Origin of the sequence: Burkholderia anthina, assembly GCF_902498995.1 — a bacterium.
Classification (GTDB): domain Bacteria; phylum Pseudomonadota; class Gammaproteobacteria; order Burkholderiales; family Burkholderiaceae; genus Burkholderia; species Burkholderia anthina.
In genome coordinates, this window is record NZ_CABVLY010000032.1 from 1 (window position 1) to 55,941 (window position 55,941).

At 67.9% G+C, this 55,941-nt stretch carries 54 protein-coding genes, 1 tRNA gene, 2 pseudogenes and 1 riboswitch (1 of these 58 only partly in view); of the genes and pseudogenes, 35 read left to right on the top strand and 22 right to left on the bottom strand.

The window, feature by feature from the left end; all coding sequences use genetic code 11:
* From BME24068_RS30150 to metF, 17 genes and pseudogenes are all read left to right on the top strand, one after another.
* Positions 1-224: pseudogene (locus tag BME24068_RS30150) on the top strand (methyl-accepting chemotaxis protein); the annotation flags it as partial.
* Positions 225-227: 3 nt separating this feature from the next.
* The gene (locus BME24068_RS30155; RefSeq protein ID WP_096509062.1) at positions 228-1,205 is read left to right on the top strand and encodes a CheR family methyltransferase; all 978 of its coding nucleotides are present in this window, start codon (positions 228-230) and stop codon (positions 1,203-1,205) included.
* On the top strand, positions 1,202-1,930 hold the full coding sequence (cheD, locus tag BME24068_RS30160) for a chemoreceptor glutamine deamidase CheD (protein ID WP_115531415.1): 729 nt from the start codon (positions 1,202-1,204) through the stop codon (positions 1,928-1,930). Before BME24068_RS30155 ends, cheD begins: the two co-directional genes overlap by 4 nt.
* On the top strand, positions 1,927-3,018 hold the full coding sequence (locus BME24068_RS30165) for a protein-glutamate methylesterase/protein-glutamine glutaminase (protein ID WP_174928238.1): 1,092 nt from the start codon (positions 1,927-1,929) through the stop codon (positions 3,016-3,018). Before cheD ends, BME24068_RS30165 begins: the two co-directional genes overlap by 4 nt.
* Before the next feature lie 67 nt (positions 3,019-3,085).
* Positions 3,086-3,481 carry a chemotaxis response regulator CheY gene (gene cheY, locus BME24068_RS30170; protein WP_096508167.1) on the top strand — a complete coding sequence of 132 codons (396 nt, stop codon included), beginning with the start codon at positions 3,086-3,088 and terminating at the stop codon, positions 3,479-3,481.
* 1 nt (position 3,482) lies between these two features.
* Complete coding sequence (gene cheZ, locus BME24068_RS30175; RefSeq protein WP_096508168.1) at positions 3,483-4,214, top strand: protein phosphatase CheZ; 732 nt, start codon at positions 3,483-3,485, stop codon at positions 4,212-4,214.
* A 244-nt stretch (positions 4,215-4,458) separates the two neighbouring features.
* The gene (locus tag BME24068_RS30180; RefSeq protein WP_174928239.1) at positions 4,459-4,962 is read left to right on the top strand and encodes a DUF2844 domain-containing protein; all 504 of its coding nucleotides are present in this window, start codon (positions 4,459-4,461) and stop codon (positions 4,960-4,962) included.
* 16 nt (positions 4,963-4,978) lie between these two features.
* On the top strand, positions 4,979-6,235 hold the full coding sequence (locus tag BME24068_RS30185) for a DUF3443 domain-containing protein (RefSeq protein ID WP_096508169.1): 1,257 nt from the start codon (positions 4,979-4,981) through the stop codon (positions 6,233-6,235).
* A gap of 143 nt (positions 6,236-6,378) precedes the next feature.
* Entirely contained in the window at positions 6,379-6,876 is a 498-nt protein-coding gene (locus BME24068_RS30190; RefSeq protein ID WP_174928240.1) for a VOC family protein, read from the top strand.
* 353 nt (positions 6,877-7,229) lie between these two features.
* Positions 7,230-8,426: a flagellar biosynthesis protein FlhB gene (gene flhB, locus BME24068_RS30195; RefSeq protein WP_174928241.1), complete on the top strand. Its 1,197-nt coding sequence runs from the start codon at positions 7,230-7,232 to the stop codon at positions 8,424-8,426.
* Positions 8,423-10,525 carry a flagellar biosynthesis protein FlhA gene (flhA, locus tag BME24068_RS30200; protein ID WP_096508172.1) on the top strand — a complete coding sequence of 701 codons (2,103 nt, stop codon included), beginning with the start codon at positions 8,423-8,425 and terminating at the stop codon, positions 10,523-10,525. The genes flhB and flhA overlap by 4 nt, the downstream gene beginning before the upstream one ends.
* Positions 10,522-12,306, top strand: a complete 1,785-nt coding sequence (gene flhF, locus BME24068_RS30205) for a flagellar biosynthesis GTPase FlhF (protein ID WP_174928242.1) — start codon at positions 10,522-10,524, stop codon at positions 12,304-12,306. The genes flhA and flhF overlap by 4 nt, the downstream gene beginning before the upstream one ends.
* Positions 12,299-13,108, top strand: a complete 810-nt coding sequence (locus BME24068_RS30210; RefSeq protein ID WP_174928243.1) for an AAA family ATPase — start codon at positions 12,299-12,301, stop codon at positions 13,106-13,108. The genes flhF and BME24068_RS30210 overlap by 8 nt, the downstream gene beginning before the upstream one ends.
* Positions 13,109-13,123: 15 nt before the next feature.
* A complete protein-coding gene (locus BME24068_RS30215) occupies positions 13,124-13,858 on the top strand; it encodes an RNA polymerase sigma factor FliA (RefSeq protein WP_096508175.1) in 735 nt (244 codons plus the stop codon).
* A gap of 77 nt (positions 13,859-13,935) precedes the next feature.
* A riboswitch (S-adenosyl-L-homocysteine riboswitch) is annotated at positions 13,936-14,058 on the top strand.
* Positions 14,059-14,090: 32 nt separating this feature from the next.
* The gene (ahcY, locus tag BME24068_RS30220; protein ID WP_096508176.1) at positions 14,091-15,509 is read left to right on the top strand and encodes an adenosylhomocysteinase; all 1,419 of its coding nucleotides are present in this window, start codon (positions 14,091-14,093) and stop codon (positions 15,507-15,509) included.
* A gap of 98 nt (positions 15,510-15,607) precedes the next feature.
* Positions 15,608-15,961, top strand: a complete 354-nt coding sequence (locus BME24068_RS30225; RefSeq protein ID WP_096508177.1) for a phage holin family protein — start codon at positions 15,608-15,610, stop codon at positions 15,959-15,961.
* A 24-nt stretch (positions 15,962-15,985) separates the two neighbouring features.
* Positions 15,986-16,816, top strand: coding sequence for a methylenetetrahydrofolate reductase [NAD(P)H] (gene metF, locus BME24068_RS30230; RefSeq protein WP_096508178.1), 831 nt, complete (start codon positions 15,986-15,988; stop codon positions 16,814-16,816).
* Between the two features lie 94 nt (positions 16,817-16,910).
* On the opposite strand, the gene BME24068_RS30235 is transcribed toward metF, so the two are convergent.
* A complete protein-coding gene (locus BME24068_RS30235) occupies positions 16,911-18,389 on the bottom strand; it encodes an amidase (RefSeq protein ID WP_174928273.1) in 1,479 nt (492 codons plus the stop codon).
* A 67-nt stretch (positions 18,390-18,456) separates the two neighbouring features.
* On the bottom strand, positions 18,457-19,149 hold the full coding sequence (locus BME24068_RS30240; protein ID WP_096508180.1) for a dienelactone hydrolase family protein: 693 nt from the start codon (positions 19,147-19,149) through the stop codon (positions 18,457-18,459).
* Between the two features lie 270 nt (positions 19,150-19,419).
* Between BME24068_RS30240 and BME24068_RS30245 the strand changes: the two genes are divergently transcribed.
* Positions 19,420-20,499: an NAD(P)H-dependent flavin oxidoreductase gene (locus tag BME24068_RS30245; protein WP_174928244.1), complete on the top strand. Its 1,080-nt coding sequence runs from the start codon at positions 19,420-19,422 to the stop codon at positions 20,497-20,499.
* Between the two features lie 499 nt (positions 20,500-20,998).
* Positions 20,999-22,141, top strand: coding sequence for a branched-chain amino acid ABC transporter substrate-binding protein (locus BME24068_RS30250; RefSeq protein WP_096508182.1), 1,143 nt, complete (start codon positions 20,999-21,001; stop codon positions 22,139-22,141).
* 94 nt (positions 22,142-22,235) lie between these two features.
* Here BME24068_RS30250 and BME24068_RS30255 read toward each other — a convergent pair whose 3' ends face one another.
* A complete protein-coding gene (locus BME24068_RS30255; protein WP_096508183.1) occupies positions 22,236-23,450 on the bottom strand; it encodes an MFS transporter in 1,215 nt (404 codons plus the stop codon).
* Between the two features lie 282 nt (positions 23,451-23,732).
* Here BME24068_RS30255 and BME24068_RS30260 point away from each other — a divergent pair, with 282 nt between their 5' ends.
* The 3 genes from BME24068_RS30260 (at position 23,733) to BME24068_RS30270 (ending at position 26,435) form a co-directional block, all read left to right on the top strand.
* Positions 23,733-24,392 (top strand): HugZ family pyridoxamine 5'-phosphate oxidase, encoded by a 660-nt coding sequence (locus BME24068_RS30260; RefSeq protein ID WP_174928245.1) that lies wholly within the window; start codon positions 23,733-23,735, stop codon positions 24,390-24,392.
* 354 nt (positions 24,393-24,746) lie between these two features.
* Positions 24,747-25,040 carry an H-NS histone family protein gene (locus BME24068_RS30265; protein WP_096508184.1) on the top strand — a complete coding sequence of 98 codons (294 nt, stop codon included), beginning with the start codon at positions 24,747-24,749 and terminating at the stop codon, positions 25,038-25,040.
* A 237-nt stretch (positions 25,041-25,277) separates the two neighbouring features.
* The gene (locus BME24068_RS30270; RefSeq protein ID WP_174928246.1) at positions 25,278-26,435 is read left to right on the top strand and encodes a cation diffusion facilitator family transporter; all 1,158 of its coding nucleotides are present in this window, start codon (positions 25,278-25,280) and stop codon (positions 26,433-26,435) included.
* A gap of 31 nt (positions 26,436-26,466) precedes the next feature.
* Here BME24068_RS30270 and BME24068_RS30275 read toward each other — a convergent pair whose 3' ends face one another.
* The 3 genes from BME24068_RS30275 to BME24068_RS30285 form a co-directional block, all read right to left on the bottom strand.
* Positions 26,467-26,937, bottom strand: coding sequence for an Lrp/AsnC family transcriptional regulator (locus BME24068_RS30275; protein WP_006477376.1), 471 nt, complete (start codon positions 26,935-26,937; stop codon positions 26,467-26,469).
* A 79-nt stretch (positions 26,938-27,016) separates the two neighbouring features.
* The gene (locus BME24068_RS30280) at positions 27,017-27,676 is read right to left on the bottom strand and encodes a 3'-5' exonuclease family protein (RefSeq protein WP_174928247.1); all 660 of its coding nucleotides are present in this window, start codon (positions 27,674-27,676) and stop codon (positions 27,017-27,019) included.
* Positions 27,673-28,317: an MBL fold metallo-hydrolase gene (locus BME24068_RS30285; RefSeq protein ID WP_174928248.1), complete on the bottom strand. Its 645-nt coding sequence runs from the start codon at positions 28,315-28,317 to the stop codon at positions 27,673-27,675. Before BME24068_RS30285 ends, BME24068_RS30280 begins: the two co-directional genes overlap by 4 nt.
* A gap of 657 nt (positions 28,318-28,974) precedes the next feature.
* Between BME24068_RS30285 and BME24068_RS30290 the strand changes: the two genes are divergently transcribed.
* Positions 28,975-29,586, top strand: coding sequence for a septal ring lytic transglycosylase RlpA family protein (locus tag BME24068_RS30290; RefSeq protein ID WP_096508188.1), 612 nt, complete (start codon positions 28,975-28,977; stop codon positions 29,584-29,586).
* An 84-nt stretch (positions 29,587-29,670) separates the two neighbouring features.
* On the opposite strand, the gene rsmI is transcribed toward BME24068_RS30290, so the two are convergent.
* Positions 29,671-30,549: a 16S rRNA (cytidine(1402)-2'-O)-methyltransferase gene (gene rsmI / locus BME24068_RS30295; protein ID WP_174928249.1), complete on the bottom strand. Its 879-nt coding sequence runs from the start codon at positions 30,547-30,549 to the stop codon at positions 29,671-29,673.
* Between the two features lie 46 nt (positions 30,550-30,595).
* Between rsmI and BME24068_RS30300 the strand changes: the two genes are divergently transcribed.
* The 6 genes from BME24068_RS30300 to BME24068_RS30325 all read left to right on the top strand — a co-directional run bounded on the left by BME24068_RS30300 (position 30,596) and on the right by BME24068_RS30325 (position 34,201).
* Positions 30,596-31,024: a YraN family protein gene (locus BME24068_RS30300; protein ID WP_174928274.1), complete on the top strand. Its 429-nt coding sequence runs from the start codon at positions 30,596-30,598 to the stop codon at positions 31,022-31,024.
* Positions 31,025-31,150: 126 nt separating this feature from the next.
* Entirely contained in the window at positions 31,151-31,735 is a 585-nt protein-coding gene (locus tag BME24068_RS30305) for an SIS domain-containing protein (RefSeq protein ID WP_174928250.1), read from the top strand.
* 17 nt (positions 31,736-31,752) lie between these two features.
* Positions 31,753-32,547: a BON domain-containing protein gene (locus tag BME24068_RS30310; RefSeq protein WP_174928251.1), complete on the top strand. Its 795-nt coding sequence runs from the start codon at positions 31,753-31,755 to the stop codon at positions 32,545-32,547.
* A complete protein-coding gene (locus BME24068_RS30315; protein ID WP_174928252.1) occupies positions 32,544-32,897 on the top strand; it encodes a c-type cytochrome in 354 nt (117 codons plus the stop codon). Before BME24068_RS30310 ends, BME24068_RS30315 begins: the two co-directional genes overlap by 4 nt.
* 64 nt (positions 32,898-32,961) lie before the next feature.
* Positions 32,962-33,037: transfer RNA gene (locus BME24068_RS30320), tRNA-Ala, on the top strand.
* A gap of 411 nt (positions 33,038-33,448) precedes the next feature.
* Positions 33,449-34,201: a hypothetical protein gene (locus BME24068_RS30325; RefSeq protein WP_096508194.1), complete on the top strand. Its 753-nt coding sequence runs from the start codon at positions 33,449-33,451 to the stop codon at positions 34,199-34,201.
* A gap of 446 nt (positions 34,202-34,647) precedes the next feature.
* Here the strand turns inward: BME24068_RS30325 and BME24068_RS35160 are convergent.
* The 4 genes and pseudogenes from BME24068_RS35160 to BME24068_RS30345 form a co-directional block, all read right to left on the bottom strand.
* Positions 34,648-34,898, bottom strand: a pseudogene (locus tag BME24068_RS35160) (recombinase family protein); the annotation flags it as partial.
* Between the two features lie 86 nt (positions 34,899-34,984).
* The gene (locus BME24068_RS30335; RefSeq protein WP_096508196.1) at positions 34,985-35,296 is read right to left on the bottom strand and encodes a hypothetical protein; all 312 of its coding nucleotides are present in this window, start codon (positions 35,294-35,296) and stop codon (positions 34,985-34,987) included.
* A 138-nt stretch (positions 35,297-35,434) separates the two neighbouring features.
* Entirely contained in the window at positions 35,435-36,832 is a 1,398-nt protein-coding gene (locus BME24068_RS30340) for an enolase C-terminal domain-like protein (protein WP_174928253.1), read from the bottom strand.
* 62 nt (positions 36,833-36,894) lie between these two features.
* Entirely contained in the window at positions 36,895-38,235 is a 1,341-nt protein-coding gene (locus tag BME24068_RS30345; protein ID WP_174928254.1) for an MFS transporter, read from the bottom strand.
* Positions 38,236-38,532: 297 nt separating this feature from the next.
* Between BME24068_RS30345 and BME24068_RS30350 the strand changes: the two genes are divergently transcribed.
* Both BME24068_RS30350 and BME24068_RS30355 read left to right on the top strand, forming a co-directional pair.
* Positions 38,533-39,177 (top strand): DUF2239 family protein, encoded by a 645-nt coding sequence (locus tag BME24068_RS30350; RefSeq protein WP_174928255.1) that lies wholly within the window; start codon positions 38,533-38,535, stop codon positions 39,175-39,177.
* A gap of 16 nt (positions 39,178-39,193) precedes the next feature.
* Positions 39,194-40,525 carry a carotenoid oxygenase family protein gene (locus BME24068_RS30355; RefSeq protein WP_174928256.1) on the top strand — a complete coding sequence of 444 codons (1,332 nt, stop codon included), beginning with the start codon at positions 39,194-39,196 and terminating at the stop codon, positions 40,523-40,525.
* A 19-nt stretch (positions 40,526-40,544) separates the two neighbouring features.
* Here BME24068_RS30355 and BME24068_RS30360 read toward each other — a convergent pair whose 3' ends face one another.
* The 4 genes from BME24068_RS30360 to BME24068_RS30375 are packed head-to-tail and all read right to left on the bottom strand — an operon-like array spanning position 40,545 to position 44,815.
* The gene (locus BME24068_RS30360) at positions 40,545-41,711 is read right to left on the bottom strand and encodes an ABC transporter permease (protein WP_174928257.1); all 1,167 of its coding nucleotides are present in this window, start codon (positions 41,709-41,711) and stop codon (positions 40,545-40,547) included.
* A gap of 16 nt (positions 41,712-41,727) precedes the next feature.
* The gene (locus tag BME24068_RS30365; protein ID WP_096508200.1) at positions 41,728-42,882 is read right to left on the bottom strand and encodes an ABC transporter permease; all 1,155 of its coding nucleotides are present in this window, start codon (positions 42,880-42,882) and stop codon (positions 41,728-41,730) included.
* A gap of 18 nt (positions 42,883-42,900) precedes the next feature.
* Positions 42,901-43,599: an ABC transporter ATP-binding protein gene (locus tag BME24068_RS30370; RefSeq protein WP_096508231.1), complete on the bottom strand. Its 699-nt coding sequence runs from the start codon at positions 43,597-43,599 to the stop codon at positions 42,901-42,903.
* Positions 43,600-43,609: 10 nt separating this feature from the next.
* The gene (locus BME24068_RS30375) at positions 43,610-44,815 is read right to left on the bottom strand and encodes an efflux RND transporter periplasmic adaptor subunit (protein ID WP_174928258.1); all 1,206 of its coding nucleotides are present in this window, start codon (positions 44,813-44,815) and stop codon (positions 43,610-43,612) included.
* A gap of 367 nt (positions 44,816-45,182) precedes the next feature.
* Here BME24068_RS30375 and BME24068_RS30380 point away from each other — a divergent pair, with 367 nt between their 5' ends.
* A complete protein-coding gene (locus tag BME24068_RS30380) occupies positions 45,183-45,416 on the top strand; it encodes a hypothetical protein (RefSeq protein WP_096508202.1) in 234 nt (77 codons plus the stop codon).
* Between the two features lie 79 nt (positions 45,417-45,495).
* Here the strand turns inward: BME24068_RS30380 and BME24068_RS30385 are convergent, their stop codons facing one another.
* Positions 45,496-46,257: a Mut7-C RNAse domain-containing protein gene (locus tag BME24068_RS30385; protein ID WP_174928259.1), complete on the bottom strand. Its 762-nt coding sequence runs from the start codon at positions 46,255-46,257 to the stop codon at positions 45,496-45,498.
* Here BME24068_RS30385 and BME24068_RS30390 point away from each other — a divergent pair.
* Positions 46,177-47,223 carry an NAD(P)-dependent oxidoreductase gene (locus tag BME24068_RS30390; protein ID WP_275405016.1) on the top strand — a complete coding sequence of 349 codons (1,047 nt, stop codon included), beginning with the start codon at positions 46,177-46,179 and terminating at the stop codon, positions 47,221-47,223. The two genes, BME24068_RS30385 and BME24068_RS30390, sit on opposite strands and share 81 nt — an antisense overlap.
* 71 nt (positions 47,224-47,294) lie before the next feature.
* Positions 47,295-47,930, top strand: a complete 636-nt coding sequence (locus tag BME24068_RS30395) for a LysE family translocator (protein ID WP_174928261.1) — start codon at positions 47,295-47,297, stop codon at positions 47,928-47,930.
* A gap of 73 nt (positions 47,931-48,003) precedes the next feature.
* Here the strand turns inward: BME24068_RS30395 and BME24068_RS30400 are convergent, their stop codons facing one another.
* Complete coding sequence (locus BME24068_RS30400) at positions 48,004-49,281, bottom strand: MFS transporter (protein WP_174928262.1); 1,278 nt, start codon at positions 49,279-49,281, stop codon at positions 48,004-48,006.
* Positions 49,282-49,378: 97 nt separating this feature from the next.
* Here BME24068_RS30400 and BME24068_RS30405 point away from each other — a divergent pair, with 97 nt between their 5' ends.
* Positions 49,379-50,299 (top strand): LysR family transcriptional regulator, encoded by a 921-nt coding sequence (locus tag BME24068_RS30405; protein WP_174928263.1) that lies wholly within the window; start codon positions 49,379-49,381, stop codon positions 50,297-50,299.
* Positions 50,300-50,503: 204 nt separating this feature from the next.
* On the opposite strand, the gene BME24068_RS30410 is transcribed toward BME24068_RS30405, so the two are convergent.
* The 5 genes from BME24068_RS30410 to BME24068_RS30430 form a co-directional block, all read right to left on the bottom strand.
* A complete protein-coding gene (locus BME24068_RS30410) occupies positions 50,504-51,337 on the bottom strand; it encodes an OmpW/AlkL family protein (RefSeq protein ID WP_096508208.1) in 834 nt (277 codons plus the stop codon).
* Between the two features lie 16 nt (positions 51,338-51,353).
* Positions 51,354-52,595 carry a DUF2957 domain-containing protein gene (locus BME24068_RS30415; RefSeq protein WP_174928264.1) on the bottom strand — a complete coding sequence of 414 codons (1,242 nt, stop codon included), beginning with the start codon at positions 52,593-52,595 and terminating at the stop codon, positions 51,354-51,356.
* A gap of 161 nt (positions 52,596-52,756) precedes the next feature.
* A complete protein-coding gene (locus BME24068_RS30420; RefSeq protein ID WP_174928265.1) occupies positions 52,757-54,184 on the bottom strand; it encodes a DUF2957 domain-containing protein in 1,428 nt (475 codons plus the stop codon).
* Positions 54,185-54,615: 431 nt separating this feature from the next.
* A complete protein-coding gene (gene argC / locus BME24068_RS30425) occupies positions 54,616-55,566 on the bottom strand; it encodes an N-acetyl-gamma-glutamyl-phosphate reductase (protein WP_096508211.1) in 951 nt (316 codons plus the stop codon).
* A gap of 165 nt (positions 55,567-55,731) precedes the next feature.
* Positions 55,732-55,941, bottom strand: partial view of a flavodoxin family protein gene (locus tag BME24068_RS30430; RefSeq protein WP_096508212.1) — the end only. It continues 363 nt past the right edge of the window; the window shows 210 of its 573 coding nt (coding positions 364-573); its start codon lies beyond the right edge, outside the window; its stop codon occupies positions 55,732-55,734.

The window sequence follows — 55,941 nt, forward strand, 5'->3', positions numbered from 1 at the left end:
CGGGCCCGGCCGCGAGCCACGAACCGAAGCGCGCGGCCGATGGCGGCGCGCGCACGCGGAAGGACGCGCCGGCCGCGAGCGGCTACGGCCCGCGTCTGTCGAAGACGGCCGCCGCGGCGCCCAAGGCGGCCGACAAGCCCGCGCTGCTGCGTCCGGCGCTGAACGGCGAGAAGCCGGCGCTGGCCGCCGCCGGCACGTCCGACGACGACTGGGAGACCTTCTAAGCCATGTCGGCCGCGCGCGCACCGTTTCGACCCGATGCACCGGACGCCTCGCCTCGCGCGGGCGAGCCGGGGCGCGACTTCGCGTTCACCGGCGCGGATTTCGCACGCATCCGCGCGCTGATTCATCAACGCGCGGGGATCTCGCTGTCCGAGCACAAGCGCGACATGGCGTACAGCCGTCTCGCGCGCCGGCTGCGCGCACGCGGGCTCGACACGTTTCGCGACTACCTCGACCTGCTCGAACAGGAGAACGATCCGCTCGAGTGGGAAGCGTTCACCAACGCGCTGACGACGAACCTGACCGCGTTCTTCCGCGAGTCGCACCATTTTCCGATCCTCGCGGATTTCGTGAAGGGCCGCGCGGCACCGGTGTCGGTGTGGTGCTCGGCGGCGTCGACCGGCGAAGAGCCGTATTCGATCGCGATCACGCTGATCGAGGCGCTCGGCGAATCGGCCGCGCGCGGCGCATCGATCCTCGCGACCGACCTCGACACGCAGGTGCTCGCGAAGGCCGAGGCCGGCATCTATACGTACGACCAGGTCAAGCATCTGGCGCCGGAGCGGCTCAAGCGCTTCTTCCTGAAAGGCACCGGCGCGCAGGCCGGCCGCGTGAAGGTGCGCCCGGAGCTGCGCGCGATGATCCGCTTCGAACAGCTGAACCTGACCGATGCCGACTACGGGATCGCGAAGCCGTTCGACGCGATCTTCTGCCGCAACGTGATGATCTATTTCGACAAGCCGACGCAAGGGCAGGTGCTGTCGCGCTTCGAGCCGCTCGTGAAGCCGGGCGGGCTGCTGTTCGCCGGTCATTCGGAAAACTTCACGTACGTCACGCAGGCATTCCGGCTGCGCGGGCAGACGGTGTACGAACTGACGCGCGATGCCGTGCCGGGCACGCGTGCGCGCGGTGTCGCGGCGGTGTCGCCGCGCGCACACGTTCGCGCCGCGGGCGCCGCGCCCGCTTACGGAGACCGCGGATGAGCGCGTTGCCGATCGCGACCAATCGCTACTTCGACAATCACTTCGAACGCCCCGGCGTGAAGCTGCTGCCGAACGAGTTCTACACGACGTCCGAGGACATGGTGCTGATGACCGTGCTCGGCTCGTGCGTCGCCGCCTGCCTGCACGATCCGTTCGCGGGCATCGGCGGGATGAATCACTTCATGCTGCCCGACGACGGCGCCGATGCGGGCGCGGCCGCGTCGGAATCGATGCGCTACGGCGCGTATGCGATGGAAGTGCTGATCAACGAACTGATCAAGGCGGGCGGGCGCCGCGAACGCTTCGAGGCGAAGGTGTTCGGCGGCGCGGCCGTGCTGGCCGGGATGACGACCATCAACATCGGCGATCGCAACGCGGATTTCGTGCGCCGCTATCTCGCGCTGGAGCGCATTCGCATTACCGCGGAGGATCTGCAGGGCGTGCATCCGCGCAAGGTCGCGTTCATGCCGCACACGGGGCGCGCGATGGTGAAGAAGCTGCGGCTGCAGGTGCCGGGCGTGACCGAGCGCGAAGCCGCGGAGGCCAACCGCGTGCGCGCCGCGCGGCCGCGCGCGCACGTCGAGCTGTTCGCGGCGCAGCGGCCGGCCGCGCCGCCGCCGGCGCGTCCGCGCATCGAGCTGTTCGGCGCGCGCGGCGCCGGTGGTGCGCCGGCGACGAGCGCGAATGCCGGCGCGGCCAACCTTTCGAGAAAGCAGGAGGCATGACCGCAGTGCAGAAGATCAAAGTGTTGTGCGTCGACGACTCGGCGCTGATTCGCAGCCTGATGACGGAGATCATCAACAGCCAGCCCGACATGACGGTGTGCGCGACCGCACCCGATCCGCTGGTCGCGCGCGAGCTCATCAAGCAGCACAACCCGGACGTGCTCACGCTGGACGTCGAAATGCCGCGCATGGACGGGCTCGACTTCCTCGAGAAGCTGATGCGGCTGCGGCCGATGCCGGTCGTGATGGTGTCGTCGCTGACCGAGCGCGGCTCGGAAATCACGCTGCGCGCGCTCGAACTCGGCGCGGTGGATTTCGTGACGAAGCCGCGCGTCGGGATCCGCGACGGCATGCTCGACTACGCGGAAAAGCTCGCCGACAAGATTCGCGCGGCGTCGCGCGCCCGCGTGCGGCAGGCGCCGCAGCCGCAGGCCGCCGCGCGCGCGGCGGGCGGCCAGCCGGCTGCGCCGATGATCAACAATCCGCTCGTCAGTACCGAGAAGCTGATCATCATCGGCGCATCGACGGGCGGCACCGAGGCGATCCGCGAAGTGCTGACGCCGCTGCCGCCGGACGCGCCGGCGGTGCTGATCGCGCAGCACATGCCGCCGGGCTTCACGAAATCGTTCGCGCAGCGGCTGAACGGCCTGTGCCGGATCGCGGTGAAGGAAGCCGAGCACGGCGAGCGCGTGCTGCCGGGCCATGCGTACATCGCGCCGGGCCATGCGCACCTGCTGCTCGCGCGCAGCGGTGCGAACTACATCGCGCAGCTGTCGGAGGAGCCGCCGGTGAACCGTCACCGGCCGTCGGTCGACGTGCTGTTCCGCTCGGCGGCGCAGCACGCGGGCAAGAACGCGATCGGCGTGATCCTCACGGGGATGGGGCGCGACGGCGCGGCCGGGCTGCTCGACATGAAGCGCGCGGGCGCCCACACGTTCGCGCAGGACGAGGCGAGCTGCATCGTGTTCGGCATGCCGCGCGAGGCGATCGCGCTCGGCGGCGCGGAAGAGGTGGCGCCGCTTGCGGAGATGAGCCGGCGCGTGATGGCGCGCCTCGCGACGATGGGCGACCGCGTACAGCGGGTCTGAATGAAATGTCACGGGACGCGTGCAAGGTTGCGCGGCCCGACGGTAACGAATCTGCAAAGGAACGACGATGGACAAGAGCATGAAAATCCTGGTGGTGGACGATTTCCCGACGATGCGCCGGATCGTCCGCAACCTGCTCAAGGAACTGGGCTACGCGAACGTCGACGAAGCCGAGGACGGCGCGGCCGGCCTGGCGCGCCTGCGCGGCGGCGGCTTCGACTTCGTGATCTCCGACTGGAACATGCCGAACCTCGACGGTCTCGCGATGCTGAAGGAAATCCGCGGGGACGCGACGCTGTCGCACCTGCCGGTGCTGATGGTCACGGCCGAGTCGAAGAAGGAGAACATCATCGCGGCCGCGCAGGCCGGCGCGAGCGGCTACGTCGTGAAGCCGTTCACGGCCGCGACGCTCGACGAGAAGCTGAACAAGATCATCGACAAGATGGCGAAGGCCGGGAGCTGACGTGAACGAGCCGATTCATGCGGCGCTCGCCGGCGCGGGGTTCGACGCCGACAGCCACGCCGAAGGCGCCGACCTCGCGAGCGACCGCATCCTCGCGCGCATCGGCCAGCTCACGCGCACGCTGCGCGATTCGATGCGCGAGCTCGGGCTCGACAAGCATGTCGAGCGCGCGGCCGAAGCCGTGCCCGACGCGCGCGACCGGCTGCGCTATGTCGCGACGATGACCGAGCAGGCGGCCGAGCGCGTGCTGAACGCGATCGAGATCGCGAAGCCCGTGCAGGAGCGCATCCAGAACGAGGCCGAGGCGCTCGATGCGCGCTGGGCGCAGTGGTACGCGGCGCCGATCGAGCACGCGGAAGTGCGCGAGCTGATGGGCGACACGCGCGCGTTCCTGCACGGCTTGCCCGACGCGACGTCCGCGACCAGCGCGCAACTGCTCGAGATCATGCTCGCGCAGGATTTCCAGGATCTGACCGGGCAGGTGATCAAGAAGATCATGGACATGGTCTACCTGATCGAGCAGCAACTGCTCACCGTGCTCGTCGAGAACATCGCGCCCGAGCGGCGCGAGCAGTTCGCGGCGACCGCGGCCGCGCTCGCGGCCGAGCACGTGAGCACGACCGGCAGCCCCGAGTCGCTGCTGAACGGGCCGCAGGTCGCGCCCGAAGGCAAGTCCGACGTGGTGCAGGACCAGGCGCAGGTCGACGATCTGCTCGCGAGCCTGGGCTTCTGACCCTGCGGCATCGCGCCGGCCCTCCATGTCGTGGAGCGGCCCGGTGCGCATGGCTTTCACGTTTCCCCCGGGCCCGCCGCGAGCGGGCCGCGCTGCGTCGATTTGACACTCGGACACACTCCGCAGGCATACTACGCGTCAGCAGCAACGAAGCGTCATTCTTACGACTTTCATTGGTTGACCTGCGGCGCCGAGCCTGACAGCGGGGCCGACGGCAACGAAGCCAGTCCCTTTGGGGGGGAACGTGAAGCTGAAACGCTTGGGCTGGACCGCCGCGCATGCGGCGGTTGCGATGGGTGTGCTGTGGACCGTCCACGCACAGGCCGAACTGGGCGGCGCGCCGATGTCGCCGCCGGCGGACGATCACGCGGCCACCGTGCGCGCGCTGCAGCGCGCGATGCGCTCGGCCGACGGCGCACAGGCGAGCGCGGCCGCCTATACCGTGCGCGAAATCACGCTCGGATCGGGCACCGTCATCCACGAATACACGTCCGCGGCCGGCACCGTGTTCGGCCTCGCGTGGCGCGGGCCGGCGATGCCGGATCTGGCGTCGCTCCTCGGCAGCTATTTCCCGCAGTACACCGCCGGCGTTCAGGCGGCGCACGCGGCGCGCGGCTGGCGCGCACCGGTGTCCGTCGACACGAGCAATCTCGTGATCCGCACGGGCGGCCACATGGGCGCGTTCGCGGGCCAGGCGTGGCTGCCGGCGGCGCTGCCTGCCGGGCTGACCGGCACCGACATCCAGTGACAGCGGGAGAGCGACCTTGCGAATTCCTCGTACATTCAAGCGCTGGCTCGGCCTGCTGAGCCTGGCGGCCGCGACGGCCATGCTCGTGACGGCATGCGGCGGCGGCGACGGCGGCGATAACAACAACAACGGTAACAACGGCAATAACGGCGGCAACGCCGGCGTATCGGACGGCAACACCGCCAATACGGCCGTGATCACCGTCGGCACCGGCGTCGCGCGCGTGATCAACATCCCGACCGTCAGCGTGAAGATCTGCGTGCCCGGCACGTCGAACTGCCAGGTGGTCAACAACGTGCTCGTCGACACGGCGTCGTACGGGCTGCGGCTGGTCGGCAGCGCCGTGTCGGGCGTGCTCGGCAGCCTGCCGCAGGTGACGAGCGGCGGCGCGCCGGTCGCCGAATGCGGCAAGTTCGTGTCCAGCTACACGTGGGGCACGGTGCGTACCGTCGATCTGACGATCGGCTCGGAGCAGGCGGGCTCGCTGCCGGTGCAGATCATCGGCGACCTCGGCACGACCGGCGTACCGAGCTCGTGCACCAACGGCGGAGCGTCGGCGAACTCGGCCAGCGATCTCGGCGCGAACGGCATTCTCGGCATCGGGCCGGCGCCGGTGGACTGCGGCACGAACTGCGCGACGTCGACGTCGGCGACCTACAACAACTACTATGCGTGCCCGAACGGCAATTCGAGCTGTGCGGTTGCGCTGGTGCCGATTGCGCAGCAGGTCGCCAACCCGGTTCATCGTTTCGCGACGGACAACAACGGCGTGATCGTGCAGATGCCGAGCATTTCCAACAGCGGGCAGAGCAGCGCGACCGGCCAGCTGACGTTCGGGATCGGCACGCAGAGCAACAACGCGCTCGCCGCGTCGACGGTGATGACGTCGGCGACGACGGGCGACGTGAGCGCGACGTTCCTCGGCGGCAGCGTGACCGCGTTCTTCGATACGGGCTCGAACGCGTATTTCTTCAGCGACTCGTCGCAGACGAAGTGCTCGACCAACACGCAGTTCTACTGCCCGTCGTCGACGGCGACCTACACGGCGACGCTGACCGGCCAGAACGGGACGACGGGCGGCGTGTCGATGTCGATCCAGAACGCCGATTCGCTGTTCGCGAACCCGTCGACGTTCGCGTTCAACGACATCGCCGGCCCGTTCGGCGCGTCCGGATGGCTCGATCTCGGCATGCCGCACTTCTACGGCAAGACGATCTACTTCGGGATGGACAAGACCGCGAGCGGCGGCGCGGCGCCTTACGTCGCGTTCTGATCGCGCACGCGGCACGGCAGCAAAAGGGGGCGAGCGATCGCCCCTTTTTTTATCCCCGGGGCGGCCTCGGGCGGCGTACGGATCCAGCGCCTACGATATAAGACCAGGCACGGATGCCCGCAAGACATCGAGGAGGCAGCATCATGAGCCGGCGCTTTCAACGCATCACGCCGTTTCTGTGGTTCGACCGCGACGCCGAGGCGGCCGCCAACTTCTACGTGTCGGTGTTCGACGACGCGCGCATCGTGCACGTCGCGCGCTACGGCAAGGCCGGTGCCCAGGTGTCCGGGCACGCGGAGGGCGCGGTGATGACCGTGTCGTTCGAGCTCGACGGGGTGGCGTTCCTCGCGCTGAACGGCGGTCCGGCGTTTCCGCTCACGCCGGCCGTGTCGTTCGTGGTGAACTGCCGCGACCAGCACGAGATCGACCGCTACTGGGCGGCGCTGTCCGATGGCGGCGACGAGCGCGCGCAGCAGTGCGGCTGGCTGCGCGACCGCTTCGGCGTGTCGTGGCAGGTCGTGCCGGTGCAGATGTCCGGGTTGATGACGGGCGACCCGGCGCGCGCCGAGCGCGTGATGGCGCAGGTGATGAAGATGAAGAAGCTCGATCTCGGGCTGCTGCAGCAGGCGGCGGCCGGGTAGGAACCGCGCCCGCATGCCGGCCTCGCGTGGCCGGCATGCGGGCCGGTGCGCCCTGGCGTGCGGCGCTGCCGCCTCGGGGCGGCTTGCCTCGCCGCTTCACCTCCGGGTCGAATCCGCCGCATTGCCGCATTGCCGCATTGCCGCATTGCCGCATCCTCCCTTCCTCCGTCGTCACCTTCACCGTCCCCCCGCCGCGCCGCCGTTCGTGCCCCCGATTCCCCCGCCTCAAGCCCGTCCGATTCCCTGAAATACCCCCCTTTCCCGGCTTTGCTCGACCGATCGGCGTTTGACGCGCGCATGAATAATCGGTGTCACTGGAAAGCGGCATTTCGCCGTACCCGACTGGAGGCCCCGTGGCAGACGAGAGCGATCTCGACAGAACCGAAGCCGCCACTCCGAGACGCCGCGAGAAGGCGCGCGAGGAGGGGCAGGTCGCGCGTTCGCGCGAACTGGCTTCGTTCGCGCTGCTCGCGGCCGGGTTCTATGGCGCATGGCTGCTCGCGGGTCCGTCGGGTGCGCATCTGCAGACGATGCTGCGCGGCGCCTTCTCGTTCGACCGCGCGACGGCGTTCGACACGAACCGGATGCTGTCCGCGGCCGGCAGCGCGAGCGCCGAAGGCTTCGCCGCGCTGCTGCCGCTGCTCGCGCTGACCGGCCTGGCCGCGCTGGCCGCGCCGATGGCGCTCGGCGGCTGGCTGATCTCGCAAAAGACCTTCGAACTGAAGTTCGACCGCCTGAACCCGATCTCCGGCCTCGGCCGCATCTTCTCGATCCAGGGGCCGATCCAGTTGGGAATGTCGCTCGCGAAGACGCTCGTCGTCGGCGGGATCGGCGGGATCGCGATCTGGCGCAGCAAGGACGAACTGCTCGGCCTCGCGACCCAGCCGCTCGGCGCGGCGCTCGCCGACGCGCTGCATCTGGTCGCCGTGTGCTGCGGCACGACCGTTGCCGGGATGCTGGTCGTCGCCGCGCTCGACGTGCCTTACCAAATCTGGCAGTACAACAAGAAGTTGCGCATGACGAAGGAAGAAGTGAAGCGCGAGCATCGCGAGAACGAAGGCGATCCGCACGTGAAGGGCCGCATCCGCCAGCAGCAGCGCGCGATCGCGCGGCGCCGGATGATGGCTGCCGTGCCGAAGGCCGACGTGGTCGTCACGAACCCGACGCACTTCGCCGTCGCGCTGCAATACACGGATGGCGAGATGCGCGCGCCGAAGGTCGTCGCGAAGGGCGTGAACCTCGTCGCCGCACGCATCCGCGAGCTCGCGGCCGAGCACAACGTGCCGCTGCTCGAAGCGCCGCCGCTCGCGCGTGCGCTGTATCACAACGTCGAACTCGAACGCGAGATTCCCGGCTCGCTGTACTCGGCCGTCGCCGAGGTGCTTGCGTGGGTCTACCAGCTCAAGCGCTTCCGCGCGGAAGGCGGCGCGTTCCCGGCGGCGCCGGTCGATCTCGCCGTGCCGGCCGAGCTCGACCAGGGCACGTCGGTGCCGGCCGACGACGCACGCGAGGAAGCCGACGACGCACTCGGCACGCGAGGCGCGGCATGAGCACCCCGACCACCGGCCTGTTCGGCAAGCGCCCGAACCCGTTTGCCGGCACCAACCTGCGCGCGCTCGCCGGCCCGATCCTCATCTGCATGATCCTGGGGATGATGATCCTGCCGCTGCCGCCGATGCTGCTGGATCTGCTGTTCACGTTCAACATCGCGCTGTCGGTGATGGTGCTGCTCGTCAGCATGTATACGATGAAGCCGCTCGATTTCGCGGCATTCCCGAGCGTGCTGCTGTTCTCGACGCTGCTGCGCCTGTCGCTGAACGTCGCGTCGACGCGCGTGGTGCTGCTCGAGGGCCACACCGGCCCCGACGCGGCCGGCCAGGTGATCGAGGCGTTCGGCCACTTCCTCGTCGGCGGCAACTTCGCGGTCGGCATCGTCGTGTTCGTGATCCTGATGATCATCAACTTCATGGTCATCACGAAGGGCGCGGGGCGGATCGCCGAAGTGTCCGCGCGCTTCACGCTCGACGCGATGCCGGGCAAGCAGATGGCGATCGACGCCGACCTGAACGCGGGCCTCATCAACGAAGAGCAGGCGCGCAAGCGCCGCACCGCGGTCGCGCAGGAAGCCGAGTTCTACGGGTCGATGGACGGCGCGTCGAAGTTCGTGCGCGGCGACGCGATCGCCGGCCTGATCATCATGGCGATCAACGTGATCGGCGGGCTGATCGTCGGGATGGTCCAGCACGACATGAGCTTCGCCGCGGCGGGCACCAACTACACGCTGCTGACGATCGGCGACGGTCTCGTCGCGCAGATTCCGTCGCTCGTGATCTCGACGGCGGCCGGCGTGATCGTGTCGCGCGTCGCGACCGACGAGGACATCGGCACGCAGATCACCGGCCAGCTGTTCGCGAACCCGCGCGTGCTGGTCATCACCGGCTCGATCATCGTGCTGATGGGGCTGATCCCGGGCATGCCGCACTTCGCGTTCCTCGCGCTCGGCGGCGGCGCGATCTGGCTGGCGCGCACCCAGACCCGCCGCGCGGCGGCCCGCGTGGCGGCCGGCGACGTGACCGAGATCGCGCCGCCCGCCGCGCTGCCGGGCGAAAGCCACGAAGCGACCTGGGACGACGTGCAGCTGATCGATCCGCTCGGCCTCGAAGTCGGCTACCGGCTGATTCCGCTCGTCGACAAGAACAGCGACGGCGAGCTGCTCAAGCGCATCAAGAGCATCCGCAAGAAATTCGCGCAGGAAATCGGCTTCCTGCCGCCGGTGATCCACATCCGCGACAACCTCGAGCTGCGGCCGAACGCGTACCGGATCGCGCTGAAGGGCGTCGAGATCGGTACCGGCGAAGTGTTCCCGGGCCAGTGGCTCGCGATCAACCCGGGCCAGGTGACGGCCGCGCTGCCGGGCGCGCTCACGCAGGATCCGGCGTTCGGGCTGCCGGCCGTGTGGATCGACGTCGCGATGCGCGAGCAGGCGCAGGTGTACGGCTACACGGTGGTCGATGCGAGCACGGTGGTCGCGACGCACCTGAACCATCTGGTCGTCCAGCATGCGGCCGAACTGCTCGGCCGCCAGGAAGTGCAGGCGCTCGTCGAGCGCACCGGCAAGGACGCGCCGTCGCTCGTCGAGGATCTCGTGCCGAAGACGATCTCGCTCACGACGCTGCAGAAAGTGCTGCAGAACCTGCTCGACGAAGGCGTGCCGATCCGCGACATGCGCACGATCCTCGAATCCGTGTCCGAACACGCGGGCCGCGGCGACGCGTACGAGATCACCGCCGCGGTACGGCTGTCGCTCGGCCGCGCGATCACGCAGCAGTGGTATCCGGGCGCGGGCGAGATGCAGGTGATGGGTCTCGATTCGAATCTCGAGCGCGTGCTGTCGCAGGCGCTCGCCACCGGCGCAAATCCGGGCCTCGAGCCGGGCCTTGCGCACAACCTTCTGACCGGCACGCAGCAAGCGATGCTGCGTCAACAGAATCTCGGGCTGCCGCCCGTGCTGCTCGTGCAGCACGCGTTGCGCGCGATGCTCGCGCGTTTCCTGCGCCGCAGCCTGCCGCAATTGAAAGTGCTGTCGTACGCCGAAGTGCCGGATACACGCACGATCAAAGTCGTTAACGTCATCGGGGGTCCCGCTTGAACATTCGCAAATTCACCGGCGCGACCAGCCGCGACGCGCTTCGCCTCGTGCGCGAAGCACTCGGCGCCGACGCCGTCGTGCTGTCGAACCGCACGCTCGATGACGGTAGCGTCGAAATCGTTGCACTCGCCGATTCGGACCTCGCCGCGGTCGCGCCGTCGGCTGCCGTCCGCCCGCGCGCGAGCGCGCCGCGCGTGCCGGAGTCCGTGCCGGCCGCCGCGGTGCCGGGCATCGTGTCGCGCCCGGGCGTCGCGCCCGCGCCCGCGCGTCCGGCCGGCAATCCGTATGCCGCCGGCGCCGGCGGCCTGCCGGACGTGTTCTCGTCGGTGTTCGGCGCCAGCGCCGAAACGACGGAGCCGGCCACGTTCGACGCCGACACGAATGCGCCGGCCGAGCTGTCGCCGTCGCGCGCCGCGTCGGCGTCCGCAGCCGCCGCGCCCGCGACGTCCTCCGAACCTGCGCCGTGGCTCGTCGAGCACGCGAAGCGCCTGACGCAGCAGCGCGACGCGCTGATGATCCGTACCCACGCGGCACCCGCCGCGCCGCAAGCGCCGGCCCCCGCACCGCAGGACGCGGCGCCGGCCGGCTGGGCGCGCGACATCGTGCGCGACGCCGAACGCCGGATGCCGGCCGCGACCGCGGCCACCGCCCGTACGAACGACACCGCCGCCGCCCGTGCGAACGACGCGGACGCCGCGAAGCCGGCCGAGCGCGCGCGCCTGTCCGCCGACGCGGCCGCCGTGGTCGCCGACGCCGTGAAGTCGCGTATCGAAAGCGTCGTCAACGACACGGTGATGCACGAGCTCGGCGCGATGCGCGGGATGATGCAGGAGCAGTTCGACAGCCTGATGTGGCACGATCGCCAGCGCCGCAGCCCGGTGCACGGCGCGCTGACCAAGCACCTGTTCGCGGCCGGCTTCTCCGCGCAGCTCGTGCGGATGCTGGTCGACAACCTGCCGCCGGGCGACGGCACGCAGACCTTCGAGCAGGCTCTCGAATGGGCGCAGTCGGTGCTCGCGGCGAACCTGCCGGTGCTCGACAGCGAGGATGCGCTGATGGAGCGCGGCGGCGTGTTCGCGCTGATGGGGCCGACCGGCGTCGGCAAGACGACCACCACCGCGAAGCTCGCCGCGCGCTGCGTGATGCGCTTCGGCGCGAGCAAGGTCGCGCTGCTGACCACCGACAGCTACCGGATCGGCGGTCACGAGCAACTGCGCATCTTCGGCAAGATCCTCGGCGTGCCGGTGCACGCGGTGAAGGATGCGGGCGATCTCGCGCTCGCGCTGTCCGAACTGCGCAACAAGCACATCGTGCTGATCGACACGATCGGCATGAGCCAGCGCGATCGCGCGCTGTCCGACCAGATCGCGATGCTGCACGGCGCGAACGCGCCGGTGCAGCGCCTGCTGCTGCTCAACGCGACGAGCCACGGCGACACGCTCAACGAAGTCGTCCAGGCGTACCGCAGCGCGGGCGAGCATCCGCAGGCGGCATCCCCGGGCCTCGCCGGCTGCATCCTGACCAAGCTCGACGAGGCGACGCACCTGGGCGGCGTGCTCGACACGGTGATCCGCTACAAGCTGCCCGTTCACTACGTGTCGACCGGCCAGAAGGTGCCGGAGAACCTGTATGTCGCGACGACCCGCTTCCTGCTGAAAAGCGCGTTCTGTGTGCCGCGTGACGGCTCGCCCTTCGTGCCGCAGGACGAGGACATGCCGACGCTGCTTTCCGCACTGACCGCACGTTCCACCGCCGAGCTGCACGAGGTGCGATTTGGATAAACGGATCATCGACCAGGCCGAAGGGCTGCGCCGCCTGCTGGCCGGACGCGCGTCGCGCGTCGTCGCGGTGACGGGCGGCCCGGCGGGCGTCGGCTGCACCACCACCGTCGTGAACCTCGCGGCGGCGCTGGCCGCGCTCGGCAAGGACGTGCTCGTCGTCGACGAGCGCGCCGGCGCGCGTTCGGCCACCGCGACGCTCGCGGGCGCACGGCTGCGCGACGGCGAACGCACGCGGGTGGCCGCCGGCTTCGGCCTGTGCGCGGCCGGGCAGGGCGGCTACAGCGATGCGCAGTTGAGCGACTTCATCGACGGCCAGGCCGACATCGTGCTGGTCGATGCGCGGCCCGGCGCCGACGGCGCGCTCTCGGCGCTCGCGCGCGAGGCGCACGACGTGCTGATCGTCACGCGGGTTTCCGCGAAGGCGATCACCGAAGCCTACGCGTGCATGAAGCGCCTGCACTTCGCGCAAGCGCTCGCGCAGTTCCGCGTGCTGACCAACCACGTCGGCAACCACGCGGACGCGAAGACCGCCTTCGACAACCTGGCGGGCGTCGCGAGCCGCTACCTGACGGTGTCGATCGCGGATGCCGGCTGCGTGAGCGCCGACCCGCTCGTCGAGCGGGCGCGCGAACTGACGCACACCGCGGTCGACGCGTTCCCGTCGTCGGCGGCCGCGCGCGACTACCGGCAGATTGCCGCCGACTTGCTGTACTGGCCGATGCGCCCGCGTTCGGGGGCGGGCCGCGCCGTCCACGCGGGCGGCAAGCCGTCGTACGAGGCGAGTGCGGCCCACGCCGCGTGAGCGAAGGAGAGAGCCATGATGTACAACGCTCAAGGAAAGATGACCCAGGCCGACGTGCTCGCGCAATACGCGCCGCTCGTGCGGCGCCTGGGGTTGCAGCTCGTCGCGAAGATGCCGGCGAGCGTCGATCTCGACGACCTGATCCAGGCCGGCATGATCGGCCTGATGGATGCGGCCGGCCGCTACAAGGAAGACCAGGGCGCGCAGTTCGAGACCTATGCGACGCAGCGCATTCGCGGCGCGATGCTCGACGAGCTGCGCAGCAACGACTGGCTGCCGCGCAGCCTGCGCAAGACGTCGCGCGAGGTCGAGCACGCGGTGCACCAGGTCGAGCAGCAGCTCGGCCGCTCGGCGAGCGAGGCCGAGATCGCGCAGCACCTGAAGATGCCGCTCGACGAATACCAGGGGATGCTGCAGGACCTGCACGGCAGCCAGCTCATCTACTACGAGGATTTCGACCGCGCGGCCGACGACGAGCCGTTCCTCGACCGCTATCGCGTCGATCACGCCGATCCGCTGTCGGCGCTGCTCGACGACCATCTGCGCGATGCGCTCGTCGACGCGATCGAGCGGCTGCCCGAGCGCGAGAAGCTGCTGATGTCGCTGTATTACGAGCGCGGGCTGAACCTGCGCGAGATCGGCGCGGTGCTCGAAGTCAGCGAGTCGCGCGTGTGCCAGCTGCACAGCCAGGCCGTTGCGCGGCTGCGCGCGCGGTTGCGCGAACAGGCGTGGGTCGGCGCGGAAACCTGACCCTTTCATTGTGCCCACGCGCGCGGACGCCGCGCGTGCCGCGCAATTCTCGCGCCGATTTGCTACAATCCCTCCCGTTTTCCGAGGAGCGTTGCGACGGACCTTCTGCGTCCGCCAGGCTCGGAGAGCTTCACCAAGCAGCCGTGCGGCGAGATGTTGGATTCGCGCCGGCCCCGCTTCCTGAACGGCGCTCACGTCACCAATCTAGAAACTTTTTAGAAAGGAGGGCGTGATGAACGCCATTATCGATTCCCAGGCTTCCAAGGATTACGTCGTCGCCGACATGGCGCTTGCCGGCTGGGGCCGCAAGGAACTGAACATCGCCGAGACCGAAATGCCGGGCCTCGTGCAGATCCGCGACGAATACAAGGCGCAGCAGCCGCTGAAGGGCGCGCGCATCGCGGGTTCGCTGCACATGACGATCCAGACCGGCGTGCTGATCGAGACGCTGAAGGCGCTCGGCGCCGATGTCCGCTGGGCGTCGTGCAACATCTTCTCGACGCAGGACCACGCGGCTGCCGCGATCGTCGAATCGGGCACGCCGGTGTTCGCGTTCAAGGGCGAGTCGCTCGACGAATACTGGGAGTTCTCGCACCGCATCTTCGAATGGCCGAACGGCGAATTCGCGAACATGATCCTGGACGACGGCGGTGACGCAACGCTGCTGCTGATCCTCGGCTCGAAGGCCGAGAAGGACCGTTCGGTGATCGCGAAGCCGACCAACGAGGAAGAAGTCGCGCTGTACAAGTCGATCGCGACGCACCTCGACGCCGACCCGACCTGGTACTCGACGCGCCTCGCGCACATCAAGGGCGTGACCGAGGAAACCACGACCGGCGTGCACCGCCTGTACCAGATGGAAAAGGACGGCCGCCTGCCGTTCCCGGCGTTCAACGTGAACGACTCGGTCACCAAGTCGAAGTTCGACAACCTGTACGGCTGCCGTGAATCGCTCGTCGACGGCATCAAGCGCGCGACCGACGTGATGATCGCGGGCAAGGTCGCGGTCGTCGCGGGCTACGGCGACGTGGGCAAGGGCTGCGCGCAATCGCTGCGCGGCCTGGGCGCGACCGTGTGGGTCACCGAAATCGATCCGATCTGCGCGCTGCAGGCGGCGATGGAAGGCTACCGCGTCGTGACGATGGAATACGCGGCCGACAAGGCCGACATCTTCGTGACGGCGACCGGCAACTTCCACGTGATCGGCCACGATCACATGAAGGCGATGCGCCACAACGCGATCGTCTGCAACATCGGCCACTTCGACTCGGAAATCGACGTCGCGTCGACCCGCCAGTACCAGTGGGAAAACATCAAGCCGCAGGTCGACCACATCATCTTCCCGGACGGCAAGCGCGTGATCCTGCTGGCCGAAGGCCGCCTGGTGAACCTCGGCTGCGCGACCGGCCACCCGTCGTTCGTGATGTCGAACTCGTTCGCGAACCAGACGCTCGCGCAGATCGAACTGTTCGTGCGCGGCGCCGAGTACGAAAACAAGGTGTACGTGCTGCCGAAGCACCTCGATGAAAAGGTCGCGCGCCTGCACCTCGCGCGCATCGGCGCGAACCTGTCCGTGCTGTCGGACGAGCAGGCTTCATATATCGGCGTGCAGAAGGACGGCCCGTTCAAGCCGAACCACTACCGCTACTGATGCGTCGCCGCTACCGTGCCGCGCACGCCCCGCTACGGGGCGCGCGGCGCGGCGGCGGCGCCTGACCGCACAGATCGACAACCGAACCGGAGCCCTCCATGAGCGTCATCCTCACCTGGGTCATCAACGCCCTCGCGCTGCTGATCATCACGTACCTCGTGCCGTCGATCCACATCAAGAGCTTCGGCACCGCGCTGATCATCGCGGTCGTGCTGGGCCTGATCAACACGGTGATTCGTCCGGTGCTGATCCTGCTGACGCTGCCCGTCACGATCGTCACGCTCGGGGTGTTCATCCTCGTCGTGAACGCGTTGTGCTTCTGGTTCGCGTCGTCGCTGCTGAAGGGCTTCGAGGTGTCGGGTTTCTGGTCCGCCTTCTTCGGTTCGATCCTGTACAGCATCGTGTCGTGGCTGCTGTCCGCGCTGATCTTCGGGCAGCGCGACTTCGGCTGACGGCGCGGGCCTCTCTTCCGAATCATGAAACCGATCGAACTCTCGTTTGAATTCTTCCCGCCGAAAACGGCGGAAGGCGTCGAGAAGCTGCGCGCGACGCGTGCGCAGCTGCTGCCGCTGAAGCCGAAATTCGTCTCCGTGACGTTCGGCGCCGGCGGCTCGACGCAGCAGGGCACGCTCGATACCGTGCTCGACATGCAGAAGGACGGCCTCGAGGCCGCCCCTCACCTGTCGTGCATCGGCTCGTCGCGCGACAGCCTGCGCGCGATCCTCGACCAATACCGCTCGCACGGCATCCGGCATATCGTCGCGCTGCGCGGCGACCTGCCGTCGGGGATGGGCGCGGTCGGCGAGCTGCGTTATGCGTCCGAGCTCGTCAGCTTCATCCGCGCCGAGCATGGCGACTGGTTCCACATCGAAGTCGCCGGTTATCCGGAGTACCACCCGCAATCGCGTTCGCCCAAGGCCGATCTCGAGAACTTCGCGCGCAAGGTGAAGGCCGGCGCGAATTCCGCGATCACGCAGTACTTCTTCAACGCCGACGCGTATTTCCGCTTCGTCGACGATGCGCGCAAGCTGGGTGTGGACGTGCCGATCGTGCCGGGCATCATGCCGATCACGAACTTCTCGCAACTGATGCGCTTCTCGGAAATGTGCGGCGCGGAAGTGCCGCGCTGGGTCGCGCGCCGGCTCGAGAGCTTCGGCGACGATCGCGACGCGATCCGTGCATTCGGCGCGGATGTCGTCACCGATCTGTGCCGGCGCCTGATCGACGCGGGCGTGCCGGGGCTGCACTTCTACACGCTGAACGCGGCGTCCGCGACCCGGACGATCTGCGATCGACTCGCCGGCTAAGCGCTGCGCGACGTCCGCATGCGAAAAGCCCCGCCGGTTCTGCCGGCGGGGCTTTTTTATTGCCGCGGCGCGGTTCGGTTCGGCCCGGCCCGGTTCAGCGCTGCGCCTGCATCAGCGGCGGGCGCCGGTCGAACCACGGCCGCGCCTGTTCGAGCTGGCGCGCGAGCCGGAGCAGCAGCGCATCGTCGGCATGGCGCGCGACGAACTGCACGCCGATCGGCAGCCCGCGTGCGTTCCAGTAGAGCGGCACCGACATCGCGGGCTGCCCGGTCAGGTTGAACAGCTCGGTGCAGCCGGCCCACGCGAACGCCTTCTCCGACGCCTTCGACAGCATTTCCTGCAGCAGCGGCTTCACCGGCAGCACGCCGAGCAGCTTCATCTGCGCGGCTTCGAACGACGTCGGCTGCAGCTCGCCGATCTTGACCGGCGGGCCCGCGAGTGTCGCGCACAGAATCGCGTCGTAGCGCGACACGAGGCCGGCCACCTGCACGGTGAGCTGGCGCTGCCATTCGAGCACGTCCGGCAGGCGCGCACGCGCCACGCGCCGGCCGACGACGGCCATCGCCCACGTCGCGGGCTCGAACTCGTTGCGCTTCGGGGGGCGCCCGGTCAGCGCGCGCGCGCCGAGCACCATCTCCTCGGCGATCGTCGCCCACAGCGTGAGGAAGGTTTCGGCCGCGCGGGCATGGTCGATGTTCAGCGTCGCCGGTTCGACGTGATGGCCGAGCGATTCGACGAGCGCGGCCGCGTCGTTCAGCGCGGCGAGCGTATCGCCGGCGAGCGCGGGCGCGAGCATCGGATCGACGACGAGGCCGATCCGCAGCGGGCCGGGCGGCGTGTCGAGCGCGCCGAGGTAGGTGCCGGGCGCGCCGGGCGGCAGCGTCTGCCCGGTCGTCACGTCGAGCAGCAGCGCGCTGTCGCGCACGCTGCGCGCGACCGCGTGCTGGACGACCAGCTCGCCGTTCGACGGCAGGTCGACCAGCAGCGGGTTGCGGCTCGGCTTCAGGCCGAACAGCCCGCAGCACGATGCCGGAATCCGGATCGAGCCGCCGCCGTCGGACGCATGCGCGATCGGCACGATGCCGGCCGCGACGGCCGCCGCCGCGCCGCCGCTCGAACCGCCCGGCGTGTGATCGAGGTTCCACGGGTTGCGGCACGCGCCGAACAGCTGGGGTTCGGTGTACGGCATCTGGCCGATCTCGGACGTGTTGGTCTTGCCGAACACGTTGAGCCCCGCCGCGCGGCTTCGCGCGATCACCGGCGAATCGTCGGCGGGCACGAAGTAGCGGTAGTGCCGGCTGCCCATCGACAGCGGCAGCCCGGCGACCGCCGCGCCGAGATCCTTCACGAGATACGGGACGCCGGCGAACGGTGCGTCGGCGCCGGCATCGGCGGCCGGCTCCGCCCGCTTGCGCGCGGCGTCGTAGTCCTGCAGCACGATCGCGTTGACCGCGCCGTTGACCGCTTCGGCCTGCCCGATCGCGGCGTCGAGCAGTTCGCGCGGGCTCGCCTTGCGTTCGCGCACGAGCGCGGCGAGGCCGATCGCGTCGTGCGCGAGATAGTCCGAGTGCATCGCTGTCACCCCCGTTGTGACTCGTGGCGATGAAAGGAGAATAACGCGGGGCCGGCCCCGCTTGCGCTTACAGCTGCTCGGCGAGGAACGTCAGCGTGCGGCCGTGCGCGAGCGCCGATGCGCGCTGATGGTACGACGCGCGGTCCGTGCAGTTGAAGCCGTGCTCGGCGCCCGGGTACACGTGGAACGACGCGTTGCCGCGGCCCGCGAATGCGCCCTTCACCTGTTCGACGGCCTCGAGCGGGATCCCGTGATCGTTTTCCGCGTAGTGGAACAGGATCGGCTGCGTGACCTTGCCGGCGAGGTCGAGCGCATTCTGGATGCCGCCGCCGTAATAGGCGACCGCCGCATCGACCTTGCCCGCGGCCGCCGCGCGATACGCGAGCTGGCCGCCGAAGCAGTAGCCGATCGCGGCGATCTTGCCGGCGACTTCGGGGCGTGCGCGCAGCGCGTCGGCGGCCGCGCCGATGTCCGCGACCGCGAGGCCGATGTCGGTCTTCTTCATCAGCTCGATGCCTTTGTCGCGATCGGCGCCTTCATAGGTCAGCTCGACGCGCGGCTGCGTGCGCCAGAACACGTCCGGCGCGAGCGCGACGAAGCCGTCGGCCGCGTACTGATCCGCGACCGCGCGGATGTGCGAGTTCACGCCGAAGATCTCCTGGATGATGATGACGGCGGGGCCTTTGCCGCGCTTGGGCAGCGCGAGATAGCCGCCGAAGCTGTCGTTACCGGTCGGGATGTCGATCCATTGGGCAGTCACGTTTGAACTCCTGGCGAACGGGTGCGCGCGATGCGCGCCGTGGGTGGAAGAGGGGCGGCCTAGTGTGCCACCAATCCCGGGGTGGTGCAGCGCGCGCAAGGTATGCGCCCGCGATGCGGACGTGCTTCTCCCGCACGTTGTCGAACCCGCTTCTCGCGCAGCGATCGTTTCGATCTCGATTATTCATTTTTCGGCGCCGCGCCGCTTCGATAGAGTCGATGTGTCGGCCTTTACAAAGCGCTTTCGCGCATCGTCATCGAAGGATTCGCCATGTCCGCCCGTTCATTCTCCACACCGTTTTCCGAACGCTTCGGCCTGCGCCTGCCGCTCGTGCAGGCGCCGATGGTCGGCGCGACCACGGCCGCGATGGTCGCGGCCGCTTCCAATGCCGGCGCGCTCGGCAGTCTCGGCGCCGGCGCGTTCGCGCCCGATCGCCTCGCGGCCGAAGTCGACGCCATTCGCGCGGCGACCGATCGTCCGTTCGCCGTGAACCTGTTCGTGCTGCCGGATGCCTCGCCCGACGCGGCGACCGTTGCGCGTGCGCTCGCCGCGATCGATCCGCTGAATGCGACGCTCGGGTTGCCGCCGGGCACCGCGCCCGCGCGGTATGCGCCCGACTTCCGCGCGCAGCTCGATGCGCTCGTCACACTGCGCGTGCCGGTCGCGAGCTTCACGTTCGGCGTGCTCGACGCGGCCGACGTCGCGCGCCTGAAGGCCGTCGGCACCTACGTGATCGGCACCGCGACGCACGTTGCCGAAGGGCTCGCGTGGCAGGCGGCCGGCGCCGACGCGTTGTCCGCGCAGGGGGCCGAGGCCGGCGGGCATCGCGGCACCTTCATCGGCCCGGCCGACGATGCGCTGATCGGCACGCTCGCGCTGGTGCCGCAGCTCGTCGATGCGACCGGCCTGCCGGTGCTCGCCGCGGGCGGCATCATGGACGGCCGCGGGATCGCCGCCGCGCTCGCGCTGGGCGCGCAGGGCGCACAGCTCGGCACCGCGTTCCTCACCTGCGCGGAGAGCGCGATCGCGGCCGACTGGAAAGCGCGCCTGCTCGCGAGCGCCGATACGTCGACGCAGGTGACGCGCGCGATCACCGGGCGCCATGCGCGCGGGTTGCGCAACACGCTGATGGCGCGGCTCGGCGAGCGTGTCGCCGACGCCGCGCCGTATCCGGTGCAGAACGCGCTGACGCAGCCGCTGCGCCAGGCGGCCGCGCGCGCGAACGACGGCGACTATCTGTCGCTGTGGGCCGGGCAGGGCGCGCCGCTCGCGCGGCGACGCGACGCCGCGCTGACGACGTCGCAACTCGTCGCGGCGCTCGACGCCGAATGGCGTGCGACGCTCGCATGAATGGAGCGACACCTGTCCGAACGGTTCGATGCCTGCATGAAAGCGTCGATGCCCGCACGAGCCGTCCGGAAGCGGCCTGAACGGTTCGTCGCCGAGCCAGAAACGCGCGTGTTGTCACGCGCGTTTCATTCAACGATCCCGTGCACAAAATACCGAATCGAAATGGCGCGGGAATGCTTTAAAGCGAGCTTTCATCCAGCTTCTGACGATTAGCGGAAACCCTTATCCGGCGGGGCTTGCAGCGATATTCGAGTGGTTATTCCAAAGCGCCGTATCGGTAGTGTTACCACTACCCCAAAAAAGTCCCACAAATTAATTTGATCACCTACACTTGCGCGCAAGTACGGGCGGGCAGTTGCTAAAAGCGGCTGTTTCTCCACGTGCTTGAGGCCAAGTGCATGAACGATGCAACCGGCGAATCGTCCAGTGAATGCAAACACAGGGATGGCAGCGGGGCACCGGGCGATGGCGTTTATTGGGACCGAAACTGGAGACTTACATGAATATCAAGATGCAAAAGCTGTTGCCGATCACCGCTGCGGCGATGCTGTGCGTTGCAGCTGCAAGCAACGCGGCCGCCGATCAAGTCGTCAAGATCGGCCACGTCGCGCCTTTGACGGGCGGTATTGCACACCTGGGCAAGGACAACGAAAACGGTGCACGTCTCGCAGTGGAGGAGATCAACGCGAAGGGTCTCTCGATCGGCGGCCAGAAGATCACGCTGCAACTGGATGCGCAGGATGACGCGGCCGACCCGCGCCAGGCCACGCAGGTTGCGCAGAAGCTCGTCGACGACAAGGTCGTCGCGGTGGTCGGCCACCTGAACTCGGGCACGTCGATCCCGGCCTCGAAGATCTACAGCGATGCGGGCATCGTGCAGATCTCGCCGTCGGCGACCAACCCGGCATACACGCAGCAAGGCTTCAAGACCACGTATCGCGTGGTGGCGACCGATGCGCAGCAGGGCCCGGCACTGGCGAACTACGCGCACTCGAAGGGCATCAAGAGCGTGGCGGTGGTCGACGATTCGACCGCGTACGGCCAGGGTCTCGCGAACGAGTTCGAGAAGAAGGCGAAAGCGCTCGGCCTGAAGGTGATGTCGCACGACGCGACCAACGACAAGGCGGTCGACTTCCGCGCGATTCTGACCAAGATCAAGGGCGAGAATCCGGACGCGATCATGTACGGCGGCATGGACGCCACCGGCGGCCCGTTCGCGAAACAGGCGAAGCAGCTCGGCCTGCGCGCGAAGATCTTCGCGGGCGACGGCGTGTGCACGGAGAAGCTGGCCGACCTGGCCGGCGATGCGACCGACAACATCGTGTGCTCGGAAGCAGGTGCGTCGCTCGAGAAGATGCCGGGCGGTGCCGCGTTCAAGGCGAAGTACGAGAAGCGTTTCGGCCAGCCGATCCAGATCTACGCACCGTTCACGTACGATGCCGTGTACATCATCGTCGATGCGATGAAGCGCGCGAACTCGACGGACCCGGCGAAGATCCTCGCGGCCATGCCGGCGACGAACTACACGGGCGTGATCGGCACGACGACCTTCGACTCGAAGGGCGACCTGCAGCACGGCGTGATTTCGCTGTACAACTACAAGAGCGGCAAGAAGACGCTGCTCGACGAAGTGAAGATGTAAGCTGAAAAGCGGTCGACAGAAGGGGTGAAAGCGCGCCTGCGGCAACGCAGGCGCGCTTTCTTTTGAGGGAGCCGCATCAGGCGCGGCGCGCCCGTCAGATCTTCAGATGCGCGAGCACCTTCGGCGCGACGCCCGCGACGAGCGCCGCGCACAGCGCGACCACCGACAGCCCGATGGTCAGGTTCGCGGCTTGCGCGACCGCGCCGATCACGACCGGACCGAACAGCAATCCGAAATACGCGAGCCCGGCCACGTGCGCGAGGCCTTCGGCCGCGTGGATTCCCTTCACGCGCGCGGCCGCGGCGAACAGCACGGGCATCATGTTCGCGAGGCCGAGGCCCATCAGCGTGAAACCCGTCAGTACCGCTATCGGGTTCGGCAGCAGCAGGGCGCCGACCATCCCCGCGCACGCGAGCGACGCGCTGACGAACACGAGCTGCGGTGCGCCGAAGCGCGCCCGCACGGCGTCGCCCGCGAAGCGCGCGATCGCCATGCCGCCGGAGAAGGCGGCATACGCGGCGCTCGCGAGCGCCGGGCTCGCCGCGACCACGTCGCGCATGTAGACCGTCGCCCAGTCGTACATCGCGCCTTCGGCGATCAGCGCGACGAGCGCGATGCCGCCGAGCATCCACAGTGCCGACGAGCGCCAGCGATTGCCGCCGCCATGCGCGTGTTCGTGATGCGGCACGTGCGGCAGCACGGCCGGGCTCGCGGCCAGCAGCACCGCCGCGCTGACGGCCGCCGCGAGCGCCAGGTGCACGGCCGGCGCCATGCCGGCCGACAGCAGCGCACCGCCGGCCGCCGCGCCCGACATCCCGCCGATGCTGAACATCCCGTGCAGCGACGACATGATCGGCTTGCCGAGCGCGATCTCGACCGCGCTCGCCTCGGCGTTCATCGCGACGTCCAGCGTGGCCATCGAGAAACCGAACAGCGCGAGCACGACGAGCAGCATCCAGTAGTCGGGCACGACGAGGATCAGCGCCGCGCACGCGGACAGCACGAGGCCGCCCGCGAGGCACGCGGTTTGCGAGCCGACGCGCGCGATCCAGCGCGCGATCGTCAGCATCGCGGCGATCGAGCCGCCCGCGACCGCGAACAGCGCGATCGACAGCAGCCCCGGGCTCAGCGCGAACTTGTCGCGCACGGTCGGCACGTGCACGCCCCAGGACGCGTACATCATGCCGGCGATGAAGAACAGCGCCATCGTCGCCGTGCGCGCGCGCTGGCGGACCGGCAGGGCCAGCACGCGATGCGCGTCGGGCGCGGCGGCGAAATCGGACGAGGATCGGGAGGAAGATTCGGACACGGGATGCTCTTCGATGGAAAATGCGCGGGCGCGTCGCGCCCGTCTGATTCGTCCGATTCTATCGAACCGCTTACCGTCTTGCCGGCGCACTGGCCGTCCGGCCGATCGGGCGCGACCGCACGCGGCATCGGCGCGGGCGCATTCGTTATCCATCCGGCCGATGCGTGGCAGGTCGCGCGCGCAGGTAACATCGATGCACATGCGTGGTGCCCGGCGCGTGGCACGCATTGCGCGCCCGTCCGCCGTCATCGCCGCGCCCGCCTTTCGACCGCAGGAGTCACCGTGAACATCGATCCCGCCCTTGCCCTGCACCTGCTGCACCGCTGCGCGCTGGGCACGCTCGCGACCCACGCGCGCGACCCGCAGGGTTTTCCGTATCCGACGGTCGTCCCGTTTGCGCCCGATGCAAGCCATCGGCCCGTGATTCTCGTGAGCCGTCTTGCCGAACATACGCGCAATCTCGCCGCCGACCCGCGCGCGGGCTTTCTCGTGGTCGACGCACCGGACGGCGACGTGCTCAATGCCGAGCGCGCGACGCTGCTCGGCCGTTTCGTGCCGCTCGGCGACGATCCGCATGTCGCCGCACGCTACGTGCGCTACGAACCGGACGCCGCGCGCTATCTCGCGCTCGGCGATTTCACGTTCTGGGCGCTGGACATCGAGCGGCTGCGCTATATCGGCGGCTTTGGCCGGATGGGCTGGGTGGACGGCGCGGGGCTCGACGCGCGGCCGCCGCTCGGGTTCGACGACGAAAGGGCGCTCTGGGGCGCCTACGATGCGAGCGATGCGCGCCGCGACGGGCTCGAACTGCTCGGCGTGGACCGCCACGGCGCCGACTGGCGCTGCGACGGCCGCCGCGTACGCACGCCATTCGATGTAACGCCGGCTGATTCGGACGCATTGCGCGATCGGCTGATTGCATGCGCGCGTGATGTGACGTGACGTCGCGCATGCCGGTTTGCACGTTTGGCAGGCCGCGAGCGGCGATTTTCGCAAACTTGTCGCCAGATGAAAGCTTCGATTTTGCGCATGCAGGGTAATTGCGTATGCTGACAGGCCTAATACGCGATCGGTAATGTCCTAATCTCTATGTAACCGCGAACAAATTTGAGAAAAGGCCGTGGCGGCCCAAAATGACGTGTGTGATTTACAATTGGTCTCGGGATTTTCATGAATCCCGCTTCTATCAAATCTTTTTTGTGCTAATCTCTGCCTTCGAAAATCCGAGGCACCAATATTCCATGAATGGTTAGCCGGCTGCAGACCGGTGCCATTGGTCATATAGAAAGGGAAACTATGTCTTCTTACAAGGACCTGCTGGCCCAGCGGGAGAAGCTGGAGAAGCAAATCGAAGAAGCCAAGTCGCGTGAATACGCTGAAGTGCTGAATGACGTGAAGCAAAAAATTGCCGACTACGGCTTTTCGCTCGCGGAACTCGGCCTGAGCCGCGCGAAGGCAGGTAAAGTCGGTCGTCCGCGCGCAGGCGTGGCGGCAAAATACCGCGATCCGGAAACGGGCGCGACGTGGTCGGGCCGCGGCAAGCCGCCGCGCTGGATCGCCGGCAAGGACCGCGAACAATTCTCGATTTAAGCAAACGTTTAAGTCGTTGTCTCAAAAGAGCCGCGTATCCGTGCAGGAGCGCGGCTTTTTTGTATGGTGGTATCGGAATGTATGCGTGGTGTCATGAAAATGTCAGAAACGCCGTGTGAATGGGAATGCAACCTGTTCGCATAACCGGTTGATTTAACTGGGGAATTTAGGGTTATCGGAATGCCCGGAGGGCTTCGTTTGATAGAATTCCGTACCCCAACCGATATCTCGTATTTCATGTCCACGTTTTCCGGTGACGCGCAAAGCGCCGATAAGCACGCGGTCGCGCGCAAGAGCACCCTCGTCAGTATTGTGCTGAATGTCGTGCTTGCGACGTTTCAGATCGTCGTGGGCGTGGTTGCGCATTCGCAGGCGTTGATTGCCGACGGCGTTCATTCGATTTCCGATTTGATCTCGGATTTTGTCGTGCTGGTTGCGAATCGTCATAGTGGCGCATCGCCGGACGCCGACCACAATTACGGGCACAGCCGTTACGAGACGGTCGCATCGTTGTTTCTCGGTGCGATCCTGATCGCGGTCGGTATCGGCATGCTCTGGCGTGCCGGCAATCGTCTCGTAAATCTCGAAAACATTCCGGCCGTGCATTTCTCCGCGCTGATTGTCGCGCTGACGGTGCTCGTGTCGAAAGAGGCGCTGTTCCGCTACATGCTGCGCGAGGCACGGCGCGTGCGTTCGGCGATGCTCGTCGCGAACGCCTGGCATGCGCGCTCGGATGCCGCATCGTCGCTCGTCGTGGCGATCGGCATCGTCGGCAGCCTGGCCGGGGTGCGGCTGCTCGATCCGATCGCGGCCGCGATCGTCGGCTTCATGGTCGCGCGCATGGGCTGGACGTTCGGCTATGACGCGTTGCAGGACCTGTCCGATCGCGCGCTCGACACGACCGACACGGACGAGATCCGTGCACTGCTCACGGCGACGCCCGGCGTGCGCGACGTGCACGACCTGCGCACGCGCAAGATGGGCGATGCCGCGCTCGTCGACGCGCATATCCTGGTCGATCCGATGATCTCGGTATCGGAAGGGCACTACATCGCGGAAACCGCGCGTGCGCGTGTGTTGCGCGATCCGCGCGTGCTGGATGCGCTGATTCACGTCGATCCGGAGAACGATGCGGCGCGTCGTCCGGCGCTCGCGCTGCCCCCGCGCGTCGAAATCACGGCGCGGCTCGACGAAGCGCTCGCGCAGCGCGGGCTGCGTGCGGACGCGATCGACCTGCACTACCTGAGCACGGGGCTGGAGATCGACGTGACGCTCGCCGCGGATGCGGGCGATACCGACGCGGCGCTGGCCGGCCGGATCGACGTCGATGCGCTGAAGCGCCAGTTCGGCGCGCGCCGGATCGGCTTCACGCGCGCGCTGCCTGCGCCGGCGTGACGCCGGCGCGCTCGCGAGCGCGCGCCGCGCGTTACAGCGGCAACTGCGTGTCGAACTTGATTTCGCGCAGCACGACGCTCGTGCGTACCTGCGATACCGCCGGGATCTTGAAGATCCGTTCGTGCAGGAAGACGTCGTAGGCCTTGATGTCGGGGGCGACGATCTTGAGGATGTAGTCGGCTTCGCCCGTCGTGCTGTAGCACTCGGTCACTTCCGGGCAGGTCGCGATCTCGCGCTCGAACTGCTCGACGCCGCCTTCGTTGTGGCGGGTCAGGTGCACGTGCGCGAGCGCGCACACGTGCAGGCCGAGCTTCTCGCGATCGAGCAGCGCGGTATAGCGCTGGATCACGCCGGATTGCTCCATGTCCTTGATGCGGCGCCAGCACGGCGTGCTCGACAGGCCGACCTGATCGGAAATTTCCTGAACGGAACGGCGCGCGTCGAGCTGCAACAGGCGAAGGATTTTTTGCGAAAAGGAATCGAGCGTCACCTGCGCCTCCATGCGGCAGCTACAACACGCTGAATGTTAGAGGGCCGGGAAAGGAAAGGCAATCTGACGGCGTGTCGATGAGCGAGATTCGCTAATTTGTGCGCGGATCCGTGGGATTTTGCCCCGCCCCCGCGTGTTCCGACCGGTCGGTGTCGGACACGGCGAGGCCCGCGAGCGCAGCCTGCTGACGGCGCAGGTCGGCGAGCATGTTGCAGAACAGCGCGCCTTGCTCGATGGCGTCGTCGAGCGCGACGTGCGTATGCGGGTGATCGTCGAACCAGTGCTTCGGAAAGCGCGGCTTGATGGCCTTGCGGTACGGCAGGCCCGTCATCGCGAACGCGAGCGTCTTGATGTCGAGCGCCGACCACGAGAACGGGCAGCGGCCCGCGAAGCGCATCATGTACCAGAACATGAACGTGAAATCGAAGCCGGCCGGCATCGCGACGAACACCGGCTTGCCGGGCAGCGCCTCGACCCACTCGACGTACGCGACGAGTGCGGCCTCGGGCGCCTGCAGGTCGCGCCGGCATGCGGCCCACGCGTCGGGTTCGGTCTTCCACCACGCTTCCTGTACCGGATGGGCGTGGGCGCCGGGCAGCGTCTCGAGGTTCGCCGAGAACGTCGCGATCAGTTGCTTGTCCTCGGTATAGGCGGCCGACGCGAAGCTCAGCATCGAGTGCGGGCCGGGAATCGGGCCGTCGGCCTCGACGTCGGTGCTGACGTAGATTTCGGGGATGGCGGTCTGGTTCATCCGTATGCCTTGTCGGACACGAACGGATTCGTGCGGCGCTCGTCGCCGAAGGTGGACACAGGGCCGTGGCCCGGCACGAACGTGACGTCGTCGCCGAGCGGCCACAGCTTTTCCTTGATCGAACGCACGAGGTCCGCGTGATTGCCGCGCGGGAAGTCGGTGCGGCCGATCGAGCCGGCGAACAATACGTCGCCGACGATCGCGACGCGATGCGCGCGGCTGAAGAACACGACGTGACCGGGCGTGTGGCCCGGGCAGTGATAGACCTCGAGCGTTTCGTCGCCGAACTGCACGGTGTCGCCGTCGTTCAGCCAGTGATCCGGCTCGAAGGTTTCGGCGGCCGGAAAGCCGAAGCGCTGGCTCTGCATCGGCAACTGCTCGATCCAGAAGCGTTCGTCTTCCTGCGGCCCCACGATCGGCACGCCGTAATGCGTGGCGAGCGCCTTCGCACCTGCGCAGTGATCGACGTGCCCGTGCGTGAGCAGCACTTTCTCGACCTGCACGTTCTGCCGCGCGATCTCGTGTTCGATCCGTTCGAGATCGCCGCCCGGATCGACGACGGCGGCGCGGCCGGTCTTTTCGCAGACGAGCAGCGAGCAGTTCTGCTGGAATGGCGTGACCGGGATGAGCGTGACTTTCATGAGGGCACCGGCGGCTAAAAGGAGCGATTGTACCGGTCGCGCGAGCCGCCTGCCGGCCCTGCCGAGGGGCGCTCGGCGCACGCCGTGCGGGCAATCCCGGAGCATCCGATTGTTACCGCCATAGTGAGAATCAATGGCTGGGGAGGGGCAGATTTCGAGATGGGGTTTTGATTTATGTATAATGCGCCCCATTGCGCGTGAATTTCACGCAATTCGCTGGTGTTTCGGCCCCGTTAAATGGGGTGTCGGATTCACCGTCAAGCATCGACCGCCGGGGAGTCCGGCGGTGTATCCAGCACCGAGCATTCGGTGCTCACGTCTTGTCCGGCCGGGTGCTGCGCGCCCGCCTGCGGCCTTGCTGCCGCGCCGCCGGATGAGGCCTGTGCCGCCGTTCCTGTGCGTTGGCTGTATGCGACGCGCGCGAACGTGAAAGCCATGTTCGATGGCGGCATGTGGGGTCTGGTCAGGCTGCCGGGGACAGGTTGCGCCAGACGTGAAAACTAATCAGGACGGTTGCGGCAGAGACGAAAGCCGCGCCCATGCTAGCCGCCTGCTCGCATCCGAGCGGGGCGTGCACGCATTTGCCGTCCGGGCCGCGTATCTGCGTTGTTGAGCAGCGTTGTATCGGTGCGGCCCGAACCAGAAGGCGACACGTCGATGAATTTTCGATTTCCGACTCGATTCGGGACCATTGCAATATTTTTTGCGTTGACGGGCTGTGCGGTGCCACCCAGCCAGACCACCGGCAACGCCAATCAGAAGGGCGCGGTCGACAAGACGGCCGCTGCCGCGAAAGCGGACAGTGACAAGCAGCAACTGAATTTCGATTCCGCGCTGGCGTCGATGCCGGCTGCCGACAGCAAGGACGCGAACAAGTCTTCGCTGGCGGATGCCGAGCCGATCGACGGCAAGGACGTATCCGATTTCCGCCAGACGGGCCGGGCTTCGTGGTATGGCCGCGATTTCCACGGCCGCCGCACCGCGAACGGCGAGCGCTTCAACATGAACGCGCTGACCGCCGCGCATCGCACGCTGCCGCTGTCTTCGTACATCAAGGTGACGAACGCGTCGACCGGCAAGTGGGTCGTCGTGAAGGTCAACGATCGCGGGCCGTTCAAGCGTGGCCGTGTGCTCGACCTGTCGTATGCGGCCGCCAAGATCATCGGTCTCGTGCATGCCGGCACGGGCCGCGTGAAGATCGAAGGGCTGTCGCCGCAGGAAGCGCGCGAGGCGCGCGACGAGATGTTCGCGTCGCTGTCGTCGAAGTAACGCGACGGTTTGTCCGTCCATGCAAAAAGGCTGCCTCGGGCAGCCTTTTTTCGCTTCAGCGGTTTGTGCCGCGCACGTCGCGCGTCAACCGTCCTTCAGCGTCAGCGCGCGTGCGTACAGTGTGTTGCGCGACGCGCCCGTCAGCGCCGCCGCGAGCTTCGCGGCGCTCTTCACCGGCACTTCTTCCAGCAGCAGCTTGAGCAGCGCGTCGTGCGCGGTGTCGTCGGCTTCGTCGCGATTGGCCGGCGCGCCTTCGACGACCAGCACGAACTCGCCGCGCTGCCGGTTCGCATCGCCGTCGAGCCAGGTCTGTCCTTCGGCCAGGGTGCCCTGGAACAACTGCTCGTGTAGCTTGGTGAGCTCGCGCGCGATCAGCAGCCGGCGCGCGGGGCCGAATGCGTCGGCCAGTGCGGCGACGGTTTCGGCGATCCGGTGCGGCGCTTCGTAGAACACCAGCGCATACGGATGCTGCACGAGCGCCTGCAGTGCGCTGGCGCGCTGCTTCGTCTTCGGCGGCAGGAAGCCCGCGAACGTGAACGTGCCGGCCCAGTCGCCCGCCACGCTCAGCGCGGTCACGGCCGCGCTCGCGCCCGGCAGCGGAACTACCGCGAAGCCCGCGGTGCGCACGGCGTCGACGAGCCGCGCGCCGGGGTCCGAAATGCCGGGCGTGCCGGCGTCCGACACGTACGCCACGCGTTCGCCTGCGCGCAGCAGCTCGATCACGCGCAGCGCGGCTTCGCGTTCGTTGTGCTCGTGCACGGCGACGAGCGGTTTCGAGATCCCGTAGCGGGCGAGCAACTGGCCCGTGTTGCGGGTGTCTTCGGCGGCGATGCGGTCGGCGAGGCCGAGCACGTGCAGCGCGCGCAGCGTGATGTCGGCGGTGTTGCCGATCGGCGTCGCGACCACGTAGAGCGCGGCGCTCGGGTAATGCTGCGTTTGCGCGAGTTCGAGGAGGGCAGTCATGGCAGGCAATGCGCGCAATCGCGGCGCAAGCGGAACAAGGACGGCATTGTGCCACGCGCAGCCGGCCGCGCCGGGCGGCGCGCGCGGTTTGCCGGCCGCCGGCGACAACTTTTCCGGCGCCGCTCGATCCAAACCCGTCGGCGCGGCGTTCGAGCAGCGTGCGCGGCAGTTCCTCGAGCGTCGCGGCCTCGCGTTCGTCGCGGCCAACGTGACGATGCGCGGCGGCGAGCTCGATCTCGTGATGCGAGCGCCCGACGGCGTGCTCGTGTTCGTCGAGGTGCGGGCGCGGCGCAGCACGCGGCATGGCGGTGCGGCCGCCAGCGTCGGCTGGCGCAAGCGGCGGCGTTTGATCGCGGCGGCGCTCGGTTTCTGGGCGCGGCACGGCGCGGACGCCGCGTGCCGCTTCGACGTCGTCGCGTTCGAGGCCGGCCGGCTCGAATGGCTGCGCGACGCATTTCGTACCGACGATGTGTAGTCGCGAGCTGTGACGAGATGTAAAGAGTTCTTGCCGTACCCCCGGAGAGTGTGCCGGAGTGCGGTAAACTCGCCGCACCCATGATGTCGCGCGCTGCGTGCCACGCGCCCAGTTCACCAGGAATCGATGTCAGTCGAACGTATTCAGCAACATTTCCGCGACAGTGCCGCGCTTCACGCCGAGGCGGCCGACGCGCTGTCGCTGCCGATCGCAGCCGCGGTCGATGCGATGTTCGCCGCGCTGGCGAACGGCAACAAGATCGTCGCGTGCGGCGACGGCCCGTCGGCCGCCGCTGCGCACTACCTCGCCGTGTCCCTCGTCGGCGGCTTCGAGCGCGAGCGCCCGGGCCTGCCGGCGATTGCGCTGGCCACCGATGCGTCGCAGGGCGGGCTTACCGGTGCGAGCGCTGCCGATCAGCTGTTCGCGCAGCAGGTGCGCGTGCTCGGGCAGACCGGCGACATCCTGCTGGTGCTCGACGCGGGCGGCGCGTCGCCGCGCGTGCTGGCCGCGATCGACGAGGCGCACGAGCGCGAGATGACCGTCGTCGCGCTGACCGGCGGCAACGGCCATGCAGTCGCCGCCGCGCTGTCCGACACCGATATCCCGATCAGCGCGCCCGCGTCTCGCGCGGCGCGCGTCCACGAAGTCCATCTGCTGACCATCCACTGCCTGTGCGACGGCATCGACGCGATGCTGCTGGGTGAGGATTGAACGAAGGAGAGCCGTCGATGAATCAAAGCCGCGTCAAAGGGACGCTCGTCAGAACCACGTTGCTCGTCGCGCTGACGGCGGGCCTTGCCGTGTCGCTGCAGGGCTGCGTGCTCGGCGTGCTGGGTGCCGCGGCAGGCGGCGGCGCGCTGATCGCGACCGACCGCCGTACGCTCGGCGCGCAGACGGAGGATCGCGAGATCCAGGTCAAGTCGCTCACGCAGATCAACAACGGGCTGCCGGATCAGTCGCACGTGAACGTGACGGTGTTCAACCGCCGCGTGCTGCTGACGGGTGAAGTGCCGAACGATGCGTCGAAGCAGCGTGCCGAAGAGATCGTGCGCGGCATCAACAACGTGAACGGGATCGTCAACGAGCTGTCGGTCGAGCCGGCGTCGTCGCTGTCGTCGCGCGCGAACGACTCGTATCTCGAAGGGCGCGTGAAGTCCGAGCTGATCGCGACGAAGGGGCTGTCGGCGAACTACTACAAGGTCGTCAGCGAGCGCGGCAATATCTACCTGATGGGCCTCGTGACGGTCGACGAAGGCAATCGCGGCGCCGATGCGGCGAGCCAGGTGCCGGGCGTCGAGAAGGTCGTGAAGGTGTTCCAGTACATCCAGCCGCAGGACGCGCAGGCGTTGCAGGCTGCGTCGCCGAGCGATGCGTCCGGCGCGCAGGCCGCCGTCCCCGCGGATTCCGCGACGGTCGGTGCGGTGCCCGATGCGTCGGTCCAGTCCACCCCGCTGCAACCGCCCGCGCCGATCTCGAATTCGTCGAGCGTGCACCCGGGCAACCCGAAGGCGACGCCGCAATGAAGCTGATGCAGATCAAACACTGGATGGTGCAGGGCGCCGCGGCTGGGGCGTTCGCGGCCGGTGTGCTCGGCACCGCGCATGCCGATGTCGCCGATGGCCTGAGGGTCGCGCGCGGCAATGCCTGCATGGGCTGCCACGCAGTGGACCGCAAGCTCGTCGGCCCGTCGTTCAAGGACATCGCCGCACGCTACAAGTCCGATCCGCAGGCTGTCGCGAAGCTGTCGAAGAAAGTGAAGGACGGCGGCTCGGGGGTGTGGGGTGCGATTCCGATGCCGGCGCACCCGCGCATGAGCGATGCGGATCTGCGTTCCGTGGTCGAATGGGTGCTGGCGGGCGCGCCGTCGAAGTGACGCATTTGGGTAGCGAACCCCTATTGCCAAGCGCAGAAATGCATGTGTATGATGGTTGTCTGTTGGGGCGGTAGCTCAGCTGGGAGAGCGTCGCGTTCGCAATGCGAAGGTCGGGAGTTCGATCCTCCTCCGCTCCACCAAGAATTCCAGTAAAAACAACGCACTACGTCTCGCGATGTAGTGCGTTGTTTTGCATTTGGAAGCAGGATTTGCCGCGCGCTGAAGACTGACAGCATGGCCGAAGCCCGGTCGTAACGGTTGGACACAAACTGACCGGCGCGTCCATTACAGGTTCGTCGTGCCTCTTCCCGCGCAACGGCGCTGCAACTTCTTGCTCGATCCATGCCGCACTCATATCTGACGGGCCTCGGCTGCAAGCGCGTTGCACCGGTACGGCAACCTGCACGACCTGTTTTATTCGTTGATAGAAATCGTACGCCGCACCTGGATTCTCGTGCCCGATGCTGCTCATACCGCCGTCCGTCACAAATTGACTGGACGCTATTCCGTGTTGCTCAATTAATCAGACAATAATTTGAGAGCATCGCGGCATGGCGTCGGTGATGATCGATATGGGGTTCGGGAAGCGCGCGACGCTGTCTGGCGGCCGCGGGTCGCGACAGTCGCTTGAACAGCGCGCCGCTGTCTCGGAACTGATGCTGCATTGGCCGAGGTATGCCGGGTTGATGACCGGGGCCATTGGCTATCTTCGAGAATTGGGGCTCGCTGGAACATCGGCGGGTGATCCGGTGGCCGCGCTCAGGTCTGCCATCGAGGACGGGAGGGTGTCCGTATCTATCGACCGCCCCGTGGCCCGTGGCGGCGTTGCTGGGCGCGCGCCCTCTACACCGCCTTTCCCAAGAGCAAGTAGGCTCGCCAGCGTGCCGGGAGTGGCCGCGCTGCCCGTAGACAAACCTCTCCCCGGTTGGGCAGTGCCCAACGACGTGTCGGCGGATGAACTGATTGGCTATTTGCAGAGCGTGGTTGCAGGGACTGCTGGAGCGGCCCCTCAATTGGCGAACTCGCTTGACCCAGGTACTCCAGGTACTCCGTTAGGCAGTGCGGACGTGTTTGACTATGCGGATGGCCCTTTGAGTGGTGACGTAGAACAGTTAGCAGCATCCACTACCAACCCGAACTATGCGGCCAAAATGCTAGGGTACGCTCGGGATATCTTTGGCGGGATGGTCCATTCGATGAAGGACGACCTTGGCCTTGGCGGTGCTGACAATGTCACTTGGCACGACAATGGCAACGTTGAATTTCAAGGCGAAGTCATCGGCAACATGCACGATTACAAATGAGGTTGAGATTGGGTTCACATCAACTCGCAAACGCGTCATTCACAATCTCAGGTGATAACGTCGCTCCGGAGTTCTGGACTGGCTATTTCGGCGTTACGCCTGATATAGCCGTCACGAAGGGGCAGCATTTTGTCACGCCGACCGGCCGAACCAGCAGCTGTCCGGGCCGAACCGGCGTATGGGGGATACGCAGCAGCGAGTCTGTCCAGGGCGATCAATTGGAACCGCATCTACGTTATCTCATCAGGCATCTGGGCCTGCCCCGCCAAGACCTACGCGAACTTATCGAGGGCGCGGGCGCGCGGGTCCGTTTCTTCTGCTACTGGGCGAACTACAGCGGCGACCGTGTACCGGATGTGCCGGACGACGTGCGATCCCTCATGGAGTCGCTTGGGGGCGTGGTAGATATCGATGAATACCGATAACGTCGGTTGGCGCAAGGGGCACTCAGCGCAAGCCCGCTTGACGGTCGCCGCGCTCACGCCGAAATGTTCCGCCGTCTGTGCGATGGTCGCCCTCCCAGCCGCCAGCCCTTAATCTCGGCGTAGTCGGCCGCGCGTTGGCGGCCGACGTATTTTCCCCTCTACCCTGGCGATGGCGACGCCTCGGCACTGCATTTCAGCGCGGCTTTCGTAATCGGCTTCACCCTGCGTTGCCTGAATGCCGGTACGGCATCGCGCGTAGTTTTCTCAATCGGGGCTGCGCGAAATGATGGCGTCTCTCGGCGGGACAGTAGAGATTGACGAGTACAGATAACCCCGAAGCGCTCCGCCACATCGCGGCCTAGCTCAGCAGGCCCTGAATCGTCTGGAATGTCGGCACCGACAACGCCGCGAACGCTGCCGCGACAATCGCGAGCAGCGCGAGCTTTTTCCGCAGCAGCACGCAGATGCCGATACCTGCCGCATAGAACGCGCAACTGAGCAGGATCGTCAGCCACATCCATCCATAACCGGCGCCGCCTTCGAAGTGCGACGTGTTCGCCGTCAGCCTCAGCGCGACATAGCCTGCGACTGTCGTGCTGGCCGGCAGGCACAGGATCGAGCAAGGCACGATGACGAGGAGCAGGCGCAGGGTCGGGTCGAGTGGCTTCATCGCGAGGCGGTTCCTTCTTGCTGGGCGGCCGCGTCGATCCGTTCGCGATGCCGGCGCGGCGACGGATCGGGCAGCCGGCAGGATGCAATCGGTTGCACGGTTTGGCAATCGTGGATCGCATTGCCTGCCGCCCCGCCATCACCCCCGCCCGAAACTCGGCCGCTTCGGATCGTACGTCCACCCCGGTACCAGATAACGCATCGCGACCGCATCGTCGCGCGCGGTACCGCCCACTTCCCGGTACAACGCATGCGCGGCCTCGACCTGCGCCATGTCGAGCTCGATCCCGAGCCCCGGCCGCTCCGGCACGGCCACCTGGCCGCCGACGATCTCCAGCGGCTCGCGCGTGAGCCGCGCATCGCCTTCCTGCCAGATCCAGTGCGTATCGATCGCGGTGATCGTGCCGGGCGCCGCCGCGGCCGCATGCGTGAACATCGCGAGCGACACGTCGAAGTGGTTGTTCGAATGCGAGCCCCACGTGAGCCCCCAGTCGCGGCACAGTTGCGCGAGCCGCACCGAGCCCTGCATCGTCCAGAAGTGCGGATCGGCGAGCGGGATGTCCACCGCCTGCAGCCGTACCGCATGATCCATCTGCCGCCAGTCGGTCGCGATCATGTTGGTCGCGGTCGGGATGCCGGTCGCGCGGCGGAATTCGGCCATCACTTCGCGGCCGGAATAACCGCCTTCCGGCCCGCATGGATCTTCGGCATACGCGAGCAGGTGGCCTTGCCCGCGGCACAGCGCGACCGCTTCGTCGAGCGACCATGCGCCGTTAGGATCGAGCGTCGCGCGCGCATCGGGAAAGCGCGCCTTGATCGCGGCGATCGCTTCCATCTCGTCCGCGCCGGCCATCACGCCGCCCTTCAGCTTGAAATCGGCGAAGCCGTAGCGCTCGACCGCAGCCTCGGCCTGCTGCGCGATCGCGGCCGGCGTGAGCGCCGCTTCGTTGCGCAGCCGGAACCACGGGTCTGCCGCGTGCGTCTCGTCGCGATACGGCAGGTCGGTGCGGCGCCGCTCGCCGATATAGAACAGGTACGCGAGCATCGGCACCGCGTCGCGCTGCTGGCCTTCGCCGAGCAGTGCCGCGACAGGCACGTCGAGATGCTGGCCCAGCAGGTCGAGCAGCGCGGCCTCGATCGCGGTGATCACGTTGTCGAGCCGCAGGTTGATCTCGTGCGGCTGGCGCAGCACGGCCGCCTCGCCGGCCGACGTCACCTCGTGCTGGATGGTGCGGCCGGCGCCTGCACCGGCGCCGGACAGCGCCGCGCGCACCGCGTTGAGCGTCGCCTGGTAGCGCCCGATCGACTGGCCGACGACGAGGTCGGTCATCCGTTCGAGCGCGTGGCGGATACCTTCGCCGCCAGGCACTTCGCCGACGCCCGTATGCCCGCTGCTGTCGTCGAGGATCACGAGGTTGCGCGTGAAATACGGTGCGTGCGCACCACACAGGTTCAGCAGCATGCTGTCGCGGCCGGCGACGGGGATCACCTGCATGCGCGTGACGCGCGGCGTGCCGGCACGGCGGGATTCGGACATCGGTTCGCTCCTGGTTCCGTAATGCGCGGGCCCGCCGGACGCACCGGCGCGGCCCGCGCCGTTCATGTCAGCTCGACGCGGCGGATCTCGCCGACGACGAACAGGTAGCAGATCACGGCGACGAGCGCGTGCGCGACGACGTAGACGAGCGCGCCGTTGAACGAGCCGCTGCGGTCGACGATATAGCCGATCGCGATCGGCGTCGTGATGCTGGAAAGGTTGCCGCACGTGTTGAGCAGCGCACCGCTCAGGCCCGCGATCTGACGCGGCGCGGTATCGGCGTTGACGGCCCAGCCGAGCGCGCCGAGCCCCTTGCCGAAGAACGACAGCGCCATGAACAGCACGACGAGCACGTGCGAGTCGGTGTAGTTGCAGACGATCATCGACATCGACAGCAGCATGCCGATCACGATCGGCACCTTGCGGGCGACCGACAGCGACCGGCCCTGCTTGAGCAGCGCGTCGGACACGACGCCGCCGAGTATCCCGCCGAGGAACCCGCATACGGCCGGGATCGACGCGACGAGCCCCGCGTTGAGGATCGACATCCCGCGCGCCTGCACGAGATAGACGGGAAACCACGTGATGAAGAAATAGGTAAGTGCGTTGATGCAGTACTGTGCGACGTACACGCCGACCAGCATCCGGTTTCTCAGCAGCGCCTTCACGTGATGCAGCGACGGGCCGCCGTCGCGCGCGCCGGTCGCCTGGTCGATGTTGACGAGCGCGCCGCCTTCGGTGAGGTAGTCGAGCTCCGCGCGGTTGATGCGCGGGTGCACCTTCGGGTCGTACATCGTGCGGTTCCACACGAGCACGAACGCGAAGCCGAGCACGCCCATCACCGCGAACACCGATTGCCAGCCGAACGCATGCACGAGCCAGCCCATCAGCGGCGCGAACACGACGGTCGCCGCGTACTGCGCGGCATTGAAGATCGCCGACGCGGTGCCGCGCTCGGGCGCCGGGAACCAGGTGGACACGATTCGGCTGTTGGCGGGGAACGACGGCGCCTCGGCCGCGCCGACCAGGAAGCGCAGCCCGAACAGCAGCGCGAACGCGGCGGCGCCGCCGAAGAAGCCGATCGTTCCCTGCAACAGCGTGAACAGCGACCAGAAGAAGATGCTGCATGCATAGACGATGCGCGACCCGAAGCGGTCGAGCAGCCAGCCGCCCGGCAGTTGCGCGACCACGTACGACCAGCCGAACGCCGAGAAGATGAAGCCGATCTGCACATGGTTCAGGTGCAGCGAACGGGCGAGGGCGGGCCCCGCGATCGCGATCGCCGCGCGATCCGCGTAGTTGATGGTCGTGACTGCGAACAGCACGGCCAGCACGAGCCAGCGCACGCGGGTGCGCCGGGCCGTTGCCGACGCGGACGCCGGCAGCGCTTGAAGCGGATTCATGACTGTCTCCTCCGAAGGGCGGAAGGTGCCGTCGTGCGGCAGGCGCGTCGGGTGCGCGCGTTTTTCGCGGGGGCGCTGCCGGCCGGAATCCGGACGCCGGACTGGCGGGCAGCGCGTCCGGATCATTCTGTCATGGCGATATTTGCGTTTTCATGCCAATTAATGACTTGATCGATTCAACATTTGAATCGATTGGTCGTGGCAGTGAACAAAAAATTTTACCCGGGTGATATTGACATCCAATTTATACCCGGATAAAAATATAGTCATTCCGATTCCTGCCAACGGGCAACCACGATGACCACTTCCACGCTGCTTCCTTCCTGCACGGCTTTCGACGGCCATCGGCGCATTGCGTCCGGCCCGCCCGCGACGGTGGCGCTCGCGGTCCGGCAGGCGGCCGGCGAGGCGATGTCCGGCGCGATCGTGATTTTCGACGACGCGACCGGCCGCTCGATCGACCTCGACCTGCGCGGGTCGGACGACGCAGTACGGGCGCGCTACGCGCCGCCGCCGGCCGATGCGTCTGCCGACGCCAATCCCTCTGCGTCGACCGGCGAGCCGGCCGGCGCGGGCGAACAGCGGGGTCGCGGCCGTCCGAAGCTGGGCGTCGTGTCGCGCGAAGTCACGTTGCTGCCGCGTCACTGGGACTGGCTCGCCGCGCAGCCAGGCGGCGCGTCGGTCGCGCTGCGCAAGCTCGTCGAGGATGCGCGGCGCACGCATGCGGCGGCCGACCGGCGCCGCGACGCGCAGGCGCGCGCGTACCACTTCATGTCGGCGATCGCGGGCGACTTGCCCGGTTTCGAGGAAGCCGCGCGTGCGCTGTACGCGAACGACCTCGCGCGGATGGCCGAGCTGATCGCCGGCTGGCCGGACGACGTGCGAGACCATGCGCTCGCCCTGGCGCGCGGCGATCTGCCGCCGTCGACCGAAGGCTGCTGACGGAGGGCGCGACGCGATGACGACCTTCGATCTGAACCGCGGTGCGATCGCGCCGGTCGCCGACGAAGCCGACCTCGTCGACCTGCGGGTGAGCGGCACGATCCCGCCTGACCTCGACGGCACGCTGCTGCGCAACGGCCCGAACCCGCCGGGCGGCCGCTTCGAAGGCAACGACATGCTGTCGTGGTGGCCGGAGGCCGCGATGCTGCACGCGATCGCGTTCGAAAACGGCCGCGCGGCCGGCTACCGGAACCGCTGGGCGCGCACGCAACGCTGGGCCGCCGTGCATGCGCCCGCACAGGGGCCGCATCTGCCCGACACGAATCCGAACGTGAGCGTGCTGCAGCATGCGGGCGAATTGCTCGCGCTGTCGGAGGGCGGCGCGCCGTTCGCGATCACCGCCGCGCTCGATTCGCTCGGCGTGAGCGCGCGGCACGCGGGTTTCGGCGGCGGGATGACCGCGCATCCGAAGGTCGATCCGGTGACGGGCGAACTGATCGCGTTTCGCGCGGACTGGCGCGCGCCGTGGCTGCGCTACGGTGTCGCGGACGCGCAGGGCGTGCAGCGCGTCGATATCGAGGTCGACGTGAGCGCGCCGTCGATGATGCACGATCTCGCGATCACCGAAACCCGCAGCCTGCTGCTCGACCTGAACGTGGGCTACGACTTCTCGATGCTCGAGCGGGGCCACCGGATGCCGCTGCGCTGGCACGACGACCGCGCCGCGCGGATCGGCGTGATCCCGCGCCACGGTGGCGACGTGCAGTGGTTCGGCATCGAGCCGTGCTTCATCATGCACGTCGTGAACGCATACGACTGCGACGCGTCGTGCATCGTGCTCGATGCGGTGCGCTATCCGTGGTTCCTGCGGCTCGACGCGCGCACCGGCCGCTTTGCCGAGAATCCGCTCGGCGAGCTGTGGCGCTACGTGATCGATACCGCGAACGGGCTGGTCGACGAAGGGCCGCTCGCCGACGGCGGCATCGAGTTGCCGCGCATCAACGAAAGCCGGACGGGGCGTCGCTACCGCTACCTGTATGCGGTCGAGCAGCCGAACAATGCGGAAATGCGCGGCGTGATGCGCTTCGACCACGCGCGCGGCACGAGCACGCATTACACGGTCCCGGCCGGCGACCAGAACGGCGAGCCGGTGTTCGTGCCGCGTCCGGGCGGCACCGACGAGGACGACGGCTGGCTGCTGGTGGTGGTCTACCGCGCGGCGACGGATACGAGCGACGTCGTGATCCTCGATGCGCGCGCGATCGAGGCAGGGCCGGTCGCGACCGTGCACCTGCCGCGCCGTGTGCCGGCCGGGTTCCACGGCGCATGGGTGCCGCGCGAGCGCTGAGCGTGAGCGGCTGCGTGCGTCACTGCGCGCGCAGCGCGTCGACGATGTTCAGCCGCGCGGCGCGCATCGCCGGCAGGAACCCGCCGATGAGCCCCATCACCAGCGAGAACAGCAGCGTCTTCACGATGATCGCCGGGGTCAGCACGAAACGGAACGACAGGTCCGAGAACGTCTGGAAGTTGGTCGTCGAGAACGATGCGAACCCCATCAGCGATGCGCACGCGAGCCCCATCACCCCGCCGACGAAGCCGAGCAGCAGCGCTTCCAGCAGGAACGCCGCGAGCACGTTCATGCGCTTGAAGCCGAGCGCGCGCAGCGTGCCGATCTCGGCGGTGCGGTTCGCGACCGATGCGTACATCGTGATCATCGCGCCGATCATCGCGGCGATCGAGAAGATCGTCGACAGCGTGATGCCGAGGATGTTGATGAAGGTCGACAGCGCCTTCGACTGGTCGCCGTAGAAGGTTTGCTCGCGTTTCGCTTCGTCGGTCAGGCGCGGATCGACGTCGATGTCGGCCTTGAAGCGCGCGAAGCCGTCGGCGCTCGGGATGCGCAGCACCATCGACGAATAGCTGGTGCGCCGGAACGACTGCATCAACTGATCGACGTCGCCCCAGATCTCCGAATCGAAGCCGCTGCCGCCCGCGTCGAACACGCCGACGACCGTCCAGTCGCGCTGCGCGAAATGCAGGCTGTCGCCGAGCTGCGTGCCGCTGAAACCTTTCGCGATCGCGCTGCCGACGATGATCTCCGACGAGCCCGGCGCGAACGGGCGGCCGGCCACGAGCTTCACGCGCGAACGCAGCGCGAGGCCGGCCGGCGACACGCCGCGGATCACGACGTTCGACGGCTTGCCGGTCGACGTCTTCACGAGCGAGATCAGTACGACGGCTTCTTTCGACACGAGCGGCCGGCCGTCGGGGCCGAGCGCAACGGCCGGATGCATCTCGAGCGCGTTCGCCTGCTGATGGTCGATCGAGCTTTGAATCTCGGTTTCCGCGCCTTTGCGGATCACCACGACGTTGTCCGGTTCGCCGGTCGACACGAGCGTCTGCGTGAGCCCCGCATCGAGCATCTGCACCGTCGCGAACACGAAGATGACGAGCGCCATCCCGCCCGCGGTGAGCGCGGTGGTGAGCCGCCGGGTCCACAGGTTGCGCGCGATGTAGGTGAGGGGAATCGCCATTGCAGTCTGTCCCGGCCTACCCGATCGCCCGCAGGCCTTCGACCACGCGCACGCGTGCGGCCTGCCACGCCGGCACGAGCGCGGCCGCAATGCCGACCGCGACCGAGCACGCGGCCTGCAGCGCCATCGTTTCGGTCGACACCCTGAACACCGGGAAGATGCCGCCCGCCGCCTGCTTGAAGAGGCTCGCGGCCGGCGGCGTCGCGAGCATCCCGAGGCCGCCGCCGGCCACCGCGATCACGACCGATTCGCCGAACACGATCAGCGCGAGAAAGCCGGGACCGAAGCCGAGCGCCTTCAGCGTCGCGTACTCGGCGGTGCGCTCGCGCGCGCTCATCGCCATCGCGTTGGCCATCACGGCCATGATGATCAGGATCACGACATACGACACGACACGGATCGCCGCGATGATCTGGTTTGACATCGCGACGAAACCGAGCTGGAACGCCTGCTCGGTCTCGGTCAGCGTTTCGGCGAGCGAGTTCTTGAAGACGGCATCGACGTTGCGCGCGATGGTGGCGCCGTCGTCCGGGTTCGCGACGCCGACCACGAACACGCCGACCTGGTCGGCCTGCTTCGGCGTGCGCTTGCGCACCGTCTCGTTCAGGTAGTCCCAGTGGAACACCAACTGGCGCGTGATCGTCGAATCGTCGCGGCCGTCGAGGATCCCGCGCACGACGAAGTCCCACGTGCCGGGGTAGATCGTTCCCTTCAGCGGGATCACGTCGCCGACCTTGAAGCCGAACTGCGTCGCGAGCTGGCGCCCGACGAGGCAGCCGCGGCGATCGCGGTCGTAGTCGGCGCGCTGCTGCGCGGGAAGAATGAATTCGGGGTAGAGATCGAGGTAGTTGTCCGACACCGCGAAGCTCGCGAAGAAGTTCTTCGGATCGCGATACACGCCGCCGAACCAGTTCGAGCGAACCACCGTCGTTACGCCGTCCACGCCGCGAATCCGGTTCTCGTAGCTGACCGGCAGCGGGAACACGAGCGAGATCGCGTTGCGCGTGACGAGCCGTCCGCTCGACGCGGCGGCCGCGCCCGCGTACCACGCGTCGACGACGGTATGCAGCAGCCCGAACGCCAGCACCGCGATGGTCAGCCCGAGCACGGTCAGCAGCGTGCGCAGCCGGTGCCGCAGCGCATTGCGTGCGATCAGCTTCAGCACGTACATCGTGCGCGCTCCCGTCGGTCAGACGGCGTGCCCATCGATCAGCTCCCCTTTTTCCAGATGCACGAGCGATTGCGCGGCGCCGGCCGCATGCGCGTCGTGGGTCACCATGATGATGGTCTTGCCGAGCTCGGCGTTCATCCGCTGCAGCATCGCGAGCACGTCGGTGGCCGACGCGCGGTCGAGGTCGCCGGTCGGCTCGTCCGCGACGATCAGCACGGGATCGGTGATCAGCGCGCGCGCGATCGCGACGCGCTGCTGCTGGCCGCCCGACAGCTCGGACGGGTAATGGCTCGTCCGGTCGCCCAGGTTCACCATGTCGAGCACCAGTTCGACGCGCTCGCGCCGTTCGCGGCGCGACAGGTGCGTGAGCATCAGCGGCAGCTCGACGTTCTCGAACGCGGTCAGCACCGGCATCAGGTTGTAGAACTGGAAGATGAAGCCGACGTTCGCCGCGCGCCATTCGGCCAGTTGCGCCTCCTCGAGCCGCGAGATGTCGAGGCCGCCCACGCGCAGCTCGCCGCTGTCGGGCCGGTCGATGCCGGCGACGAGATTGAGCAGCGTGCTCTTGCCGGAGCCGGACGGCCCCATCAGCGCGACGAAGTCGCCTTCGCCGATGTCGAGCGTGATGTCGGTCAGCACCGGCACGACCTGGTTGCCGCGCCGGTACGACTTCGCGACGTGGCTGATCTCGACGAGGGGCGGCGATGCGTCGTTCACGCGCGGCACGCTATTTCTTCGCGACGGTCACTTTCGCGCCGTCCTTCAGTTTTGCGCCCGGCGCGAGCACGACCGTGTCGCCGGGCTTCACGCCGCGGACCGCGACCAGCTCGCCGATCCGCGTGCCGGCCGTCACCGTCGCCGCGTGCACGGTGTCGCCCTTCACGACGAACACGACCGGCCGGCCGTCGCGCTCGACCACCGCGCTCGCCTGCACGGCCGTCACCGGCTGCCGGTCCTGCGGCGTCGCCGGCTTCGACAGGAACGCGATCTTCGCGCTCATGTCAGGCAGCACGCGCTCGTCGCGGTCGACGAAACGCACTTTCACGAGCACGGTTGCCTTCGAGCGATCGACGGTCGGGACGATGCGCGACACGCGGCCCGCGAAGCGCATGTCCGGCAGCGCGTCGAGCTGGATTTCGCACGGCTGCTCGGCGCGGATCGTCGCGATGTTCGATTCGGCGACGTCGGCTTCGACCTCGAGCGTGTCCATGTCGGCGATCGTCACGACCGCGCCCTTGCTGTCCGAGGCGGACGAGAACGGCGTGATGTTGTCGCCGACGTTCGCGTGCTTCGCGAGCACGATCCCGTCGAACGGCGCGCGGATCACCGTCTGGTCGACCGCGACCTGCGCGGCCTGCGCGTTGGCTTCGGCTGACGCGATCGCGGCCTGGTCGCTGTTGACCGATGCGCGGGCCTTGTTCACGCGGGCCGTGTCGATGTCGAGCTGCGCGGCCGGCACTGCGCCCTTCGGCGCGAGCACCGCGGTGCGGCGCAGCGCGATCTCGGCATCCTTCAGTTCGGCCTGCTCGACGCCGAGGTTTGCGCGGGCGACCTTCACCTGTGCAAGCGCCTGCGCGAGCGATGCCTCGACGTCGCTGCTTTCGAGCCGCGCGATGATCTCGTCCTTCTTCACGCGCGTGCCTTCGAGCACGCCGAGCCATTCGACGCGCCCCTGGCCCTTCGACGCGACCGCGGCCTTGCGCTGCGGCACGACATAGCCGGTCGCATTGAGCTGCGTGTCGTTCTGGTAAGGGTAGGCGGACGTGACGGACGTCGTGTCGACCGTCGGCCGGCCGGTGAGGAGAAGTGCGGCGATGATCGCGGCGATCAGGGTTGCGGCCGCGACCGCGTAGCGGACCCACCGGCGCCGGCGTGGCGCGGGCGCGATCGGACGCCGGTCGATTTTCAGTTTGTCCAGATTGTGATCGGGCAATTTGGGCGCCTCGCGACGGCGGCGGTCTCATGACCGGCCGCGATCCGTTGGAACGGAAGAAGGCCAGTATAGCGTTGCCGCAACGGGCGCGAGAGCCGGTTTGTCGGACGATTGGCAGACGCCCGGGCGGCATGTCGCGCGGGCCCGCGGCCTGCGCCTCCGGGGAAACCCGAAGATTGCAAGGAACGTGTCAACTGGCCGCGCGGGCGGTGCGTTATGGAGCCAGTGCGTCAGTATTTGTCGAGGCGAAAAGGCGAGAGCCGAGCCGCCCGGCGGCGACCGGAAACCCGGCGCGACTGACGTTCCGATGCGGATGCCTCGCATCTTTACCGGTACGTTTGACTTTTTCTCCGCTAAAGGAAGAACAATGAAGAAGACGCTCGCTTCGATCATGACCGCAGCATTCGCTCTCGCATCGGTTTCGGCATTCGCACAGGCGTCCGCGCCGGCAGCCGACACGTCGGCCGCAGCACCGGCACCGGCCAAGAAGGATCACAGCAAGCCGAAGCACGCGCTGAAGCACCACGGTTCGGCGAAGGGCAAGGCGAAGGCCGCCGCCGCTTCGGCAGCCGGCACGAACGACGCAGGCGCAGCAAACTAAGCGCGTCTCGCCGGGGCCGGCACTGCCGGCCGCCCGTCGCGAAACCCCGCACGCTTCCGGCATGCGGGGTTTTGTTTTTTCAGGCGTCTGGAAGGTCCGGCGTGCCGGCCGGCGGCGCGCGCATCGCGTCGACCACCGCGCGCATGCGCCGCCAGTGCGAGCCCTCCCAGAACACGCGTCCGCACACGTCGCACACGGCAAAGCGCCGGTGCCGCTGGCGCACGCCGGCCGGCACCCGCGGCGCGGCGGCTGCCGCATCGAGCGGGTGCAGCGGTGCATTGCAGCGCAGGCACAGCCGGAACGGGCGCATGTACGGCGCGAGGTCGAGCCGCGCGAACAGCTCGCGCAACTGCTCGGCCGGCTGCTGCGCATGCAGGTAGCAGCAGCGCACGACCGCCCGGCGCTTGAGCAGCTCGCGGTCGCGGGTCAGCACGGTGCGGTCTTCGCGCACGGCGAGCGCGACGAGCGCGTCGTCGCGGTAATGGTTGTCGTAGCAGGTGTCGAAGCCGGCGAGCCGCAGCAACTGCGCGAGGCCGCCGAGATGCGCGTCGGCGACGAAGCGCCAGCGCTCCGGTTGCGGCGCGGGCGCGCCGTTCCCGGCCGGTCGGGCGTGCTGCGGGTGGATGTCGACGTGCTCGCCGCCGCCGAGCGGCCGGTCGAGGTCGGCCGGCGCGCCGTCTACGCAGAGCTCGCCGATTTCCGTATGCGGGACGCCGAGCGCCTCGATCGCATGCTTGAGCGTCGCGTCGCGCGCAAACGCATGCGTGAACGCGCACTCGCGCCGTGCCCGCGCGAGAAACGCGTTCAGTTCGCCGTGGAAGCGGAAGGTCGCGGTCGCCATTCGCCCAGTATCGCACCGCGCACGGCCGGCGGCGGCCGCTGCAAGCCACCGTCATCTGTGTTTAACTCGCGGCTTCATGGATCGAAGGAGCAGGTAATGGATCTCGGATTTATCGGGCTGGGCGAAATGGGGCAGGCGATCGCGGCGAACCTGCTGAAGGCGGGGCACACCGTGCGCGTCTGGAACCGGTCGCGCGAGCGCGCCGAGCCGCTCGCCGCACTCGGTGCGCAGATCGTTGCGTCGCCAGCCGATGCGTTTCGCGGCGACGCCGTGTTCTCGATGCTCGCCGACGATGCCGCCGCGCGCGCAGTGTTCGACGACGCGCTGCTCGCGCAGGCGCCGCGCGGCCTGATCCACGTGAACATGGCGACGGTCTCCGTCGCGCTGGCCGAATCGCTCGCGCACGCGCATGCGTCGCGCGGGCTCGACTACGTCGCCGCGCCGGTGATGGGGCGCCCGGACGTCGCGGCCGCCGCGCGCCTGACGATCATGGCCGCCGGCCCGGCCGAGGCGATCGACCGCGTGCAGCCGCTGTTCGACGCGATCGGCCAGAAGACCTGGCGATTCGGTTCGCTGCCGCAGCACGCGAACGTCGCGAAGATCGCGGCGAACTTCACGCTCGCGTCGGCGATCGAGACGCTCGGCGAGGCGTCCGCGCTGCTCGGCGCGCACGGCGTCGCGATGCGCGATTTTCTCGACGTGATCACCAGCAGCGTGTTTCCCGGGTCGGTCTACCAGGGCTACGGCGGGATGATCGCCGAGCGCAGCTACGAACCCGCGCGCTTCAAGGCCCGGCTCGGCCTGAAGGACGTCCGGCTCGCGCTGGAAGCCGGCGACGCGGCATCGGTGCCGCTGCCGGTGGCGAGCGTCGTGCGCGACAGCCTGCTCGATGCGCTCGCGCACGGCGGCGGCGACCAGGACTTCGCGGTGCTCGGCGAAGTCGCGTTGCGCCGCGCGGGCCGCTGAGCCGGCGCGCGACAGAAGCGCGGCACACACGGCATAATCGACGTTTCGTTTTTCTTTCGGTTGAGGCGGTCATGAACCTGCATACGTGGTGGCTTTTCGTGGCGACGGTGTTCGTCGTGTCGGCGATTCCGGGCCCGAACATGCTGCTCGTGATGACGCACGGCGCGCGGCACGGGCTGCGCCGCTCGTCGTCGACGATGGCAGGCTGCCTGACCGCGCTGGTGCTGATGCTCGCGGTGTCCGCGGCGGGGCTCGGGGCGGTTCTCGAGGCATGGCCGGCGATGTTCAATGCGTTGCGCTTCTCGGGCGCCGCCTATCTGATCTATCTCGGCGTCAAGGCGTGGCGCGCGCGCGTCGACGACGCGCCGGCCGCCGACGTCGATGCGGTGTCGCCGGGCGCGTCGGCATCGCGTCTGGCGCTGTTCCGCAATGGCTTCCTGGTCGCGGGCAGCAACCCGAAGGCGATCCTGTTCGCGGCCGCGCTGCTGCCGCAGTTCATCAACGCGTCGGCGCCCACGCTGCCGCAGTTCGGCATCCTGGTCGTCACGTTCGCGGTGATCGAGGTGAGCTGGTATCTCGTCTACGCGTCGTTCGGCACGCGGATCGGCGCGACGTTGAAGAGCCAGAGCGTCGCGAAGATCTTCAACCGGCTGACGGGCGGCATCTTCGTCGGTTTCGGCGCGATGATGGCGCTGGTCCGTCACTGATTCCGGGCCCCGCGGTCCGCGCAACGCCCCGCGCCTCGTCAGAGGGCGGGGCGTTTGCATATCCGGGCCCGGCCTACGCGCGCGGCAACGCGGCTGCACCGGTCCGGCGCGCGGCCGACAGGCCGAACCCGGCGGCCGCGCCGGCGAACGCGAAGCCGACGCCGCACACGGCGCTCCATCCGCCCCACGCCCACGCGCTACCCGCGAGCGCCGCGCCCAGTGCGCCGCCGACGAAAAACAGCCCGACGAACAAGCCGTTCAGGCGCCCGCGCGCGGCCGGGTTCAGCAGGTTGATGGCACGCCGGCCGATCGTCTGGTCGACGATCACGCCCGCGTCGAGCAGCGCCGCGCCGCCGGCCAGCAGCGCCAGCGCGACGCCGCGATGCGCGTGCACGTCGAAGCCGAACCAGCCGGCGCCGGCGACGCCGAGCACGGCGAGCGCCGCGAGCATCGTCACGTGCGCGATGCGCTGTGCGGCCGGGCCGTGGCCGCGATCGCCGGCGCGGCCGGCGAGCGGCGTGACGATCGCACCGCTCGCGCCGGCGAACGCGAACAGCGCGATTCCGTGCAGGTCGAGGCCGAACGGCGGCTGCGCAAGCCGTAGCCCGATGGCCGTCCAGAACGCGCTGAACGCCGCCATCGCGAGTGCGGCCGACAGCGCATGCCGGCGCAGCACCGGTTCGTCGGCGAGCAGCCGTCCCATCGACGCGAGCAGCGTGCGATAGCCGGCCGTCACCGCCGGCTGGCGCGCCGGCAGCCGCAGCGCCAGCACGACGGCGATCGCCGCATTCGCGAGCGCGGCCAGCGCGTAGAACGCACGCCAGCCCGCCGTGCCCGCGATCAGGCTCGCGAGCGGCCGCGACAGCAGGATGCCGAGCATCAGTCCGCTCATCACGTTGCCGACCGCACGGCCGCGCTGCGCTTCGGGCGCCATCGACGCGGCCATCGGCACCAGCATCTGGATCACGCTCGACGCGGCGCCGGCGATCAGCGTCGCGACCAGGAACACGGCGCCCGAGCGCGTGAACGCGGGCAGCGCGAGCGCCGCCGCGCACGCGACGAGCGTCGCGACGATCAGCCGGCGGTTTTCGCGCAGATCGACGAGCGGCACCAGCAGCACGAGGCCGGCCGCGTAGCCGAGCTGCGGCAGCATCGCGACGAGGCCGGTGAGTCCGGGCGGCAGGTGCAGGTCGGCACTGATCGGGCCCGTCAGCGGTTGTGCGGCGAACAGGTCCATCACGATCACGCCGACCGTCGCGGCGAAGAAGAGCGTCATGCCCGTGCTGAGCGCGGGCGGGGCGCCGCGCGCGGGGCGCATGGCGGCAGGGCGGGAATCGGCGGGGCAGTTCATCGGAAGCCTGGGAAGAGGAGCGAAGGAATCCCCATCGTAGGTGGCCGATGTTTATGCGACAATTGAAATATGTCTAACATGATTATGCGAGTTTGTTTTGAATACGCGTGATCTCCAGGCGTTCGTCGCGGTAGTCGACAGCGGGTCGATGGTCGCCGCCGCCGCGAAGCTCCATCTGACCCAGCCGGGTCTCACCCGCCGCATGCAGAACCTCGAAACGCTGCTGGGCGTGCCGCTGCTCGAACGGCAGAGCAAGCCGCTGAAGCCGACTGCCGCCGGGCGCGACGTCTACGCGCTTGCACGCAACGTGCTGCGTGCGGTCGACGAGCTGATGGCCGCGGGGGCGCCGGACAGCGAGCCGTCGGGTGAGCTGCGCATCGGCGTGCCGCCGTTCCTGTCCGAGCTCGCGCTCGAGCGGCCGATCGACCGGTTGCGCGATGCGTTTCCGCGGCTGACGTTGCGCGTGACGGCCGGCTGGTCGCCGGCGCTCGTGCAGGGCATCGAGCGCGGCACGCTCGATGTCGCGACGGTGATGGTGCCGGCCAGCGCGGCGCTGCCCGACACGCTGACGGCGACCCTGCTCGGCACGCAGCCGACGGTGCTCGTCGCCGCGCGCGATTTCCCGTTGCCGGACGGTCCGCTATCGCTCGACGTGCTGTCGGGTTTTCCGTGGGTGCTGAGCCAGGACGGCTGCGGGATGCGCTCGGCGCTGAGCCGCGCGCTCGGTTCCGCCGGGCTGCCGTTCGATGTCGCGGTCGAGGCGTTCGGCTCGGAGCTGCAGTTGTCGCTCGTCGCGCGTGGCGCGGGTATCGGCATCGCGCCGCCGAACGCGCTGGCGCGCAGCGCGCATCGCGATGCGCTGAGGGTGGTGGAAACGACGGGGCTGGAAACGCGAATCAACGTGTGGATCGTGCATGCCGCGCTGCCGGGCCGCCTGACGCGGCCCGTCGCGCTGCTGCGCGATGCGCTCGGAGACGTGCTCGAGCGGGAAAGCATGAAGGGGTCGGATACAGACTAGCGATCTAGAGTACGCATTCGAGGGAAAATCCTTATTTTCTCTACGGAAATGTTGCAATGCGGAAATCGATTCGCTATAGTTACACCTGTCTCCTCCATGTCTCCTCTGATATGGATTCAGCCCGCCTCTTAGGCGGGCTTTTTTTTGCCCGCGTTTTTGGCGCGGGTCATCCATCTTTCCTCGTTTCGTTCTCCGTCGCCGGCCTTAGAACTTGTACGTCATCCCGACGTAGCTGATGATCGGGTCCGCCTTCAGGTCCGATTTCGACTCGGCGAGTGTCGTGCCGTCGGCCGCCTTGATCGTCACCGTCGATGTCGTCTTCAGCGGGATGTACGTCACCGACGCCACCAGCCCGAAATGCTCGGTCATGTTGTATTGCAGGCCCGCGTTGAACACCGGCTGCCACGACGACGACGCCTTTGCCTCCACCGATGTCGTACCCGGCTTGCCCGCGCCCGCCGCGAGAATCGCGCCGAGGTTGTCCTGCGTCTGCTTGATGAAGTTCGTATTGAGCTGCAGGTCGCTGAACCAGTTGTACGACACGCCGAGGCCGAGGAACGGCCGGAACTTCGCGGTCGCCTGTCCGAAGTAGTACTGCAGGATCACCGCCGGGCTCCACTGCCGCACGCTCTTCACGATCGGGTTGACCGACGCGAGCCCGATGTTCTGCGTGCCCAGCGCGCCGGCAGGGCCGGGCGGCTTGATCGTGCCCTGGCCCGACACCTTGAACACCGGCGGCACGCCGGCCACCGACGTGACCGCGATGTGATCGGTCAGGAAGTGGCTGACCGTCAGGCCGACGGTATCGGCGCCGCTGGTGCGCAGCCCGGTGCCCGGCGACGTGAACGACGGCGGCAGCCGCAGCGGCGTGTTGATCGGCGTCGGCGCGACGTTGGTCGTCATCGGCGTGCTGCTCTGCTGCGGCATCACGTGGAACCAGCCCAGCGTGACGACGTTGCTGCCGGCGCTCTGCGCGTGCGCCGCGAGCGGCGCCAGGGCGGCGGCGCCGGCCGCCGCGCAGAGAAGGGTCTTCTTCATCACGGCTTGCCTCCTCTTACTGGACGAACGCGCCGATCGTGAAATACGGCGTCGAACCCGCGTTGTCGAGGAAACCGAACACGCCACCCGTGAAGATGAACTTGCCGGTCGGCGCCGTGCTGCTTGCACCCACGTGGATCGTCGTGACCGTGCCCGGCACCGCCTGCGTGTAGTCGAGGTTCAGCGCGGTCGCAAGCGATGCCTGCGATGCCTGGAACGGATCGAGCAGCGTGGCCTGCGTGTCGGCCAGCGCGGTGGTGCGGTAGTCGAACTGGCTGTCGACGCCGATGTACTCGCCGTTCTGCGAGCCGAGCGCGATGGTCGTTTGCGGCGCGAGGATCGAGATGCTCGATTCGTCGTCGGCGGTCAGGCCCGGCACGCCGTTGCTGTCCGGCGTCGGGTTCGGGTTCGCGACACCCGTGCGCACGAGGATCGGCACGAGCTGGTTGCGCAGCTTGCCGACGATCATGAAGCCCTTGCCCTGCGGCGTCGCCGACAGCGTCGGCTTCAGCTGGCTCTGGTAGTTGTTGCTCTGGAACGCGCCGCTGCCGTCGGCCGACTGCGCGAAGTTCGTGCCCTGCTGCGTGCACGCGCCGCCGGCGAACTGGCCGGTCGTGTCGCATTTGGTCCACGAACCGTCGGCGTTGATCGTCACCTTCGCATCGATCGACGCCGGCGCGAAGTTCTGCGACGGCACTTCGCCGAAGCCGACGTGGCTGTACGTGCCCGCGACCTTCGTGATGTCCGTTTCGATCGACGAGAAGCCGATGAACGGGTAGTACGGGAATTTCGTATCGGGCACCGCGGCCTGGCCGAGCACGCCGTTGAACTGGATTTCCTTGCCCGGAATCGTGCCGCCCGCGACGCCTTCGCCGACGAAGATGCGCGCCGGGCGCGACGGATCGAGGCTCGCGCCGTTCAGGCGGAATGCGCACTGGTTCAGCTTGTTGGTCGGCAGCAGCGTTTCCTGCGTGAGCGTGCCGCTGTCGACCGTGCCCGCGCGGGTCGGCGTGACGGTGCCGGTCGTTGCCGGAACCGGCGATTCGACATAGGTGACCTGCCAGGTCATCTTGGTCGTGTCGAGCTGGACCTTCGCGAGTTCGCCGCTGCCCGCACCGCCCGTGAATACGGTGCTGTAGTCGAGCGACGCGGGGCAGAGCCGGTCTTCGACGAGCGGGGGCGGATTGTCGTCGCCACCGCCGCAGCCGGAAAGAAGGGGGGCGGCAAGGGCCGCCGCCAGAATGAGGTTGCGCTTCATGTTGCTCCTCCAGATTTGTCTTGTACGGCGGCCGGCTCCCTGTCGACCGCTTCTGTTTGCTTGTGCGCGTTGCGCCTGCGTCGTGCCGGACGCCGTCGTGTCGTGCCTTCCTCTTCCCGCCATACGCGGCGGCGCACCGGCCGCCGCCGCGTCCCCGATCGCTACTTGCTGATCTGCGCACCCACGCCGAAGTACGGTGTCGACGATGTCGTCGAATTCGCCGACGTCTGCGTGACGCCGCCGTTCACCGTGCCCTGGATCAGCGCCGCATACAGCCCGCCCGTCGCGATCACCACGCCCGATGCGGACGGGTAGCTCGCGCCGCTCGGCGGCGTGGTCGTTGCGTTCAGCAGGCCCGCCGTCGTCTGGCCGTAGTCGAGCGTGAAGCCGTCTTCTTCGGCCTGCGTGGTCGGATTGATGAACGACGCGTTGCTGCCGCGGATCAGTGCGGCCGTGTACTTGAAGTTCGAATCCGCGCCTGCGTAGCCGCCGTCGATCGCGCCCGACTGGATCGCGCTCGCCGCGGCGAGTACCGCGATGCCCGATTCGTCGTCGACCTTTGCGTCGGTGTGCAGCGCCGCATCGGTGCCGAGATACACGTAGCCCGTACGGACGACCACCGGCACCGTCGCGCCGTTGAGCTGGCCGATCACCATGTGCGCGGTGCCCGATTTGCCCGTCGTGCCGACCACCGGGAGCGACGTTTGCGGCAGGATCTGCGGGGCCTGCGTGCTGTCGAGGTAGCTGCCGTTCGCGTTCACCGTCCACGGATTGCCGGTCGTCTCGCAACTGCCGGAGGTCGACGTGCATGCGCCGTTCGCGTCGAACGTCTCGCTCGAGTTGATGCCCTTCGTCGCATAGTTGCCCGACGGCACGAGGTGGTAGAGCAGTGCGTTGTACGTGCCCGGCAGCTTCGTGAGATCGGTCGTCGTGTTCGCGAAGCCGAGGAACGGATAGAAATCGAAGTGGCGGTTCGGCACCTGGCCGACATTCTTGTAGAGCGGGATACCGGCGAGGCTGATCGTCAGCCCGTCGTACTGGACCGTCGCCCCCGGGATACCGCCGCCCGCGACACCCATGCCGACCAGCAGCATCGGCGGGTTCGCCTGGTTGAAGTCGGCGGCCGTCGAATAGGTCGAGCCGTTCGGCGCGGTACCGGTGCCCGGCGTGAGGACGAACGCGCAGCGCGTCTGCTCGGCCGTCGGCAGCGTGCCGGTCGGCGGGTGGATGACCTTGCCCGTGATGGTCGTGCCGGCGCGGCTCGGCGTGACCGTGCCGGTCGCGAGCGGAATCGGCGATTCGAGCCACTTGAGCGTGTAGGTCATCGCGACCGCGTCGATGTTGACGCTGACGATCTCGCCGCTACCGGCGCCACCGAGATACGTGCTCTTCACGATGTCGGCATCGGCCGGGCACAGCGTGCCGTTGACGGGCTGCGACGGCGGCGGCCCTTGCGTGCCGCAACTCGATCCGGAACATTGGGGGGTGTTGATCGGCGCGGGCGAGCCGCCGTCTCCTCCACCACAGGCAATCAGAAAAGGGGCGATGGCAAAGGCCGTTGCCACCCCCTTCGATAAGGCGTGCGACATGCCGCTGTCTCCAATCGTTTAATTGTGCGAGCTAATGTCGCTGCCTGGGTTTTTGCTGTCAATTGATGAACTCGTCTAAAAAAGGCGATTGAAACGGCTTTGGCGTTTCAATTCCTTTCTGGATGGGGTTTTACGTAAGAATTAAAACGCGACGAGGCTGGCGAGGCGCTGCCGAAGTGGGGGATCTGCCACGCGCGGCCGGCTTTCCAATGGCCTTCCCGCGTATAACGGCAGCGTTTAAAGTGGCGGTATCCGGTTTATCCCTATTCGGGATTGACTGGATAAAAAGGAGGGGGGATTAATTCACTGGTAATCGCGCAACGGAAAGCTTGTAAATATTTGTAAATGCGCGAGCGTGGTTTTATATATTGCCTGGCACGAATAAATAAAAAGCCGGCCAGCGGCCGGCTTTGCATCGCGTGCAAGGAGGATCAGCGCTTCAGGCCGCTATCCTCGGCGGCGCCGATGTTGAGGTTCATGCACTGGATCGCGGCGCCCGACGCACCCTTGCCGAGGTTGTCGAGTCGTGCGACCGTGACGAAGCGCTCTTCGTTGCCGAACACGAACAGATCGACGCGGTTCGTGTCGTTGTTCGCCTGTACGTCGAAGAAGCCGCTGTCGAGATTCGCGTCCGCGTTGAACGGTGCGACGCGCACGAACGGCTCGTCCGCGTAGTACTCGGCGAACACGCGCTGCACGTCCTGCGGCGTCGCGCGCTTCGCGAGCTGCTCGGGCGAGAAGTAGGTCGTCACGGCGAGACCCTTCAGGAACGGCCCGACGATCGGCGTGAAGATCGGCGCATGTGCGAGACCCGTGTGCGCGGCCATTTCCGGCAGGTGCTTGTGCGCAAGCGCCAGTGCGTACGGACGCGGGCTCGCGAGCTTGCCGCCCGGCGCCGCGCTTTCGTACTCGGCGATCATCGACTTGCCGCCGCCGCTGTAACCGGTGATCGAATAGCTGTGTGCGGCGAACGTCGGCGCGACGATGCCCGCGTCGACGAGCGGACGCATCGCGAGCACGAAGGCCGATGCATGGCAGCCCGGCACCGCGATGCGCTTCGACGTGCGGATCTTCTCGCGCTGCGCGCGGGTCAGTTCCGGCAGGCCGTACGCCCAGTCGGCGCTCGTGCGGAACGCGGTGCTCGCGTCGATCAGCGTCGTGTTCGGGTTCTCGACCAGCGATGCCGATTCGCGCGACGCGACGTCGGGCAGGCACAGGAACGTGATGTCCGACGCGTTGATCAGGCGGCGGCGCTCGTCGACGTCCTTGCGCTTCGCTTCATCGATGCGCAGGATCTCGATGTCGTTGCGTGCCGACAGGTATTCGAAGATCTTGAGGCCGGTCGTGCCTTCCTGGCCGTCGACAAAAACTTTGGTGCTCATTTCGCTCTCACTGAATGAAACGGGAGCCGCGGCGCCCTGAAACCAATATTTTAAGACGTCATCCGGCGGGCCTGCACCGCACGGGGCGAAAAAAAGACGGCCCGCGGGCCGTCTTGTGTCCCTTTGACGCGCGCCGGCATTGCTCCGCCGGCGGCGCGGGCGCGCTCAGCGGCCGCCGGCCACCCAGCGGGCCGTCGCTTCGGCGACGCGCCGGCCGAACGCCTTCGCGGTCTCGAGGTCGCCCGGCAGCGGGCCCTCGTCGGGCGTCGCATCCGCCGGGGACTGCGCGAGCAGGCCCGTGAAGCCGCCGACGTAGTTGATGTCGTTACGCGTGGCCGCCTTCGAGTTGGCCGGCATCATGCCCGTGCCGACCCA

Excerpts from the sequence above, each read along its gene's own strand:
- BME24068_RS30215 (WP_096508175.1), top strand. The coding sequence starts at position 13,124 with ATGATGTACAACGCTCAAGGAAAGATGACCCAGGCCGACGTGCTCGCG.
- BME24068_RS30350 (WP_174928255.1), top strand. The coding sequence starts at position 38,533 with ATGACCACTTCCACGCTGCTTCCTTCCTGCACGGCTTTCGACGGCCAT.
- BME24068_RS30315 (WP_174928252.1), top strand. The coding sequence starts at position 32,544 with ATGAAGCTGATGCAGATCAAACACTGGATGGTGCAGGGCGCCGCGGCT.
- BME24068_RS30420 (WP_174928265.1), bottom strand. The coding sequence starts at position 54,184 with ATGTCGCACGCCTTATCGAAGGGGGTGGCAACGGCCTTTGCCATCGCC.
- BME24068_RS30165 (WP_174928238.1), top strand. The coding sequence starts at position 1,927 with ATGACCGCAGTGCAGAAGATCAAAGTGTTGTGCGTCGACGACTCGGCG.
- BME24068_RS30395 (WP_174928261.1), top strand. The coding sequence starts at position 47,295 with ATGAACCTGCATACGTGGTGGCTTTTCGTGGCGACGGTGTTCGTCGTG.
- BME24068_RS30415 (WP_174928264.1), bottom strand. The coding sequence starts at position 52,595 with ATGAAGCGCAACCTCATTCTGGCGGCGGCCCTTGCCGCCCCCCTTCTT.
- flhA (WP_096508172.1), top strand. The coding sequence starts at position 8,423 with ATGAGCACCCCGACCACCGGCCTGTTCGGCAAGCGCCCGAACCCGTTT.
- cheD (WP_115531415.1), top strand. The coding sequence starts at position 1,202 with ATGAGCGCGTTGCCGATCGCGACCAATCGCTACTTCGACAATCACTTC.
- BME24068_RS30380 (WP_096508202.1), top strand. The coding sequence starts at position 45,183 with ATGAAGAAGACGCTCGCTTCGATCATGACCGCAGCATTCGCTCTCGCA.
- metF (WP_096508178.1), top strand. The coding sequence starts at position 15,986 with ATGAAACCGATCGAACTCTCGTTTGAATTCTTCCCGCCGAAAACGGCG.
- BME24068_RS30245 (WP_174928244.1), top strand. The coding sequence starts at position 19,420 with ATGTCCGCCCGTTCATTCTCCACACCGTTTTCCGAACGCTTCGGCCTG.
- BME24068_RS30310 (WP_174928251.1), top strand. The coding sequence starts at position 31,753 with ATGAATCAAAGCCGCGTCAAAGGGACGCTCGTCAGAACCACGTTGCTC.
- BME24068_RS30190 (WP_174928240.1), top strand. The coding sequence starts at position 6,379 with ATGAGCCGGCGCTTTCAACGCATCACGCCGTTTCTGTGGTTCGACCGC.
- BME24068_RS30290 (WP_096508188.1), top strand. The coding sequence starts at position 28,975 with ATGAATTTTCGATTTCCGACTCGATTCGGGACCATTGCAATATTTTTT.
- BME24068_RS30305 (WP_174928250.1), top strand. The coding sequence starts at position 31,151 with ATGTCAGTCGAACGTATTCAGCAACATTTCCGCGACAGTGCCGCGCTT.
- cheY (WP_096508167.1), top strand. The coding sequence starts at position 3,086 with ATGGACAAGAGCATGAAAATCCTGGTGGTGGACGATTTCCCGACGATG.
- BME24068_RS30265 (WP_096508184.1), top strand. The coding sequence starts at position 24,747 with ATGTCTTCTTACAAGGACCTGCTGGCCCAGCGGGAGAAGCTGGAGAAG.
- BME24068_RS30235 (WP_174928273.1), bottom strand. The coding sequence starts at position 18,389 with ATGCACTCGGACTATCTCGCGCACGACGCGATCGGCCTCGCCGCGCTC.
- BME24068_RS30385 (WP_174928259.1), bottom strand. The coding sequence starts at position 46,257 with ATGGCGACCGCGACCTTCCGCTTCCACGGCGAACTGAACGCGTTTCTC.
- BME24068_RS30400 (WP_174928262.1), bottom strand. The coding sequence starts at position 49,281 with ATGAACTGCCCCGCCGATTCCCGCCCTGCCGCCATGCGCCCCGCGCGC.
- BME24068_RS30355 (WP_174928256.1), top strand. The coding sequence starts at position 39,194 with ATGACGACCTTCGATCTGAACCGCGGTGCGATCGCGCCGGTCGCCGAC.
- BME24068_RS30270 (WP_174928246.1), top strand. The coding sequence starts at position 25,278 with ATGTCCACGTTTTCCGGTGACGCGCAAAGCGCCGATAAGCACGCGGTC.
- BME24068_RS30325 (WP_096508194.1), top strand. The coding sequence starts at position 33,449 with ATGGCGTCGGTGATGATCGATATGGGGTTCGGGAAGCGCGCGACGCTG.
- ahcY (WP_096508176.1), top strand. The coding sequence starts at position 14,091 with ATGAACGCCATTATCGATTCCCAGGCTTCCAAGGATTACGTCGTCGCC.
- BME24068_RS30225 (WP_096508177.1), top strand. The coding sequence starts at position 15,608 with ATGAGCGTCATCCTCACCTGGGTCATCAACGCCCTCGCGCTGCTGATC.
- BME24068_RS30275 (WP_006477376.1), bottom strand. The coding sequence starts at position 26,937 with ATGGAGGCGCAGGTGACGCTCGATTCCTTTTCGCAAAAAATCCTTCGC.
- BME24068_RS30340 (WP_174928253.1), bottom strand. The coding sequence starts at position 36,832 with ATGTCCGAATCCCGCCGTGCCGGCACGCCGCGCGTCACGCGCATGCAG.
- BME24068_RS30390 (WP_275405016.1), top strand. The coding sequence starts at position 46,177 with ATGCGTGAACGCGCACTCGCGCCGTGCCCGCGCGAGAAACGCGTTCAG.
- rsmI (WP_174928249.1), bottom strand. The coding sequence starts at position 30,549 with ATGACTGCCCTCCTCGAACTCGCGCAAACGCAGCATTACCCGAGCGCC.
- BME24068_RS30345 (WP_174928254.1), bottom strand. The coding sequence starts at position 38,235 with ATGAATCCGCTTCAAGCGCTGCCGGCGTCCGCGTCGGCAACGGCCCGG.
- BME24068_RS30365 (WP_096508200.1), bottom strand. The coding sequence starts at position 42,882 with ATGTACGTGCTGAAGCTGATCGCACGCAATGCGCTGCGGCACCGGCTG.
- BME24068_RS30155 (WP_096509062.1), top strand. The coding sequence starts at position 228 with ATGTCGGCCGCGCGCGCACCGTTTCGACCCGATGCACCGGACGCCTCG.
- BME24068_RS30410 (WP_096508208.1), bottom strand. The coding sequence starts at position 51,337 with ATGAAGAAGACCCTTCTCTGCGCGGCGGCCGGCGCCGCCGCCCTGGCG.
- argC (WP_096508211.1), bottom strand. The coding sequence starts at position 55,566 with ATGAGCACCAAAGTTTTTGTCGACGGCCAGGAAGGCACGACCGGCCTC.
- BME24068_RS30335 (WP_096508196.1), bottom strand. The coding sequence starts at position 35,296 with ATGAAGCCACTCGACCCGACCCTGCGCCTGCTCCTCGTCATCGTGCCT.
- BME24068_RS30280 (WP_174928247.1), bottom strand. The coding sequence starts at position 27,676 with ATGAACCAGACCGCCATCCCCGAAATCTACGTCAGCACCGACGTCGAG.
- BME24068_RS30285 (WP_174928248.1), bottom strand. The coding sequence starts at position 28,317 with ATGAAAGTCACGCTCATCCCGGTCACGCCATTCCAGCAGAACTGCTCG.
- BME24068_RS30250 (WP_096508182.1), top strand. The coding sequence starts at position 20,999 with ATGAATATCAAGATGCAAAAGCTGTTGCCGATCACCGCTGCGGCGATG.
- BME24068_RS30360 (WP_174928257.1), bottom strand. The coding sequence starts at position 41,711 with ATGGCGATTCCCCTCACCTACATCGCGCGCAACCTGTGGACCCGGCGG.